Origin of the sequence: Streptomyces sp. NPDC059875 (assembly GCF_042731085.1) — a bacterium.
Taxonomy (GTDB): domain Bacteria; phylum Actinomycetota; class Actinomycetes; order Streptomycetales; family Streptomycetaceae; genus Streptomyces.
This window is the reverse complement of the sequence record NZ_JBHWJZ010000019.1, coordinates 114838-167028: the sequence shown is the minus strand read 5'-3', so window position 1 is coordinate 167028 and position 52191 is coordinate 114838. Positions and strand designations below refer to the sequence as shown.

The 52191-nt window shown below is 72.8% G+C and carries 43 protein-coding genes (1 of these 43 only partly in view); 17 read left to right on the top strand and 26 right to left on the bottom strand.

Translation table 11 applies throughout. The features are described from left to right. Window positions 1-64: 64 nt before the first annotated feature. The 8 genes from ACFV9D_RS23595 to ACFV9D_RS23560 form a co-directional block, all read right to left on the bottom strand. Entirely contained in the window at window positions 65-997 is a 933-nt protein-coding gene (locus ACFV9D_RS23595; RefSeq protein ID WP_385149511.1) for a TauD/TfdA family dioxygenase, read from the bottom strand. Then, window positions 994-1866 carry an enoyl-CoA hydratase/isomerase family protein gene (locus ACFV9D_RS23590; protein ID WP_385149508.1) on the bottom strand — a complete coding sequence of 291 codons (873 nt, stop codon included), beginning with the start codon at window positions 1864-1866 and terminating at the stop codon, window positions 994-996. Before ACFV9D_RS23590 ends, ACFV9D_RS23595 begins: the two co-directional genes overlap by 4 nt. Continuing rightward, window positions 1853-2695 (bottom strand): alpha/beta hydrolase, encoded by an 843-nt coding sequence (locus tag ACFV9D_RS23585; protein ID WP_385149505.1) that lies wholly within the window; start codon window positions 2693-2695, stop codon window positions 1853-1855. Before ACFV9D_RS23585 ends, ACFV9D_RS23590 begins: the two co-directional genes overlap by 14 nt. Then, on the bottom strand, window positions 2692-4278 hold the full coding sequence (locus ACFV9D_RS23580) for an amino acid adenylation domain-containing protein (protein ID WP_385149502.1): 1587 nt from the start codon (window positions 4276-4278) through the stop codon (window positions 2692-2694). Before ACFV9D_RS23580 ends, ACFV9D_RS23585 begins: the two co-directional genes overlap by 4 nt. After that, window positions 4262-5461, bottom strand: a complete 1200-nt coding sequence (locus ACFV9D_RS23575; protein ID WP_385149499.1) for an acyl-CoA dehydrogenase family protein — start codon at window positions 5459-5461, stop codon at window positions 4262-4264. The genes ACFV9D_RS23580 and ACFV9D_RS23575 overlap by 17 nt, the downstream gene beginning before the upstream one ends. After that, window positions 5458-6873, bottom strand: coding sequence for a TrpB-like pyridoxal phosphate-dependent enzyme (locus ACFV9D_RS23570; protein ID WP_385149496.1), 1416 nt, complete (start codon window positions 6871-6873; stop codon window positions 5458-5460). The genes ACFV9D_RS23575 and ACFV9D_RS23570 overlap by 4 nt, the downstream gene beginning before the upstream one ends. Continuing rightward, window positions 6870-7151, bottom strand: coding sequence for a phosphopantetheine-binding protein (locus ACFV9D_RS23565; RefSeq protein WP_385149493.1), 282 nt, complete (start codon window positions 7149-7151; stop codon window positions 6870-6872). Before ACFV9D_RS23565 ends, ACFV9D_RS23570 begins: the two co-directional genes overlap by 4 nt. A gap of 140 nt (window positions 7152-7291) precedes the next feature. After that, complete coding sequence (locus ACFV9D_RS23560) at window positions 7292-8071, bottom strand: thioesterase II family protein (protein WP_385149490.1); 780 nt, start codon at window positions 8069-8071, stop codon at window positions 7292-7294. Window positions 8072-8327: 256 nt separating this feature from the next. Here ACFV9D_RS23560 and ACFV9D_RS23555 point away from each other — a divergent pair, with 256 nt between their 5' ends. The 5 genes from ACFV9D_RS23555 to ACFV9D_RS23535 all read left to right on the top strand — a co-directional run bounded on the left by ACFV9D_RS23555 (window position 8328) and on the right by ACFV9D_RS23535 (window position 13955). Beyond that, window positions 8328-9758 (top strand): aldehyde dehydrogenase family protein, encoded by a 1431-nt coding sequence (locus tag ACFV9D_RS23555; RefSeq protein ID WP_385149487.1) that lies wholly within the window; start codon window positions 8328-8330, stop codon window positions 9756-9758. A gap of 122 nt (window positions 9759-9880) precedes the next feature. Then, complete coding sequence (locus tag ACFV9D_RS23550) at window positions 9881-10900, top strand: hypothetical protein (protein WP_385149484.1); 1020 nt, start codon at window positions 9881-9883, stop codon at window positions 10898-10900. 58 nt (window positions 10901-10958) lie between these two features. Beyond that, the gene (locus ACFV9D_RS23545; RefSeq protein ID WP_385149481.1) at window positions 10959-11861 is read left to right on the top strand and encodes an oxygenase MpaB family protein; all 903 of its coding nucleotides are present in this window, start codon (window positions 10959-10961) and stop codon (window positions 11859-11861) included. Window positions 11862-11866: 5 nt separating this feature from the next. Then, window positions 11867-12889: a cysteine synthase family protein gene (locus ACFV9D_RS23540; protein WP_385149478.1), complete on the top strand. Its 1023-nt coding sequence runs from the start codon at window positions 11867-11869 to the stop codon at window positions 12887-12889. Between the two features lie 34 nt (window positions 12890-12923). Further along, entirely contained in the window at window positions 12924-13955 is a 1032-nt protein-coding gene (locus ACFV9D_RS23535; protein WP_385149475.1) for an ornithine cyclodeaminase, read from the top strand. A gap of 96 nt (window positions 13956-14051) precedes the next feature. Here the strand turns inward: ACFV9D_RS23535 and ACFV9D_RS23530 are convergent, their stop codons facing one another. Next, window positions 14052-15203, bottom strand: coding sequence for an acyl-CoA dehydrogenase family protein (locus ACFV9D_RS23530; protein ID WP_385149472.1), 1152 nt, complete (start codon window positions 15201-15203; stop codon window positions 14052-14054). Beyond that, window positions 15200-16339 carry a CaiB/BaiF CoA transferase family protein gene (locus tag ACFV9D_RS23525; RefSeq protein WP_385149469.1) on the bottom strand — a complete coding sequence of 380 codons (1140 nt, stop codon included), beginning with the start codon at window positions 16337-16339 and terminating at the stop codon, window positions 15200-15202. The genes ACFV9D_RS23530 and ACFV9D_RS23525 overlap by 4 nt, the downstream gene beginning before the upstream one ends. Window positions 16340-16575: 236 nt before the next feature. Between ACFV9D_RS23525 and ACFV9D_RS23520 the strand changes: the two genes are divergently transcribed. After that, window positions 16576-18243, top strand: coding sequence for a class I adenylate-forming enzyme family protein (locus ACFV9D_RS23520; protein ID WP_385149466.1), 1668 nt, complete (start codon window positions 16576-16578; stop codon window positions 18241-18243). A gap of 174 nt (window positions 18244-18417) precedes the next feature. Further along, window positions 18418-19461, top strand: a complete 1044-nt coding sequence (locus ACFV9D_RS23515; protein ID WP_385149463.1) for an LLM class F420-dependent oxidoreductase — start codon at window positions 18418-18420, stop codon at window positions 19459-19461. 206 nt (window positions 19462-19667) lie between these two features. Here ACFV9D_RS23515 and ACFV9D_RS23510 read toward each other — a convergent pair whose 3' ends face one another. Continuing rightward, a complete protein-coding gene (locus ACFV9D_RS23510) occupies window positions 19668-20318 on the bottom strand; it encodes a response regulator (RefSeq protein WP_385149535.1) in 651 nt (216 codons plus the stop codon). Between the two features lie 2 nt (window positions 20319-20320). Next, complete coding sequence (locus ACFV9D_RS23505; RefSeq protein ID WP_385149460.1) at window positions 20321-21544, bottom strand: sensor histidine kinase; 1224 nt, start codon at window positions 21542-21544, stop codon at window positions 20321-20323. 84 nt (window positions 21545-21628) lie between these two features. Here ACFV9D_RS23505 and ACFV9D_RS23500 point away from each other — a divergent pair, with 84 nt between their 5' ends. Together ACFV9D_RS23500 and ACFV9D_RS23495 are read left to right on the top strand one after the other, a co-directional pair. Continuing rightward, window positions 21629-22594, top strand: a complete 966-nt coding sequence (locus tag ACFV9D_RS23500; RefSeq protein WP_385149457.1) for an ATP-binding cassette domain-containing protein — start codon at window positions 21629-21631, stop codon at window positions 22592-22594. Window positions 22595-22596: 2 nt separating this feature from the next. Beyond that, window positions 22597-23346 carry an ABC transporter permease gene (locus ACFV9D_RS23495; RefSeq protein WP_385149454.1) on the top strand — a complete coding sequence of 250 codons (750 nt, stop codon included), beginning with the start codon at window positions 22597-22599 and terminating at the stop codon, window positions 23344-23346. A gap of 72 nt (window positions 23347-23418) precedes the next feature. On the opposite strand, the gene ACFV9D_RS23490 is transcribed toward ACFV9D_RS23495, so the two are convergent. The 4 genes from ACFV9D_RS23490 to ACFV9D_RS23475 form a co-directional block, all read right to left on the bottom strand. Continuing rightward, the gene (locus ACFV9D_RS23490) at window positions 23419-25458 is read right to left on the bottom strand and encodes a BTAD domain-containing putative transcriptional regulator (RefSeq protein WP_385149451.1); all 2040 of its coding nucleotides are present in this window, start codon (window positions 25456-25458) and stop codon (window positions 23419-23421) included. Window positions 25459-25529: 71 nt separating this feature from the next. Continuing rightward, window positions 25530-25733 carry a hypothetical protein gene (locus ACFV9D_RS23485; protein ID WP_385149448.1) on the bottom strand — a complete coding sequence of 68 codons (204 nt, stop codon included), beginning with the start codon at window positions 25731-25733 and terminating at the stop codon, window positions 25530-25532. Window positions 25734-25869: 136 nt separating this feature from the next. Then, window positions 25870-29001 (bottom strand): BTAD domain-containing putative transcriptional regulator, encoded by a 3132-nt coding sequence (locus tag ACFV9D_RS23480; RefSeq protein WP_385149445.1) that lies wholly within the window; start codon window positions 28999-29001, stop codon window positions 25870-25872. A gap of 170 nt (window positions 29002-29171) precedes the next feature. Beyond that, window positions 29172-30308 (bottom strand): hypothetical protein, encoded by a 1137-nt coding sequence (locus ACFV9D_RS23475; protein WP_385149442.1) that lies wholly within the window; start codon window positions 30306-30308, stop codon window positions 29172-29174. Between the two features lie 367 nt (window positions 30309-30675). On the opposite strand from ACFV9D_RS23475, the gene ACFV9D_RS23470 reads away from it, so the two are divergent. Next, entirely contained in the window at window positions 30676-31245 is a 570-nt protein-coding gene (locus ACFV9D_RS23470; protein ID WP_385149439.1) for a hypothetical protein, read from the top strand. A 25-nt stretch (window positions 31246-31270) separates the two neighbouring features. Continuing rightward, window positions 31271-35128 (top strand): AAA family ATPase, encoded by a 3858-nt coding sequence (locus ACFV9D_RS23465; protein WP_385149436.1) that lies wholly within the window; start codon window positions 31271-31273, stop codon window positions 35126-35128. On the opposite strand, the gene ACFV9D_RS23460 is transcribed toward ACFV9D_RS23465, so the two are convergent. From ACFV9D_RS23460 to ACFV9D_RS23420, 9 genes are all read right to left on the bottom strand, one after another. Further along, window positions 35115-36293 (bottom strand): M6 family metalloprotease domain-containing protein, encoded by a 1179-nt coding sequence (locus tag ACFV9D_RS23460; RefSeq protein ID WP_385149433.1) that lies wholly within the window; start codon window positions 36291-36293, stop codon window positions 35115-35117. The two genes, ACFV9D_RS23465 and ACFV9D_RS23460, sit on opposite strands and share 14 nt — an antisense overlap. Before the next feature lie 48 nt (window positions 36294-36341). Further along, complete coding sequence (locus tag ACFV9D_RS23455; protein WP_385149431.1) at window positions 36342-37607, bottom strand: alpha/beta fold hydrolase; 1266 nt, start codon at window positions 37605-37607, stop codon at window positions 36342-36344. A gap of 106 nt (window positions 37608-37713) precedes the next feature. Beyond that, window positions 37714-38394, bottom strand: a complete 681-nt coding sequence (locus ACFV9D_RS23450; protein ID WP_385149428.1) for a GntR family transcriptional regulator — start codon at window positions 38392-38394, stop codon at window positions 37714-37716. Between the two features lie 47 nt (window positions 38395-38441). Further along, entirely contained in the window at window positions 38442-39827 is a 1386-nt protein-coding gene (locus ACFV9D_RS23445) for an aldehyde dehydrogenase family protein (protein WP_385149425.1), read from the bottom strand. Continuing rightward, on the bottom strand, window positions 39824-40828 hold the full coding sequence (locus ACFV9D_RS23440) for a proline racemase family protein (protein WP_385149423.1): 1005 nt from the start codon (window positions 40826-40828) through the stop codon (window positions 39824-39826). Before ACFV9D_RS23440 ends, ACFV9D_RS23445 begins: the two co-directional genes overlap by 4 nt. Before the next feature lie 95 nt (window positions 40829-40923). Next, complete coding sequence (locus tag ACFV9D_RS23435) at window positions 40924-41832, bottom strand: dihydrodipicolinate synthase family protein (protein ID WP_385149420.1); 909 nt, start codon at window positions 41830-41832, stop codon at window positions 40924-40926. Between the two features lie 88 nt (window positions 41833-41920). Continuing rightward, window positions 41921-43441: an NAD(P)/FAD-dependent oxidoreductase gene (locus tag ACFV9D_RS23430; protein ID WP_385149417.1), complete on the bottom strand. Its 1521-nt coding sequence runs from the start codon at window positions 43439-43441 to the stop codon at window positions 41921-41923. Then, window positions 43422-43736, bottom strand: coding sequence for a (2Fe-2S)-binding protein (locus tag ACFV9D_RS23425; RefSeq protein WP_385149414.1), 315 nt, complete (start codon window positions 43734-43736; stop codon window positions 43422-43424). The genes ACFV9D_RS23430 and ACFV9D_RS23425 overlap by 20 nt, the downstream gene beginning before the upstream one ends. Before the next feature lie 60 nt (window positions 43737-43796). Continuing rightward, window positions 43797-44954: an NAD(P)/FAD-dependent oxidoreductase gene (locus tag ACFV9D_RS23420; protein WP_385149411.1), complete on the bottom strand. Its 1158-nt coding sequence runs from the start codon at window positions 44952-44954 to the stop codon at window positions 43797-43799. Between the two features lie 191 nt (window positions 44955-45145). On the opposite strand from ACFV9D_RS23420, the gene ACFV9D_RS23415 reads away from it, so the two are divergent. Genes ACFV9D_RS23415 through ACFV9D_RS23395 form a run of 5 tightly spaced genes read left to right on the top strand, consistent with a single transcriptional unit; the run spans window position 45146 to window position 50789 of the window. After that, complete coding sequence (locus ACFV9D_RS23415) at window positions 45146-46891, top strand: ABC transporter substrate-binding protein (RefSeq protein ID WP_385149408.1); 1746 nt, start codon at window positions 45146-45148, stop codon at window positions 46889-46891. Between the two features lie 13 nt (window positions 46892-46904). Continuing rightward, window positions 46905-47831 (top strand): ABC transporter permease, encoded by a 927-nt coding sequence (locus ACFV9D_RS23410; protein WP_385149405.1) that lies wholly within the window; start codon window positions 46905-46907, stop codon window positions 47829-47831. Continuing rightward, a complete protein-coding gene (locus tag ACFV9D_RS23405) occupies window positions 47828-48814 on the top strand; it encodes an ABC transporter permease (protein WP_385149402.1) in 987 nt (328 codons plus the stop codon). Before ACFV9D_RS23410 ends, ACFV9D_RS23405 begins: the two co-directional genes overlap by 4 nt. Further along, window positions 48814-49821 carry an ABC transporter ATP-binding protein gene (locus ACFV9D_RS23400; protein WP_385149399.1) on the top strand — a complete coding sequence of 336 codons (1008 nt, stop codon included), beginning with the start codon at window positions 48814-48816 and terminating at the stop codon, window positions 49819-49821. The genes ACFV9D_RS23405 and ACFV9D_RS23400 overlap by 1 nt, the downstream gene beginning before the upstream one ends. Next, complete coding sequence (locus ACFV9D_RS23395) at window positions 49818-50789, top strand: ABC transporter ATP-binding protein (RefSeq protein WP_385149396.1); 972 nt, start codon at window positions 49818-49820, stop codon at window positions 50787-50789. Before ACFV9D_RS23400 ends, ACFV9D_RS23395 begins: the two co-directional genes overlap by 4 nt. A gap of 56 nt (window positions 50790-50845) precedes the next feature. Here ACFV9D_RS23395 and ACFV9D_RS23390 read toward each other — a convergent pair whose 3' ends face one another. Continuing rightward, window positions 50846-52039, bottom strand: coding sequence for a M6 family metalloprotease domain-containing protein (locus ACFV9D_RS23390; protein ID WP_385149393.1), 1194 nt, complete (start codon window positions 52037-52039; stop codon window positions 50846-50848). A gap of 110 nt (window positions 52040-52149) precedes the next feature. On the opposite strand from ACFV9D_RS23390, the gene ACFV9D_RS23385 reads away from it, so the two are divergent. Continuing rightward, window positions 52150-52191, top strand: partial view of a LysR family transcriptional regulator gene (locus ACFV9D_RS23385; RefSeq protein WP_385149390.1) — the beginning only. It continues 927 nt past the right edge of the window; 42 of the gene's 969 nt are visible here — the first part of the coding sequence; the start codon lies at window positions 52150-52152; the stop codon falls past the right edge of the window.

Sequence of the window (52191 nt, the reverse complement as noted above, 5' to 3'; positions counted from 1 at the left end):
GTCGGGCGTAAAGCCCCGATGGCCCGGCCCGATCGGGCCGGCCCTTCGAGGCTTGAGCGGCGGATCAGGCCATCGCGACCAGGATCCGGCGCTGACCGGTGAACGCCCGGCGGCCGTGCGCGACCGCGACGTTGTCGACGAGCAGGAGGTCGCCGACCTCCCAGGCGACGTCCACGGCCGTCTTCATGCCCACCTCCTGGACGTGGGTGATGTACTCGGCCGGGATGGGGCTGCCGTCGGCGAAGAACGCGTTCTGCGGCAGCTCGTCCTCGGGGATCAGCTCGGCGAGCGCGGCGGCGTCGTCGCCGAGTCCGGCGATGTGCCACTGGTCGGCCTGGTTGAACCAGACCTCGGTCCCGGTGACCGGGTGGTTCAGGGTCGCGCGGCGCAGCTGGCTGACCCGCAGGGTGCCGTCGGGCTGCCAGCTCCACTCGGCCTCGGCGCCGTCGAGGAACGCCTCGACCTCGGCCCGGTCCTCGGTCTCGAAGGTGGCCTGCCAGCTCTTGCCGAAGCCCATGCCGTCGTGGAGGTTCTGGGTGTACCGCACGCCGGGGGCGAAGGCCGCGCGGATCTCCGGGTCGATGGACTCCAGCCAGAGCCGGCCGTCGACGAGCGGGGTCGCCCCTCCGGTGGCCGCCGCCACGTCGCAGTAGAACAGGATCCGCGAGGGCCAGGCGTGCGCGTACGACATCTCGTTGTGCATGGAGATCTCGAACTCGGCCGGGTACTCGGTGGAGGTGTAGAGGTTCCGGCCCACCTTGGTGCGCGGCGAGTTGCCGTGGACGTAGGCCAGCCGGTTCTGCAGCAGCAGGTCGGCGGCGCCGTCGTAGGTGTCGGCGGTGATGCCGAACCCGCGGAAGAAGACGGCCCGTTCCTCGGCGAGGAGCCGGCCGACGTCGGCGCCGCGCAGGTACTCCTCCAGGCCCTGCGGACTGGCGTCGGCGCCCACGTCGGCGGGGCGCAGGATCCGGGGCTGCCAGGCGTTCTCGGTGGTCATGCGGGTGTCCTTTCGGAGTGGGCCGCCGGCGACGTCGCGTCGTCGGCGTGCTGGGTGTCTGTCGGGCCGGCACCGCCGAAGTCGGGGGCGCGCCGGGCCCGGAAGGCGGCCACCGCCTCCCGGACGTCCGGCGAGTGGGCGGCGACGACCTGGACGGGGGCCTCCCGTTCCAGGGCGGCCTCCAGTGAGGGCGCGTCGATGTTGGCCTGGAGCACCTGCTTGGTGAGGGCCAGCGAGACGGGGCTGTTGGCGGCGATCTCGGCGGCGAGGGCGAGCGCGGCGTCGGACAGCTCGCCGGGGGCGGCCACCCGGCTCACGAGACCGCGGGCGAGGGCCTCGTCGGCGGCCACGAACCGGCCGCTGAGCATCATGTCGGAGGCGAAGCCGAGACCGGTCAGCCGGGGCAGCAGCCAGGAAGCGCCCATGTCGCCGCCGGAGAGCCCCATCTTCACGAACGAGGCGCGGAACCGGGCCCCGGGCGCGGCGAGCCGGATGTCGGCGGCGAGCGCGAGCGACAGTCCTGCGCCGACGGCGGTGCCGTCGACGGCGGCGATCACGGTCTGCGGCAGGCTTCGCAGCCCGGTGATCGCCTCGGCCTGGCGGCGCAGCAGGGCGAGGAGTTCGAGTGGGGGCAGCGCGGCGATCCGGCCGACCTCGTCGATGTCGTACCCGGCGCAGAAGGTGTCCCCGGCGCCGGTCAGGACGAGCGCCCGTACGGAGGGGTCGGTGCGCAGGCCGGCGCAGAGGTCCGTGAGGCGGGCGAACAGGTCCTCGTTCAGGGCGTTCCTGCGGGCGGGGCGGTTCAGGACCGCGACGGCCACGCCGGGTTGGGGCCGGCTGACCAGGAGCGACGGTTCAGATGCGTTCATGCGTCCTCTCCAGGGCGGCCGCGGCGGCGGCCGGCTCGGTGTGGCGGGCGACGAAGGCCAGTGAGGCGGGGAGCGCTCGGTCCACGAACTGCCAGTCGTGGCCGCCGGGCCGCTCGTGGTACGCGACCGCGTGGCCGCGCTCGCGCAGGGCGTCGCGCACTCGGCGGTTCATGGCGCGCATCCGGTCGTGGTCCTCGGTCCCGACGTCCAGGTAGAGGGCGGGCGGTGGGGTGCGGCGGTCCTGTGCGATCAGGCGGTACGGGTCGTAGCGGCGGCGGGTCTCGCTGCCGGGCGGGCCCCAGACCCGTTCGTGGCTCTCCACGGTGGGCATGGCGAAGGCGGGGTCCGAGCGGAACCGGGCGTACGGGTCCCCGGTGCGCAGCGGCGCCTCGAAGGCCCCGGCGTGCGAGGCCACCGCGCCGAAGACCTCGGGGTGGCGCAGGCCCAGGAAGAGCGCGGCGGCCCCGCCCATGGAGAAGCCGCCGACGGCGCGCCCGGAGCGGTCGGCGCGGGTGTGGAACCGCGCGTCGACCGCCGGCACGAGCTCGTGGACGAGGTGGTCCTCGTACCGCAGCCCCGCGTGGTCGTTGACGAACCAGCGGCGCCCGCTCTGTGGCAGGACGACGACGGTGCGGCTGTCTCGGACCACGTCCACCAGGTTGGTGTTGACCAGCCAGGTGTCCTTGCTGCCGCCGTAGCCGTGCAGGAGGTACAGCACCGGGTGCGCGGGGCCGTGCTCGCTGTAGCCGCCGGGCAGGACGACGTTGACGCCCTTGTCGCGGCCGAGCAGCCGGCTCGGCCAGCGCAGGGTGAGCACGCGGGCGGTCACGCCGCCTCCCGGAGGGGGCGGGCGGCCAGGGCCCGGCGGTCGGTCTTGCCGGTGGAGGTGCGGGGGAAGGAGCCGACGAGGTGGAAGGAGGCGGGGACCATGTAGCGCGGCAGGGTGGCCAGGCAGTGGGCGCGCAGCTCGGCCGGGTCCGGTGCGGCGCCTTCGGCGGGCACGACGTGGGCCTCGAGCTCCTTGCCGCCGTCGGCGCCCGGGACCGCGACACAGACGGCTTCGTGGACGGCGGGCATTCGCATGAGGACGGCTTCGATCTCCTCGGGCTCGACCCGGTAGCCGCGGATCTTGATCATGTGGTCGCGGCGGCCGAGGTAGAGGTAGCCGCCGTCCCCCAGCGACCGGACGAGGTCTCCGGTGCGGTGGGTGCGGGTCGTCGTCTCCGACGCGCCGCCGTCCTCGCCGGGCGGGGTGTGCCCCCAGTAGCCGAGCATCACCGAGTCGCCGGCGACGGACAGTTCGCCCTCGGCGCCGGGGACGTCGGGGACCGGCCGGCCGTCGGGGTCGAGGAGACGGGTCTCGGCGTACGGGCAGGGGCGGCCGATGGGCGGGGACGCGGTGCGGTCCGGGGCGAGGTCGGCGTCGGTGACCCGGTGGTGGGTGCAGACGTTGGTCTCCGTCGGGCCGTAGAGGTTGTGCAGCGCCGCCCCGGGCAGCGCCTCGCGCAGCCGCCGCAGGTGCTTGAGCGCGAACGGCTCGCCCGCGAACAGCACCGTCCGCAACCGTGAACCCGTCAGCAGGGCGCGGTTCTTGGCGTCCAGCATCCGGATCAGGGCGCCCGGCACCGAGTACCAGACGGTGATGCCCTCCTCGGCGACCAGCCGGTTGAGCGCCGGGCCGAGCGCCTTGTGGTGCTCGGGCACGAGGACGAGGCAGGCGCCGGCGCCGGCGGCGGCGAAGACGTCGAAGACGGACAGGTCGAAGTGGACGGGCGCGTGGGAGGAGAGCCGGTCCGCGCTGGTCAGCCCGAACTCGGCCACGGCCCAGTCCACGAACGCCAGCGCGTTGCGGTGCGACAGCATCACGCCCTTGGGCGTTCCGGTGGATCCGGAGGTGTAGAGGACGTAGGCGAGGTCGTCGGGGCCGACGGCCGCGGGGGCGAACCCGTCCGGCAGGGTGCGGCCCACGGCCTCCTCCCAGCCGGTGCACCGGATCGCCGGGTCCACGGCCGGCGCCGGCTCGTCGCCGACGACGACGGCCGTGCGCAGCGCGGCGGGCGCGCCGTGCTCCTGGAGCAGGGCGAGCCGCGGCGCGTCGGTGACCAGGCAGCGGACGGCGCAGTCGTCGAGGATGTAGGCGGCGCGGGCGGCGGGCGTGGCCGGGTCGACCGGGACGTAGGCGGCCCCGCATTTGAGGATCGCGTGCAGGGTCACGATCGTCTCGGTCGACTTGCCGAACCACAGGCCCACCCGGTCGCCGGGGCGGACGCCGTGCTCGCGGAGGGTCGCGGCGAGCGCGGTCGCCGCCCGGTCCAGGGTGGCGTAGTCGGTGGAGCGGCCCCGGTGGCGAACCGCCTCGGCCGTGGGCCGGGCGGCCGCCGCGCGGGTCAGCAGTTCAGTCAGCGTGCGCATGGCGGGCTCCTGCGGGGCGGGGGGACGCGGCGCGGGCACGGGTGCCGAGGCCGAGCTTCTCGGCGATCACCAGCCGCTGCATGTCGGAGGTGCCGGAGGAGATCCGGGTGCCGAGCGCGTCGCGCAGATTCCGTTCGACGTCGGTGTCGGTGGTGTAGCCGAGGCCGCCGTACACCTGAAGGGCGTCGAGGAAGGTCTCGACGGCGGACTCGCTGGTGCGCAGTTGGGCGGCCTCCGCATAGTGGGAGGAGACACCTCGCTCCAGGTCCCAGGCGGCGCGATGGGTGAGCAGCCTGGCCTCGTCCAGGCGGATCCGCATCTCGACGATCCGGTGGGACACCGACTGGAACCTGCCGATGTGGCGGCCGAACTGTTCGCGGGTACGCGCGTGCCGGACGCAGTCGTCGATCTGGCGTCCCATGGCGCCCAGCAGCGGGGCGAGGATGAGCGAGCGCTCCCAGGCCATGGTGGCGGCGAGGATCCGGGAGCCCTGCTTCTCCGCGCCGAGCCGCGCCGAGAGCGGGACGCGGCAGCCGCTGAGGGTGATCTCGCCCCAGGGCGCGGTGCGCAGGCCGGCCTTCTCGAATCGGGTCTCGACGCCGAGTCCCTCCTGGCCGCGTTCGACGAGGAAGGCGGTGACGCCGGTGAACCCGAGGGCCGGGTTGACCGTCGCGTAGACGAGGAAGACGTCGGCGAGCGGCGCGTTGGTGACGAAGCGTTTGGCGCCGTCCAGGACGTAGTGGTCGCCGTCGCGGCGGGCGGTGGCGGCGAGGGAGAGGGCGTCGGATCCGGCGCCGGCCTCGGTGATGGCGTGGGCGCCGATCAGCCGCCCGTCGCACAGTCCGGGCAGGTAGCGCTGCTTCTGCTCCTCACTGCCGAAGAGCAGCAGCGGGATCTCCGCTGCCCAGATGTGCGCGCCCAGGGCGATCATGAGGCCGTTGTCGCGGCAGCCCGCGCCGAGGCCCTCCAGGGCGAGTGCGCAGGTCAGCGGGGAGAGGCCGAGGCCGCCGTACGCGCGGGGCACCGGGAGTCCGAGGACTCCGGCGTCCGCGCAGCGCTGCCAGTCACCGGGCTGGAGCGTCCCGGTGCGTTCCCGGGCCGCGACGTCGGCGCCCAGGTCCTCGCCGAGGTGGCGGAACCGGTCGGCGAGGGCGGTCTGTTCCTCGGTGGGGCTGAGGTTCACGGGCGGCCGCCGACCGGGTCGAGCGCGGGCAGGCCGGCCAGCGAGGCGGCGATGTGGCTGTCGGAGACCACGTGGTCCTCCAGGGTGCCCGCGAGATACTGGTCGTACGCGGACAGGTCGAGCAGGCCGTGGCCGCTGACGTTGAAGAGGATGACGCGCGGCCGGTTCTCCTCGCGGGCGCGCACGGCCTCGTCGACGGCGCACTTCACGGCGTGCGCGGACTCGGGCGCGGGGATCAGGTTCTCGGTGCGGGCGAAGAAGGCCCCGGCCTCGAACACGTCCTTCTGCCCGTAGGCCACGGCCTCCATCAGGCCGCGGTCGTAGAGGGCGCTGACCAGCGGCGCGGCGCCGTGGTAGCGCAGTCCGCCGGCGTGCACGCCGGGCGCGACGAACGTGTGGCCGAGCGTGTACATCTTCGTCATGGGGGTGGTGCCGGAGAAGTCGTTGTAGTCCCAGGCGTAGCGGCCCCGGGTCATCTTGGGGCACGCCTCGGGCTCCACGGCGACCAGCCGCGTGGCGGCTCCGGTGCGGAGCTTCTCGCGGTGGAAGGGGAAGGCGAGGCCGGCGAAGTTGCTGCCCGCACCCATGGCTCCGATGACCACGTCGGGGAACTCTCCGGCGAGTTCCATCTGGCGCAGGGCCTCCTCGCCGATGACCGTCTGGTGCAGCAGGACGTGGTTCTCGCCGCTGCCGACGGAGAACGCGCCGCGGGTCACGGTCCGGGCGTACTCGAGCGCCTCGGCGTTGGCGATGGCCACGCTGCCGTCGCCGTCGGGCGAAGCGGCGAGCAGGGCGCGGCCGGCCTCGGTGGTACCGCTGGGGCTGGGGATGACGCGGGCGCCGTTGAGCTCCATCAGCACCCGGCGGTAGGGCTTCTGACGGTAGCTGCAGTTCACCATGAAGACGGTGCAGGCGAGGTCGAGGGCGTGGCACGCCATCGACAGCGCGGTGCCCCACTGGCCGGCGCCGGTGCCGGTGGTGATCTCCTGGACCCCGGCCTTCTTGTAGTAATAGGCCTGTGCCAGCGCCGAGTTGAGCTTGTGACTGCCGGAGGCGTTGGCGCCCTCGTACTTGTAGTAGATGTGGGCGGGGGTGTCGAGCGCCCGCTCCAGGCGGTGGGCGCGGATCAGCGGGGTGGGGCGCCAGCGCTGGTACTGCTCGCGCACCGGGTCGGGGATCTTCACATGGCGCTCGGTTCCGACGCTGCCGCGGTACATGGACAGCGGGATGTTGGCCCCTGTCGACCCGCGGTCCGCGGGCTCGGGGCGGTCGTTCCCGTCGCCGTCCGGCCGCGCTGCGGGTCTGGCCCGGCGTACGTCCGAGGCGGGCACGTCGAGGTCGGCGAGGATGTTGTACCAGTGGGTGGGGACGTCGTCCTCGTCGAGCAGGTACTGGTTGCGCACGGCCCTCATGCCGGGGTCTCCGTCCGCAGGCCGGCGACGTGACGGCGGACCAGCTCGACGAGGTCGCCGACGGTCTCGAGGTCCGCCTCCATGACGTCCTCGTCCTCGATGTGGCCGCCGAACTCGGTCTCCACGGCGAGCAGGAGCTGGAGCAGGTTGAGCGAGTCGAGTTGGATCGTCGGCGAGTAGAGCGAGATCTGCGGACCGATGTCCTGCGGGTCGAGCCGGAGATCGAGGGCTTCGACCATGATCTCGTGAACCTTCGTGGCCACGTCGTCGGGCAGCATTTTTCGGGGCTCCTCGTACAGGAAATTCGTAGGGTCGGGATGACTGCGCACGGGCAGCGCGTGGACTGCGGAAAGAATGCGCGCGGAACTCGGAGGAATGCGCGGGTACTGCGCGGGAAGGCGGCGGGCGGGGGCCGGCTTCAGTGCATGCCGGCGAGGATGTCGGCGACGTCCGCGACGATCTCGGTGCCCTGCACTAGGGAGAAATGGTCGCCGGGAAAGACCCGCAGCGAGAATTCCGCGGACGTCATGCCCGACCAGGCGGCGGCGTGCGCGACGGGCACGCCCGGGTCGGCGTCTCCCACGTACGCCGTCAGCGGCACGGTGACCGGCCGCGCCGCGGCCGGCCGGTAGGTCTCGATCAGCGTGAGGTCGGCACGGAACGAGGGCAGCAGCAGGGACAGGAGTTCGGGCTCGGCGACCACGTCGGCGCCCATGCCGCCGAGTGCGAGCAGCCCCTCCACCATGGCCTCGTCGTCGCGCAGATGGAGGTCCCGGCCGCCCCGGGGGCTGAGCGGCGACCCGTGCCCGGAGACGAACAGGCGCCGCGGCCTGGCCCGGTACAGCGCCTCCAGACGCAGCGTGACCTCGTAGGCGAGGGCCGCGCCCATGCTGTGTCCGAGCAGCGCGACGGGCCGGTCGAACAGCGGCAGCAGCGCCTGCGCGACGCTGTCGGCGAGCGGCCCCATGGCATGGACGCAGGGTTCGGCGAACCGGTCCTGCCGCCCGGGGTACTGCACCGCGACGAGCTCCACGTCGTCCGGCAGGGCGTCCGCCCAGTCGCGGAAGGCGCCCGCCGTGCCGCCGGCGTGCGGCAGGCACACCAGCCGGATCCTCGGAGCGGGCACGGGGCGGAGCCGGCGCAGCCAGCGCCCTTCCTGGCTCGCGGCGTTCCTGGCTCGTACCGGGGTGGGTATCACTGGCGGCCTGCCTCCCTGGGATTCTCGAACGGCCGGGAAGTCAGGTGTCCCGGCATTTCAAGCACCGCACATTAACGCCTTTTCCCGGGTCGTCACCACCCGATTCGGGCGGCAGTTCCGCATACAGAATTCATCCAGTCCGCGGCTCGAACAGGTTCGTACAGTGGTTCGCCTCACGCCGTGAATTCCCTTGCCTCCGCCCGTCCGCCGGAGGAATTCAACGCATTCGATCCTGCCGAAAGAGACCCGTCACGCCATGAATTCTCTACCTCTGCGCTCGGTGTACGTCGGCGGCCGGTGGACCGCCCCGCGCGCCACCGGAACGATCGCCGTCGAGAACCCGGCGACCCAGCGGGTCATCGGCGAGGTCCCGGACTGCGGCAGCGAGGACGTCTGGCGCGCGGTGGACGCCGCCCGTCGGGCGCTGCCCGGCTGGGCGGCGACGGGAGTCGAGGAGCGAGCGGCGGCCCTGTCCGCGCTGCGCGAGGCCCTGGTGAAGCACCAGGACGAGCTGGCGGAGACCGTGACCCGCGAGATGGGCTCGCCGATCACGTTCTCCCGCCGCGTCCAGGCCGGCCTTCCGGTGCGGGTGCTCGACGGCTTCGTGGCGGAACTCGCCGCCGCCACCGCCGAGGAGCGCATCGGGCACTCCCTCGTGGTGCGCGAGCCGGTCGGCGTGGTCGGTGCCATCACCCCCTGGAACTACCCCCTGCACCAGGCGGTCGCCAAGGTCGGCGCGGCCGTCGCCGCGGGCTGCGCCCTCGTGCTCAAGCCGAGCGAACTCGCCCCGCTCTCCTCGTACCTGCTCGCGGAGCTCATCGACGGGATCGGGCTGCCTCCGGGCGTCTTCAACCTCGTCTCCGGCCGGGGCACGACGGCGGGCGCCGCGCTCACCGTCGACGACGGCGTCGACCTGGTGTCCTTCACCGGTTCGCTGGAGGCCGGCCGCGTGGTCGGCGCGGCGGCGGCACGCACCGTCAAGAAGACCTGTCTGGAACTGGGCGGCAAGTCCGCCACGCTGGTGCTGCCGGACGCCGACCTCGCCGCCGCCGTCGAGGACGGCGTGCGCAGCGCGCTGCACAACGCGGGGCAGACGTGCACCGCCCGCACCCGGCTGCTGGTCCCCCGCGCGCACCTGGACGAGGCGCTGGACGTGGCCCGCGCGGTCGTCGCCGGCTACGTCCCGGGCGACCCCGAGGACCCGTCCACACTGCTCGGCCCGCTCGCCTCCGCCGGACAACGGGAGCGCGTGCTCGGCCACCTGGAGCAGGCGGCCCGCTCGGGGGCGCGTCAGGTCGCCGGGCAGGACGCCGCGACCCGGCTGCCGGACACCGGCCACTACGTGGCGCCGAGCGTGTGGGCGGACGTGAGCCCGTCGTCGCCGCTGGCCCGCGAGGAGGTCTTCGGTCCCGTCCTCGCCGTCATGGCGTTCGACGGCGACGACGAGGCGGTGTCCCTCGCCAACCGGTCCGAGTACGGGCTCGCCGCGTCCGTGTGGTCCGCGGACCCGGACCGCGCCGTGGCGGTGGCCCGCCGGCTGCGGGTGGGCCAGGTCGACGTCAACGGCGCGAAGTTCAACGCCGCGGCCCCCTTCGGCGGTTACAAGCAGTCCGGCATCGGGCGGGAGCTCGGCCGTCACGGCATCCAGGAGTTCCAGGAGGTCAAGTCCCTCCAGCTGCCCGCCTGACGGCCGGTTCCCGCCCGCATCCCCCGCGCCGCTGCCCCCCATCCCCCGCGCCCCCTGCCCTCCGCGTCCCCCCACCCCCGCACCTGATCCCTGCACCGCGACTCGAAACGACGGGTGACACCGTGTCCCTGCGCATGCCGCACATCCATGTGGAGTTCCCCCCGGAGCTCAGTCCGTACGCCGACCGGGCGGAGGCCGGCGCCCGGGCCTTCGTGGCCCGCCACGGCCTCGCCCCCGACGAGGCGGCCCGCCGCCACCACGAGCGCTCCCTGCTCGGCACCCTGATGGGCCGGGCCTACCCGCATTCCGGCCCGTCGGAGCTCCAGCTGGTGACCGACTGGATCAGCTGCATGCTGGTCCTGGACGACCAGTTCGACGAGACCTCTCTGGGCGCCGAGCCGGAGCGGCTGCGGGAGGTCTGCGACGAGGTGCTCGGCTGGTTCACCGAAGACGGCTCCGTCGACGACGACCCGGCCCCGGCGGGCCATTCCCTGACGCGGGTGTTCCGCCCGGCCTACGCCGAACTGTGGCGCCGCACCACGCCGCTGACCTCCCCGACGTGGCGCCGACGGCTCGCCGCGCACATCGGGGCCTTCTTCGACACCTGCGTCTGGGAGTCGGAGAACCGGCTCACCGGCCGCGTCCCGGAGCTGGACGAGTACATCGCGCACCGCGGCCGGGCCCTGATGCCGTACCTCGACCTCATCGAGGTCACCACGCACGCCGAGGTGCCCGAGGAGATCTACGCCCTGCCGGCGTTCGCCGAGATGAACGCGGCGCTGTCCGACGCGGACCTGTGGACCAACGACCTCTTCAGCTGCGAGAAGGAGGCACTCCTCGGCGACCCGCACAACCTGGTCCTGGTGCATCGGCACGCGCACGGCACGGACCTGCAGACCGCCGCGGACGCCGTCGGGGAGATGGTCCAGGGCCGCTTCGACCGCTTCACCGAACTCAGCCGCTCCTTCCCGGACCTCCTGACGCCCGCGCAGCGCGCGCTCTTCCCGGCGGACCGCCTTGAGCGCCACATCGCGGGGCTGCGCAGCTGGCTCACCGGCCAGCTCCAGTGGCGCTTCGAGACGCTGCGCTTCGACCCCACGCGGCCCGAGGTCACCAGCGCCACGGGCTCCGCCCCGCTCTAGGCCGTCGGCCGACTTCCCCCACCGTGACCCACCCTGACCCACCGTGAACGGGGTACGCATGCGAGACCGTTACGCGACACTCAGACATCTGGAGACCCTCGACCCGAAAGCGGACCACCAGGAGATCCACCGCACCTCCTCCGACAGCGAGTTCCCCTGGGACTACGGCCGGGGTCTCGAAGTGGCCATCTGGCGCACGTGTTGCGTGCCCGCCATCTCCGGCGTCCTGGACGGCACCGGTGAGTTCGCCCTGCGAGCGCAGAAGCGGTACGACGACACCCGGATCCTGCTCGGCGAACTGGTGCGCGGCGGCTACGACTCCGATCGGGGACGCCAGGCGATCCGGCAGATCAACCAGGCGCACCGCAGGTTCGACATAGCGAACGAGGACATGCTGTACGTCCTGTCGACGTTCGTCCTCGAACCGGTGCGGTGGATCGACCGCTGGGCCTGGCGGCGGACCTCCGAGACGGAGCGCCTGGCCGCCTTCTACTTCTTCGTGAACGTGGGCAAGCGGATGAACATCCGTGAACTTCCCACCGATTACGCGACGTTCGATCGGTTCAACCGCGAGTACGAGCGGATCCGCTTCCGGCGGGCCGCGAGCAACCACCGCGTCGGCACCCAGATCATCAACCTCTACGCGTCCTGGTACCGCCGCCCGGTCAGCGACCTGGTCGCGGCCACGCTGCCGTGCCGTCTCGACGCGCCGGCGCTGGACGCCCTGGGCATGCCCGCCCCGCCCCTGTGGGCGCGGGCCGTCCACCGCGCCGGGGTGCGCGGCCACGCACGGGTCGAGCGCGTCGCGCCCCGGCTGATGGCGCGGCTGATGACCCGGCCGACCGCGCGGACGTACCCGGGCTACCCGCACGGTTACGAACTCGCCGACATCGGTCCGCACCGGACCGTCCCGCCCGTGCGGCACCAGCCGACGGCCCGTGTCGACAGCCTCAAGGACTGACCACCATGACGGAAACCACAGCTCTGGCCGCGCCCCCGGCCGCCATCGGCGACACGCCCCTGCGTCCGGTCGTCGTCCCGGTCGGCGACCGGACGGTGCGGCTCTGGCTCAAACTGGAGGCCGAGAACCCCTTCGGGTCGATCAAAGCCCGTACGGCGGAGGCCCTGCTCAACGCGTTGGAGGGCAGCGGGGCGCTGCGTCCGGGGATGCGGGTGGTCGAGTCGACCTCCGGCAACCTGGGGGTGGCGCTCGCCGGCATCTGCGCGGAGCGCGGCTACGGCTGCACGCTGGTGGTGGAGCCGAGCACGCCGCCCGCCAGCGTCGAGCGCATGCAGGGGTACGGCGCCGAGGTGGTGACCGTGCGCGAGGTGCCGGGTGGCCGGACTCTCGGCGCCCGCCTCCAGGCGGTGCGGGAGATCGTGGCGGCCGGACCCGACGTCGTGTGGACCAACCAGTACGAGAGTCCCGCCAACCCCGGGGTGCACGAGTGGCAGACCGCGGCGGAGCTGCTGAAGGCCGCGCCGGACGGCCGGTTCGACGCGGTCGCCGTGGCCGTGTCGACCGGGGGCACGCTGGCGGGGATCGCACAGTACTTCCGCGACCACTCCCCCGCGACGCAGGTCCTCGCGGTCGACGCCGTGGGCTCCTCCGCACTCGGCGGGGCGCCCGCGGACCGGCCGTTCAAGCTGATGGGCTTCGGCTCCGGGCAGGTGTCGGGGTTCGTCGAGCCGCACCACGTCGATCACGTGGTGCGGCTGACGGACCAGGCCGCCGCCGCGGCCTGCGCGCTGATCGCCCGGCGGACGGGGATCTCGCTCGGCGGCAGCGGCGGCGCCGCGGTACTCGCCGCCGTCGCCCGGGCGCTGCTCGACCCGTCGCTGCGCGAGATCGCGTGCGTCTGCCCGGACAGCGGCGAGAAGTACCCACAGCTGTGCGACGCCCCGGCCGACGGCGGGCCCGGCTGCGCCGGGGAGATCCGCACGGCCCTGGACCTGCTGCACCGGATGCGCGCCGAGGACCCCTCGTGACCGTCCTGCCGAACTCCCCGAAGAGAGACCACCGATGACGCTCCCCGACCCCTCGACGATCACCTATCTGGACAGCGCCGACGTGGCGCGGCTGTGCGCCGGGCTGCCCGTCGTCGAGCTCGCGCACGACACCCTGCTCGCCTACCGCCGCAAGGAGGCGGGCCTCACCCCCGAGGCCGCGCTGCGCTGGACCACATCGTCCGGGGCGTCGGCGCGCAGCCTCATCCTGCCCGCGTGGTCCCGCGACTCCTACGGCTGCAAGATCATCAACGCCTCGCTGGGCAACCATCTGCTGGGCCGGCCGCGCGCCGCCGGGCTGGTCGTGCTCAACGACCCGGAGACCGCCCGGCCGGTCTGCATCATGGAGGGCGGCCGGATCAGCGCGCTGCGCACCGCCGGCGTCTCGGTCGCCGCACTGCGCGCCGTACGCGATCTGACGGCCGTCCGAAGCGTGGCCTTCCTCGGCTGCGGCCGCCAGGCCGAGGTCCACGGGGAGCTGCTCGCGGACGCCTGCTCCGGCGTCACGGAGGTCTTCCTGCACGACCAGGACCCGCGGCGGGCCGAGGAGCTCGCCGCCCGGTGGCGCGCGGCGCACCCGGCGGTCGCCGTGACGGTGACCGGCGACGCCCGCGCCGCGGTCGAGCGCGCCGAGGTGACCGTCGCGGCGACGACGACCACCGAGCCGTACGTCGAGCTGGACTGGGTCCCCACGGGCGGGACCTTCGTCAACGTGTCGTTGGACGACGCGGCGGAGAGCCTGCTGCTGGGCTGCGACCACCTGTTCGTCGACGACTGGGAGCTCGTGGTCGACGACGACCACCGGCTGCTGGGGAAGCTGGCCCGGGCCGGCCGCGTCGCCGGTCCGGGGGCCGCCGCCCCCGAGGGCGGCCGGGCGGTGGACGCCTCCCTGCCGGCGCTGTTCTCGGGCGAGTACGCGCGGACCATCGCCCCGGACGACCGGATCGTCGTCAACCCGTTCGGCATGGGAGTCCAGGACATCGCCCTGGCCGCCGCCGTGTACGCGCGGGCGGTCGAGCAGGGCGTCGGACTCTCCCTGGCCCACTGAACCGGGGCGGTACGGAGCCCCCCGTACCGCCCTCCCCCACGACCGTGGCCCCGCCGGTGATCGGCGGGGCCACGGTCGTGTGCGGTCGGGGACACGTCAGTAGGACTTGGGCAGGCCCAGGGTGTAGTGGGAGACGAAGTTGAGGATCATCTCCCGGCTGACCGGGGCGATCCGCGCCACCCGGGACAGCGTCAACAGGGACGCCAGGCCGTACTCGGTGGTCAGGCCGTTGCCGCCCAGGGTGTGGATCGCTTGGTCGACGGCGCGGGCGCATGCCTCGGCGGCGGCGTACTTGGCCATGTTGGCCGCCTCGCCCGCGGCCATGTCGTCGCCGAGGTCGTACAGTTCGGCGGCCTTCCGGGTCATCAGCCGGGCGAGCTCCAGCTCGATGTGGATCCGCGCGAGCGGGTGCGCGACGGCCTGGTGGGCGCCGATCGGCACCGACCACACCTGGCGGGTGCGGGCGTAGTCCACGGCCTTGTCCAGAGCGTGCCGGCCGAGGCCGGTGGCGAATGCGGCGATCATGATCCGTTCGGGGTTCAGCCCGGCGAAGAGCTGCTCCAGACCGGCGACCTCCCCGCCGACCAGCGCGTCGGCGGGCAGCCGCACGTCGTCCAGGACGAGCTCGAACTGCCGCTCGGGTGCGCTGAGTTCCATGGGGATCTCGTGGTGGGCGAAGCCGGGTGCGTCGCGGGGGACGACGAAGAGGCAGGGCTTGAGGCGGCCCGTGCGGGCGTCCGCGGTCCGGGCCACGATCAGGGTGGCGTCGGACTCGTCCACTCCGGAAACGAAGACCTTGCGGCCGGTGAGCAGCCAGTCCGTGCCGTCCCGGCGTGCGGTGGTGGTCAGCCGGTGGGAGTTCGAGCCGGCGTCCGGCTCCGTGATGCCGAAGGACATACGGGCGGAGCCGTCGGCGAGTCCGGGGAGCAGCCGGCGCTTCTGCTCCGGGGTGCCGAAGCGGGCGATGACCGTGCCGCAGATCGCGGGCGACACCACGAGCATCAGCAACGGGTTGCCGGCCGCCCCCAGTTCCTCCATGACGAGGGACAGCTCGGTGATGCCGCAGCCCCCGCCACCGTACTCCTCGGGAAGGTTGACGCCGAGGTAGCCGAGACGGCCCGCCTCTGCCCAGAGTTCCTGCGGGGAGCGAGGGTCGCGACCGGAACCGCGTCCGCGCGCGAACTCGGCGACGGCCTCCCGCAGGGCCCGGTGCTCGGCGCTCTCCGCGAACGCGGGGCGCGCGCTCATCGGTTCAGCTCCGCGAGGATCTCGTCGGTGTGCTCGCCGTGCCCGGGGGCGGCGGCGCGCAGCGAGTCGAGCCCGGTACCGAACAGCACCGGGAAGCGGACCTGGCGGCGCGGGGCCTCGGTGGCCGAGCCCGGCAGGGTGCCGACCAGGTCGCGGGCGGCGACGTGCGCGTCGGCCAGGAAGGCGTCCGCGGTCTCGTACACCGGCGCCCACGGGACGTCGAGTCCGCAGAGCGCGGCGGACCACCAGGCGAGGTCGCGGCGGGCGAAGACGCCAGTGAGCAGCTTCCGTACCAGGACCCGGGCCCGGGTGCGCTCCGCCCGACGGTCGTAGGCGTCGTCGTCGAGCTCGGGGAACTCCGCGGCGAATGCCGTGCGGAAGGTCAGCCAGAACTTGTCCTCGAAGGTGGCCAGTGCGATCCGGCCGCCGTCGGCCGTGGTGAACACGTCGTTGTCGCCGGTGACCAGCGGACTGTCGGCGGGGTCGGCCGGCGCGCGCAGGGGAAGCGCGAGCGGTGCGGCCCAGGCGGCCGCCGCCTCGTGCAGCGACACGTCCAGGTGCTGGCCCTCCCCGCCGGCGCGGGCCGCGGTCACGGCCACGGCGGTGGACAGCGCCGCGTACATCGCGCCGGCGAGATCGGCGACCCGCAGGCCCACCCGGTCGACGGTCTCGCCGGGGCGGTGGGGCACGGCGAAGAAGCCTGACAGGGCGAGGAAGTTGAGATCGTGACCCGGCCGGGAGGCGTAGGGTCCGTGCTGTCCGAAACCGGTGATCGAGGTGAGCACCACCCGCGGGTTGGCCTCGCGCAGCCGCGCGTACCCCAGCCCCATGGCGTCCAGGACCCCGGGCCGATGGCTCTCCACGACGGCGTCGCTGCGCTCCACCAGGCGCAGCAGGGTCTCCCGGCCGGCCGGGGTGCGCAGGTCCAGGACGAGCGAGCGCTTGTTGCGGTTGAGCGCCGCGAACGTCTCGGGCTCGACCAGCCGGCCGTAGTCGCCGCCGCCCGGGCTCTCCACCTTGATCACGTCGGCGCCGAGGTCGGCCATCAGCACCGTGGCGAATCCGCCGGGCAGCAGCCTCGACAGATCGAGGACCCGTACGCCGTCCAGGGCCGGCCGGCCCGCCGTCGATTCCACTGTGTCACTCCTTCCGGCCCGCCCCCGGACGGGCGCGGGCACAAACCGGGCGCACGGTATCGATGGCCCGACGGCCCGGCCTGGACGCGATCTGCACGCCTCCTGCCTCCCTCGCCCGGTTCCCTCCCGGGAGGGAACCGCTTCCAGCCGCCGGGGGATCCGGTGCCCGGGGCCCGCGCGATGGGATGTGACCAGCGCCGGACGGACCGGCAACCACCCCGCCGAGGAGAATCCCCATGCAGGTCAGCACCGCACCGGCCGCCCCGCTCACCGACGCCCCGCTCATCGAGTCCCTCCGCCCTGCGGACACCGGCCTGCCGCTCTCGGACCACACGGTCGGCTCCCTGCTGCGGGAGGTCGCCGCCGGTCGCCCGGACGCCCCCGCCCTGGAGTCCGTCCCGGACGACGGCAGCGCGCCGCGCCGCTGGACGTACGCCGAACTGCTCGCCGAGGCCGAGAGTGTCGCCGGCGGGCTGCGGGAGCGCGTCGGACTGGGCGCTCGGGTCGCCCTGTGGGCGCCCAACCTCCCGGAGTGGCCGATCATCGAGTACGCGGCGGCGCTGGCCGGGGTGACGCTGGTGACGCTGAACCCCGCGCTGCGTGCCGGTGAGCTGACGCACGCCCTGCGCACCTCCGAGGCCGAGATGCTGATCCACGCCGACGCCAGCCGCGGCTACGCCATGGCCGAGGTCGTCCAGGAGGTCGCGCCGGGCCTGCCGGGGCTGCGGCACGTCGTGCCGCTCGCCGCGTGGGAGTCGCTGCGCGGCTCCGCTCCGCTGCCCTCGCAGGAGGAGGTCGCGGCCGTGCCGGCGCAGATCCAGTTCACCTCGGGCACCACCGGCGACCCGAAGGCGGTGCTGCTGTCGCACCGGTCGGTGGTCAACGTCGCCCGCCTGACGTTCGAGGGGCTCGGCGTCCAGGACGGCGCGACCGTCGTCTCGCCGCTGCCGATGTTCCACACCGCCGGGTGCGTCATCTCCTGCCTGGGGCCGTTGTGGAGCGGCGGCGTCTTCACCCTGCTGGAGCGCTTCGACCCCAAGGTCCTCTTCGAGGTGCTGCGCCGCTCCCCGGGCGCGGTGCTGACCAGCGTGCCGACGGTGCTGACCGCCCTCAACGACGTGGCCCGCGCCGCCGACGGCGAAGGCGCGCGGCTCTCCTCCGTCCTCACCGGCGCGGCGCCGGTCCGTCCGCAGCTGATCACCGAGACCGAGGAGCTGTTCTCCACCACGGTGTTCAACCTGTACGGGCAGACCGAGCTGGCCTCCGTGGTCACCCTGACCCGGCCGGACGACAGCGCCGAGGACAAGACCAGCACCGTGGGCCGCCCGCTCCCGCACGTCGAGTGCAAGATCGTGGACCCGGACACCGGCCGGGTGCAGCCCCTCGGCGTCGCCGGCGAGATCTGCGCCCGCGGATACCAGCAGTTGCTCGCGTACTACGGCGACCCGGAGGCCACCGCCCGGAAGATCGACGCGGACGGCTGGCTGCACACCGGGGACCTCGGCTCGATGGACGCGACCGGCGCCGTCCGGATCGAGGGCCGGCTGAGCGACCTGATCATCCGGGGTGGCGAGAACATCGCGCCCGGTCCCCTCGAGTCCTTCCTCAGCACGCTGCCGGGCGTCCGCGACGCCCTGGTGGTGGGGGTGCCGGACGACCGATGGGGCGAGATCGTCGCCGCGGTGCTGCTGCCCGCCGCCGACCGCCCGGAGGGCCCGGACCTCGACCTGGCCGTCGCCCGCTGCCGCGAGCAGCTCTCCCCGCACAAGATCCCGGCGCGCTGGTACCTGGCCGACGGCCTGCCGCTGACCGCCTCCGGGAAGATCCAGAAGTTCCGGGTGCGGGAGCTGATCGCCGAGGGCGCCCTCCGCCGCCTCGACACCCCTGCCGCGCCGGGTGCCTGACGCCCCATCACTCCGCCGCAGCCCCCGCGCCCGACCGGCGCCCCTCCGCACCCGCGACTGACGCCCCGTCGTCCTCTCCGCACCCGCTTCCGCCGCGCCCGCCTCCGCCGCCAGGCGCACGGCGCGCCCGCCCCCGCCGCCTCGTCCCGCCGCCGACACCCGGAGCGCCCCGCCATGAAGATCTCCATGCAGCTGAAGTACGACACCGACATCGTCGCCGCGGCCGGCCAGGTCGCCGAACTGGAGCGGGCCGGCCTGGACCTCGTCTGGGTCCCCGAGGCGTACGGCTACGACGCCCCCAGCTTCATGGGCTTCCTCGCCGCCCGCACCGAGCGGATCGAGATCGGCTCCGGCATCCTGTCGGTGTTCAGCCGCACCCCCGCGCTCCTCGCCATGACGGCGGCCGGCGTCGACGCCCTGTCGGGCGGGCGCTGCCACCTCGGCCTCGGCTCCTCGGGCCCGCAGGTCGTGGAGGGCCTCCACGGGGTGCCGTACGCCGCGCCGGTGGCCCGTACCCGCGAGACCATCGAGGTCATGCGCGCCTTCTGGAGGCGGGACGAGCCCGTGCGCCACGAGGGCCGCACGGTGACGCTCCCGCTGCCCGAGGGGCAGGGCACCGGACTGGGCAAGCCGATGCGGCTGCTGACACCGCTCGTCCGCCCCTCCGTGCCGGTGTGGGTGGCCGCACTGGGCCCCAAGAACGTCCGGATGGTCGCAGAGACCGCCGACGGCTGGCTGCCGCTGTTCTTCGTGCCCGAATGGTGCGACCAGGTGTGGGGCTCGGCGCTGAAGGAGGGCGCAGCCGCGCGCGACCCGGAGCTCGGGCCGCTGCAGATCTCGGCGGGCGGCCTGCTCGCGATCGGTCCGGACGCCGAGCGCGCCCGGGAGCTGGCCCGCGGTCAACTCGCGCTGTTCGTCGGGGGCATGGGCGCGCCCGGCCACAACTACTACCACGACCTGGTCAGCAGGTACGGCTTCGCCCGCGAGGCCGAGGCGATCCAGCGGCTGTTCCGGGCGGGCGACAAGGCCGGGGCCGCGGCGGCGGTGCCCGACGCTCTGCTCGAGGCCACCACGATCTGCGGCACGGAGAGCTATGTGAAGGACCGCCTCGACGCCTACCGGGAGGCCGGGGTCACCCACCTCCAGGTCGTCCCGGTGCCGCAGGAGGGCGAGTCCGAGGCGACGGTGGTCTCCCGCCTGAGGGACCTCATCGGTTGAAGGGGTCGCGGGCCGGCGAGCCTCAGGCTGAAACGGCCGGGGCGCGTCGGCCGGAGAGCTTCGTCGAGTGGAGAACCCCGCCTGCCGGAGAGCCTCTTCGGCAGGTTGAGCTCGTCGGCCGACGGGCCCCGTCGGCGGGAGAGGCACGTCGGGCGGCGGGCCCCGTCGGTGGGAGAGGCTCGTCGGCCGGCGGGCCCCCGGCCGTCTCAGCCGACGCCGACGAACCCCGACTCGTACGCGATGACCACCGCCTGGGTGCGGTCGCGCGCCCCCAGCTTCGCCAGGGTGCTGCTGACGTGGGTCTTGACGGTCTGCACCCCGAGGAAGAGCCGCTCGGCGATCTCCGCGTTGGACAGCCCCTGCGCGATCAGCCGCAGCACGTCCGCCTCCCGCTCGGTGAGCTGGGCGCGGGCGAGCCCGTCGCCCGTCTCGCGCGCCGGGCGGCCCTGGACCAGCGAGCGGATCGCGGCGGGGAACAGCACCGAGTCCCCGGTCGCCACGGTACGGACGGCCTGCACGATCTCGGCCGGCCGGGACCGCTTGAGCAGGAAGCCCGACGCCCCTTCCCTGAGCGCCTCGTAGACGTAGTCGTCCCGCTCGAAGGTGGTGATGACCAGGACGCGCGGCGGCGCGGGCACGGCGGCCATGAGGTCGCGGGTGGCGGTGATGCCGTCGACCGTGGGCATCCGCACGTCCATGACGACGACGTCCGGGCGCAGCTTCCGGACCAGCGGCACCACCTCGCAGCCGTCGGAGGCCTCGCCGGCCACGGTGATGCCGGGGGCGTTGCCGAGAATGGCCGACATGCCGGCCCGGACGAGTTCCTCGTCGTCGACGAGGAGCACGGAGATGTCCATGATCACGATCCCAACCGTAGGGGGAGACGGGCGCTGACAGTCCAGCGCCCCGATGCGGCTCCGGCGGTGGCCCGGCCGCCCAGCAGCGCGGCGCGCTCCCGCACGCTGCGCAGCCCCTTGCCGGTGCCGCGGGCCGGGGGCGCCTCCTCGACCAGCCGGTTCGCCACCGACAGGCAGACCTGCTCGTCGGTGACGGCGAGCACGACGTCGACCGGTGACCCGGGCGCGTGCTTCATGGCGTTGGTCAGCGCCTCCTGGAGGATGCGGTACGCCTCGCGGGAGACCACGCCCGGGACCGCGTCGACGTCGGCCGCGGTGCGGGCGCGCACCGTGACGCCCGCCGCGCGGCTCGCCTCCAGGAGCTGCCCGACGTCCGTGAGCGTGGGGCGGACGGTGCGGGTCGCCGGCTCGCCCTCCTTCAGGTATCCGAGCGTGCGTTCCAGGTCGTCCATCGCGCGCCGGCCGGTCTCCTCGATGGCGGTCAGCGCCCGGAGCGCGAAGTCCCGGTCCATGTCGATGAGTTCGCGGGCCGCGCCGGCCTGGAGCACGGTGACCGTGAGGGCGTGCCCGATGGAGTCGTGCAGTTCTCCCGCGAGCGAGTTGCGGGCCAGCAGCCGGTCCGCCCTGCGCTCTGCCTCCGCGAGTCGCTCGACCGTCGAGGGGCCCAGCAGCCGGCGCGCGAGCGCGAGTTGGACCGCGCCGGCCCCGACGACCAGGGCGAAGGCGACGAGCAGCAGCGGCGGCACCAGCCCCAGGTACCAGATGTTCTGGTGGCCGCCCCGGAGGGTGACGCCGAGCAGTGTCCGGGAGCTGTCGAGGGCGGGCGCGGTCGCCAGCGTGCCGGTGACGGACAGGAGTTGGGCGAGGACGCTGGCGACGAGCAGTCCCCACCAGCACCGCAGCACCAGCCAGACACCCGTGCGCCAGCGGTCCGAGAGGCTCCTGGCCGGGGCGCGGCCGATCGCGTTCCGGTCCTCCGGCACGAGCAGCAGCAGCGCCTGGATGCCCTCAGCGCGCCGCATCCCCGGCACCATGCCGAGCAGCAGCAGGGGGACCACCGGCACCAGCGCGCAGGCTGCCAGGGTGCGCCCCAGGTTCTCCGAGATGCCGGGCCACACCAGTACGCACACCGGTCCCACGGCCGCGCCGACCAGCAGATGCAGTCCACGGGTGTACGTGCGCCCCTGGCGCATGGCGAGGAGAAGGGTGGACGTCAGACGGTTCATCGTGGATCAGCTCCCTCCCCGGGGGGAAGCGACTCCCGCCGTCGGGGGATCCGTCCGGGGCCGCCGGACGATTGGCTTGAGGACATGAACAGCGACAACGCAACGGCGCACGGTGCGGGGGACGCACCCGCCGTCGAAGTACGGGGCCTGGTGAAGGCCTACGGCGACAGGACGGTGGTGAACGGCCTCACCTTCCAGGTGCGGGCCGGTTCGGTCACCGGGTTCCTCGGCCCGAACGGGGCCGGGAAGTCGACCACCCTGCGGATGATCCTGGGGCTGGACCGGCCCACAGCGGGCGAGGTCCTGGTCGCGGGGCGGCCGTACGGCCGGCTCGTCGAGCCGCTGCGCCATGTCGGCGCCCTGCTGGACGCCGGGGCGGCTCACCCGGGGCGGACCGCACGCGACCATCTGCTCTGCGTCGCCCATGCCGGGCGCCTGCCGCGGACGCGCGTCGACGAGGTGCTGGAGCAGGTGGGCCTGGAGTCGGCCGCCAAGCGGCGGATCGGCGGTTTCTCGCTGGGCATGCGCCAGCGCCTGGGCATCGCGGCGGCTCTCCTCGGCGACCCCGAGGTGCTGATCCTCGACGAACCGGTCAACGGACTGGACCCGGAGGGCATCCGCTGGCTGCGGCACTTCCTCAAGGGACTGGCGGCGCGGGGCCGGGCGGTGCTGATCTCCAGTCACCTGATGACGGAGACGGCGCTGCTCGCGGACCGGCTGGTCGTCATCGGTATGGGCCGGCTGCTGGCGGACGTGTCCATGGCCGAGTTCGCCGCGGAGCACGGCCGATCCCGGGTGCGGGTGCGCGCCGACGAGCCGGCGCGGCTGCGCGAAGCCCTGGTGCGCAAGGGGCTGCGGGTGGCGGCGGGCGACGGCGGCGCGCTGGAGGTGCACGCGGCCGAGGCCGCCGACGTCGGCCGGATCGCGGCTCACGAGGGGACCGCCGTCCTGGAACTGGTCCAGGTCGAGGACTCGTTGGAAGAAGCTTTCATGCGGATGACCGCCGATTCGGTGGAGTACGGGGGACGACCCCTGGAAGAGGTGGCCTGAACATGACTGTCAACGCGGTGCTCCGGTCGGAGTGGACGAAGATCCGCTCGGTGCGGCCGGTCCTGTGGTCACTGCCCCTGGCCGCCGCCCTGCTCATCGGCATCGGCGCCGGTGTGTCGGGCTCGGTGGGGGCCGAGGAGGCGGGCGGGCCGGGCTTCGATCCGGTGCAGCTCGGCTATTACGGCATCCTCTTCGCCCATGTCGTCGTGATCGCCTTCGCCGTCCTGGTGATCGGCAACGAGTACCAGCACGGCGCGATCCGCGTCTCGTTGGCCGCGGTGCCCCGGCGGGGTCTCATGTACGCGGCCAAGCTGACCGTCGCCGCGGCGCTGGCGCTGGTGGCGGGGGTGGTGGCCTCGCTGGGCACGTTCTTCCTCTCGCAGCGTCTGCTCGGCGCACACGGCATGGCGTTCGGGGAGGCGGGCACGGCGCGCGCGGTCGCGGTGTGCGCGCTGTACTTCCCGCTGCTCGCGATCATGTGCATGGGGTTCACCGCGATGCTGCGCAGCCTGATGCTCTCCATGGGCGTCCTGGTGCCGGTGCTCTTCCTGGTCTCCCCCGTGCTGGCCGAGATCCCGGGCCTGAAGGAGCTGGCCTGGTACCTGCCGGACCGGGCCGGCCAGTACGGGCTGCGTCTCGAACCCGCCGTGGGGGCCCCGTACAGCCCGCTGACGGGTGTGCTGGTCATGGCCGCGTGGGCGGCCGCGGCGGCGGTCGGCGGCTGGCTGACGCTCCGCGTCCGCGACGCGTGAGCGACCGGCCGGCCGAGAAAGCGCGTGAGGGGACGGGGGCGGTGGGCATCGACGACCGTCCCCTCACGCCGTTCATTGCTCCCAGGCGTGCAGGCGCACCAGCGGCGGGAACGCGTACGTCCCGTCGGCGCCGCCCGGGGGTTCGAGCAGCTGGTGGTCGACCAGCCGCTCCAGGAGGTCCTCCGCCTGGCGTCCGCCGCAGCGCAGCACGGCGGCCGCGTCGGCGGGGGTGAACGCCGGGTCCGCGGACCGGGCGAGGGCGCGCACGGCGTCCCGCAGCGCAGGGTCCAGGCCCTGGTGCGCGGACGTCAGGCGCTCCCGTACGGACAGGTCGCCGGCAACCAGCTCCGACAGCCGGCGCTCCTCGTCGGCCAGCCGATCCGCAAGCCGGGCGAGGGTCCAGTGGGGCCGCGCGGCGAGCCGCATGCCCGCGATGCGGACGGCCAGCGGGATCCCGTCGCACAGCTCCGCGATGGTCTCGGCCGCCGCGTGCTCGGCCAGCACCCGCCGCTCCCCCGCGATCCGGGCGAGCAGGGAGACGGACTGGTCGGTGGTGAAGCGCTCGACCCGGAAGTGCTGGGCGCCCTCCAGGCCGGACAGCGGGGCCCGGCTCGCCAGCAGGGCGGCGGCGCCGGGGCCGGACGGCAGCAGGGGCCGGACGGCCTGTTCGCCCGCCGCGTCGTCGACGACCACGAGGACCCTCCGACCGGCCACCAGCTCCTGGTACCGGGCGGTGAGCTCGGGCAGACCGGCGGGCAGCCGCTCGGCCGGCCCGCCCAGGGCGCGTGCGAAGCCGGTCAGCACCGTGCGGACCTCGTCGAACGTGCCGGTGCGCATCCGGGCGTGCAGGACGCCGTCGGGGAAGTGGCGTGCGGCGGCCGCGGCGATCTGGACGGTCAGGACGGACTTGCCGACTCCGACGGGTCCGTGGAGCGCGGCGACCGGCGCCGCGCCGAACGCCGCGAGCGGCCCCTGGCCCGTCAGGTACTGACGGACCTGGAAGTGCTCGACCCGGCCCACGAAGTCGCCGACGCTCCGGGGCAGATGGGCGGAGTGCGCGTCGGCGCGGCCCGCCGTCACCGTCGCGGCGTCCTCCCGCAGCACCGCCATCTGGGCGTCCCGGAGTTCGGCGCCGGTCTCGATGCCGCTCTCGACCCGGAGCCTGCGGTCGACCGCCGCGAACAGCTCCAGCGCCTCCGCCCGGCGGCCGGACCCGGCGAGCGCGGTGAGCAGCCGGGCGTGCAGGCCCTCGTGCAGCGTCTCGTGCCGGGCGATCGGCCCGAGCTGCGCGAGCACCTCCTCGTACTGCCCCCGGGCGAGGGCGAGATCGGCGAGGCGCAGCGCCGAGGCGACACGCCGACGGGAGTGCTCGACGGCGGCGGGGTGGCTGGTCAGGCGCGGGGACGCGCCGTCGAGGAGAGGGCCGCGCCAGAGCCGCAGCGCCTCGCCGAGCAGGGCCTGTTCATCGGCGGGGTCGTCGCAGGCGCGGGCGCACTCGGCCTCGCGGGTCAGCCGGCCGAACTCCAGGATGTCCAGTCGATCGTCGTCGAGCTGGAGTTCGTAGCCGCCGCCGCGGCGCAGGATCGTGGTCCGGTCCGTGCCCGGAACCGTGTGGGTCTCCAGCATCACCCGGATCCGGGAGACGTAGGTGTGGATCAGCTGCCCGAAGGTGTCGGGCAGTTCGCCGTCCCAGAGGACCTCGACGATCTCGTCGCGCTCGACCACCTGATTGGCCTGGAGCGCGAGCAGTCCGAGCAGGGACTGCTGCTTCGGCGTGCCGGTGAGCAGTTCGGCCGGACCGCGCACGGCGGAGAGCCGGCCGAGGATCCGCAGGACCAGCGGGTCGTCCTCGGCGACGCCCCCGTCGGCGTCGGTCGCGCCCCCGACCTGCGCCAGCAGTTCGGGCTCGCGCAGGGCCTCGGCGATCCTGCGCAGCGACCCGGCTCTCGGGGCGCGGACCCGGCCCCGCTCGATCTCGCGGAGCGTGCGCAGACCGATCCCGGATCTCTCGGCGAGGTCCCGCTGGCTGACCCCGTTGCGGGCCCGCGCGGTGCGGACCAGAGTGGCGACGTCTCGTTCCGCCAACGCCGTCGCCGGACTACCACCCGTCATGATTCCCCCATGGCATGTCGATCGCGTTCCGCGGTCCGTCCCGATGAACGTGACGGACCGTGCCGTCGGGGTCAGCCGCGGCTGTTCCACTCCTTCTGGGGGTCGGTGATGATCGGGCCGTCGGCCACCACGGCGGTCTGCGCGGGGGTCGCGAGGTCCGTCTCGGCGGCGGCCAGGAGGGCGAGGCCGAGCACCGCGGCGGCGACGCAGGCGGTACGCAGAGTGGCGAAGGTGCGGGTGGTGAAGGTGCGGGTGGTGAAGGTGTGGGCTCGCATGCGCTCGGTCTTCCGTTCGCTCGTCGTTCGTGCTGTCGAGTGAGACTTTGCCAACTGCCGATCTACGCTGGATAACTCCTGGATATGTGCTCTGACCTGCGCATATATCTCCTCCCCCGGAAGGGCTGAGACCGCTTCACGGGCGCTCGCCGAGCGCGGAGAGGAGCGCCGCCGCATGGTCGGCGTCGGGCAGCCCGAGCCGGGTGAAGACCGTGTGCGCCTGCCGGGCCCTGCCCACGGCGGCCTGGGTGTCGCCGCGGTCGGCCAGGGTGCGGCCGAGCACCAGCAGGGCGAGCCCCTGGTCGCGCTCGGCCCCGCGCTGCGCGCAGAGCACGAGGGCGCGGGTGGCCTCCCCGACCGCCTCCTCCAGGCGGCCCATGACCCGCAGGGTCTCGGCCATCCGGAAGCGGGCCTGCGACTCCTGTCCGAGGATCTGCCACGTCGCGCACAGGGAGAGGCACTGGGTGTGGCTCGCGACCGCCTCGGTGTGCCGACCCAGCTCGTGCAGGGCCATGCCCTGCACGTAGAGCGCGTACGCGGCGCCGTGGTGGTCCTCGACCTCCACGAGCGCGGCCAGCGCCTCGCCGCAGGCGACGAGCGCCTCCTCGGCCCGGCCGCTGCGCAGCCTGGCCTGCGCCGCGTTGAGCCGCGTCACCAGCTCGCCCGACCGGTGCCCGAGCTTCTTCGCCAGTTCGATCGCCTGGTCGTAGCAGGTCACCGCGTCCTCGTAGCGGTGCTGGAACTGTGCGATCAGCCCCCGGTCGTTCATGGTCTGCCGGAGGATCACCAGGTCTCCTACGCGCTCGCAGGCCTCCGCCGCGCGCCGGGCGAACTCCTCCGCCTCGGCGAGCTGGGCGCTCTGCAGCGCCGTGTTCCCGCACACGAACTGCGCCCGGCCCACGACGTGATCGTCGCCGCGCAGCGCGGCGGTCTCGGCCAGCGCCCTCGCGGCGGCGGCGAGCTGACCGTACGGGATGTCCTTGCCGAAGGGGGTCAGGGCGATGAGCAGGTCGGCGGCGACGCGCAGGATCCGCGGCCCCGAACCGACCGGGCTGCGGGCAGCCAGCGTCAGCGCGTTGGTGAGGCACTCGAACTCGGCGGTCACCCAGGCCCGCGCCTCGGCGAGTCCGGCGAAGTCCGGCGCCGGCGCGGCGCAGTCGGTGAGGAAGATCCCGTCGGGGTCGCCGGGCACCATGCACTGGAACGCGGCGCGCCCAGCGGCCAGCAGGTGCTCCAGGAGCGGCAGGAGGACGGGGATGCCCGCTTCCGCGCCCCCGTCGCCCGGGGGGACGCCGAGCTGGAGTGCGAAGGCCCAGACGAGGTCGTGATAGCGGTACCGGCCGGGCTGCGGCGCCTCCAGCATGGCCGCGTCGACCAGGGACTCCAGAAGCTCCTCGGCGTCGTACTCGTCGAGGCCGAGTGCCGCGGCGGCCACCTCCAGGCTGATGCTGGGCCGGGCTACCGGGGCGAGCAGCTGGAAGGCCCGGGCCTGCTCCGGGGGCAGCTGGCGGTAGCCGAGTTCGAAGGTGGCCGCCACCGCCAGGTCGCCGGCGCGCAGCTCGCCGATGCGGCGGCGCTCGTCTGCCAGTCGGCGGTTCATCGTCTCGATCTGCCAGCGCGGCCGGGCCGCGAGGCGCGCCGCCACGATCCGCACCGCGAGCGGGAGATGTCCGCAGGCGGTCACCAGGGCGGTCGCCGCCTCGGGATCCGCAGCCACCCGGTCCTCGCCGACGATGGCGGTGAGCAGTTCGATGGCCTCGTCGGACCCGAACGCGTCCAGGGCCACGGCGGTGACCGCGCTGGGGATCCCGACGAGCCGGGACCGGCTGGTGACGATCACGGCGCAGTCGGCGGAGCCCGGCAGCAGTGGGCCGACCTGGGCGGGGTCGCGGGCGTTGTCCAGGAGCAGCAGCATGCGTCGGCCGTCGAGCAGGGTGCGGAAGAGCCGCGCCCGGTCCTCTGTCGTGGCGGGCAACGAGTGCGTCGCTACGCCCATCGCCGCGAGCATGCTGCCGAGGACGGTCGAGGGGTCGGCGGGATCCAGCCCGCTGCCGCGCAGGTCGGCGTAGAGCTGGCCGCCGGGGAACTCGTGCTTGATCCGGTGGGCGACCCGCAGGGCGAGAGTGGTCTTGCCGAGCCCGCCCATGCCGCTGATGGACGCGACGGGCAGCGACGTCCGCTCGGGGTCGGTGAGCACCCGGCACAGCTCCGCCACCTGCTCGACCCGGCCGGTGAAGTCGAAGGCGTCGGCAGGCAGTTGTGCGGGACGGGCGGAGACCGAAGCAGCGGACTCCGCCGCCGTCTCCGCCCCGGGGGCGGGCCCCGGACCAGCAGCGGACGCGGAGGCGGGGACGGCCTCGACGGCGGTCTCGACCTCGACGGCGGGGGACGCGTAGGCGTCTCGGGACACGTCGAGGTCTCGGGACACGTCGGCGTCCGGGGACGCGTCGAGGGCCGGCGGGCCGTGGGTTCCTTCGGACGCCCATGCCGACGGCTCGGCTCCGCCTGCCGGGACGTCGAGCAGCGGGTCGGCCCCGAGGACCCGCTCGTGCAGGGCGGCGAGTTCGGGTCCGGGGTCGACGCCGAGCTCCTCGGCGAGCACGTGCCGTGCTCGGGCGAAGACGGCCAGCGCGTCCGCCTGCCGCCCGGAGGCGTATAAGGCCCGCATGAGGAAGCCGTACGGCCGCTCCTGGAGCGGGTGTTCCCGCGTGAACACGGTCAGGTCGGGGATGACAGCGCCGTACTGGCCGGCCCTCAGCTGGTGCTCGAAACGTTCCTCCTCGAGGCGGAGCCGCAGTTCGGTGAAGCGGGCCCGCTGCTGCTCGGCGTACGGTCCCGGCACCCCGGCCAGCGGCGCGCCCTGCCAGAGACCGAGCGCCTCGGTCAGCAGCCGTCCGCACGTCTCGTCGTCGCCCTCGGACCGCGCACGGGCGGCGTCGGCCGCCAGCTGCTCGGCGCGGTGCACGTCCACCGAGAGCGGCGGGACGGCCATGCGGTAGCCGTCGGGCTGGGAGAGCAGCAACTGCGGGGAGCCGGAGTCCTCTTCCAGGAGCTGCCGCAGCCGCCACACGTAGGTGCGCAGGCTGGCGAGCGCGGAGCTCGGAGGCTCCTCGCCCCAGACGGAGTCGATGAGTTCCTGCGTGGCGGCCACCCGGCCGGAGCGCAGCAACAGCGCCACGAGAAGGGCCTGAATCCGGGGCGATCCGATGGTGATCAGAGTCTCGCCCCGGTGCACGGACACGGCTCCGAGCACGCCGAATCGGATCAACCCCCCCATGGTTCCTGCCTTCTGCGCTCGCCGCTGCGCGACCCCCGTGTCGCGCAGTCTCCGAACGCACGGCGTCCGGTCACGAGATCATTACATGGCGGGCACGGAACCGGCACCTGCCGGGTCCTTCGCTTCCCGCGAAGCCTGGACGCAGCGAACATGACGAGACGTCAGCCATCCATCATGACCACCTGCACCAGGTACGGGAGGAGGCGGACGGCCCGCGGATCGTGGTCCAGCAGCACCGCGACGGGAGTTCGTCCCCGGGATCGGAGCGCCTCGACGAGGCCCACCCGCCCCGACGTCCCGCGATCCGCCGGAACCGGAGGACCGGGCGCCTCACGGTCCGGCGTGACGGCGGGGATGGAGGGTACGGCGGGGACGGCCGGCCTGCTCCGGTCCGCGCCCGCGCCCGCGCCCGCGCCCGCGCCCGCGCCGAGGATCAAAGCACGTTCCACGGCGGCCGCGACGGCCTCGGCCAGGGTGGCGCCGACGGCGACGACCGTGCCTGCGCGGTCGTCGTGGTCGTCTCGGTCGTCGCCGTCGGCGGCCGCCCGGAGCCGGATCGCGCAGGCCGGGACGGTGAGCAGGGCCGACAGATCGTGGGCGACCGGCTCGCCCACGGCGCGCAGGGCGCGAAGGGGGGCGTCGCCGTGGGCCGGCAGGGCGAGCCGGGGAACCCGCACCCCCGGCTCGGCGAGCAGGTGAGTCAACCGCTCCTCGCAGTGCCGGGTCAGCGCGGTCTCCACGGCCGCCGCCCAGGTGAGCCCGGCCGCCGCGCCGGGCGCCGGCCGGAAGGGTGCGTCCGGCGCCGGGGCGGGGTGGGCCTCACGGGCCGGCACGCGGCGCAGCCGCCCGGTGACGAGGTCGAGGCCCCAGACCTCGCGCACGGTCCGGGCGTACGGGACGGCTGCGAGGGTCCCGTACACGGCGAGCGCGGTGAGCAGGGCGGCGAGGCGGGCGCTCCGGGCGTCGCCGCCGTGCCCTGGGACGGCGACGCCGGTCGTCCCGTCGGGCAGGATGCCGAACGGGTCGGGCACGGGAACCCCGCACGCCCACAGGCCCGTCGACCCGGGCACGGCCTCCGGCACCGCCCCGAGGGGTCCGGTGCGCGGGTCGGCAGTCGCGGCGGCCCGTTCCAGGAGCTCGACCGGGTCGGCGCCCGCGCCCGCCACCCGGCCGAGGAAGGCGGCTCGGGCGCCGGCCTCGGTGCGCGCGGGGGCGGCGGGCCGGACGTCGCCGTCCGCGTCCCCCTGCGACGCGGCCGTGCCACGCTGCCGGAACTCCTCACTCCATCGCGGATGCATTGCGTCGGCTCCCGTTCCCTTGGTCATGCACGGTCAGGGAGCTCGCCGAGCCCCCGAGCCTCGATGAAAGAGGACGGAGATCTGCGTCCGATCAACGCGAGATATAGCCTGGCCGGTTTCCGCTCACCCTGCGCCGCCGCCTGCGTGCGACAAGCCGCCTCCTCAACGACGCCAGGACTCCCGCGCCCGAAAGAGGTCTTCCCGAACGTGGCCGAGATCGCGCCCCGCAGACCGGATCTCCCGTCAGGTCGACCACTGCTCGCGCTCGCTTGTCGCTGCGCGGTGGGATCTCCCGCCCTCGACGATTCCGCCGCATCCGCGAATGGACGGTAATACGATCTGGCGCAGGCACCCCAAGGAGGCGTTCATGGAACCGATCACGCTCACTGTTCTCGGTTCGGTCGTCCTCGCTGAAGGCGTCAAGTTCCTCTACGAACAGGCTGGGGAACTGCTCCAACGCCGGAGGGAGCGGAACGGGGCGGACGGTGCCGAGGGGGCGAACGGGAGCGATCCCGTCACGCTGGAAGTGGCCGAGCCCGGCCTCTTCGCCGGGACCGTGGAGCCGGCTCAGGCAGACATCGAAGTCGTTCAGCAGTTCCGCGAGGACCTGACCGTGTTCTGGCAGGTCCTGGCACCGTACGCGAACGGCATCACGGACATCGACCCCGCGGATGCGACCTTGCTGGAGACGGCCGACGCGGTCCGGAACATTCTTGAAGCGATCTACGGCAGGCGCCTCACCTTCGCAGGCGAGAACCGCACGGAGCGGGCGCTCGCGGTATCGGGCGAGGTGCGGGCCGAGGAGGTCGCCGGAAGCGTGGCCGGCGTGCGCGCCCGTGGCGTCACGTCGGGCCGGGTGGAGGGCCGTGTCGTGGCGAGGACGGTGAGGCAGGGCGGCACCGTGTCCGGGGTCGAGATCCAGGGCGACATCGGTTGACGGCGCCGGCACCGGGGGCGACGGGATGAACGAGTTCGTCGGGCGCTCCTGGATCGTGGATTGCGCACTCGACCACCTGTCCTCCCGCCGGGACGAACCGCTGGTGATCGTCGGGCAGCCGGGCTACGGCAAGACGGCCCTGGCGCTCGAGCTGCTGAACAGGATCGGGCCGGGCGACGCCTCGACGGTCGTGGTCGGGCATGTGTGCCAAGCGGACGATGACGACACGCTCTTGGGACGCGGCCTCGTCGAGGAGTTGGTCGCCGCCCTGATCCGCCATGACGGGCACTTCGCCGAGCTGCTGCGCGCGGAGCCCGGTCTCGCTCTCCACGCCACTGTGACGGTCGGTTCCGCCGAGCCGGGTGCGCATGTCCGGGGGATCAACATCGAGTCCCTGCGTCTGGGAGGGGAATCAGCGCGCTCGGCCTTCAACCGCCTTGTTCGCAAGCCACTGGAGAGCATGCCGAATCCACCGGCCGTCGTCCTCGTCGTCGACGCCCTCGACGAGGCACGATCGATCGACTCGCACGAGAACATCATCACCCTGCTCGCCCACATGACCTCGGGCCTTCGCCGTACCGGCCTGGACTTCCGCATCCTGCTGACCAGCCGCGAAGTCGAGGAACCGGCGCTTCAGCGCATTGGGGGCCGACGCGTGCATCTCACGCGCGACGCGCCCCCCGAGACCGACGACGTCTATGACTACTGCCTGGCTCGCCTGACCCGCGACGAGCCCACCCTCGCATCGAGGATCGCAGCCAAGGCGGCCGGCAACTACCTGTACGCCCGTCACGTCATCTCGACCCTGGACATCGACGGTCAGGACGGGGACATCGCCACCCTCAGGCTGCCCGACGACCTCGGTGAGGTGTACGACGACTTCCTCGACCGGGCGCTCGCCTCCCTTGCGTGGCGCACCGTCCGACCGGTCCTGACCCTCCTGGCAGTCGCCCGCGCACCCGGCATGACCCCTGAACTGCTTGCGGCCGTGACCGGGCGGAACCTCTCGGACGTCGCCGATGCCCTCGCCGACATCAGCGAGTTCACCCACCGCGAAGGCGACGCGGTGCGGATCTACCACGAGTCCTTCCGTACCCACCTCCTGTCCGGTGCCCGACATCGCATCTACCCGATCGAGGCACATCAGGCCGTGGGTACGGCGTTCCTCGCCAAGCGGGTCGACGCGCCCTACCTGTCCAGGTACTACAGTCACCACCTTCACCAGGCGGGCATGCACAAAGAGCTCTGTGACCAGGTGCTGGCCACCGTCGGTGGTCCGGGTGCGGCGACCACCGCATTCTCCGGAGTGGAACTGGAGCACCTCGGACACGCCCTTGCGTCCGCCATCCGGATCGATGACCTCACCGCCGTCGCTTCGGTACTGCTGCGCCGCGCCATGGCCACCCACCTCTTGGCCGAGGACCCTCTGACGGTGCTCGCCGTCTCGGGTCTGGAGGCAGCACGCGAGCTGGCTTGTGCCTACTCGTACGAACGCAGCGCCTTGTGGCAGTTGATGATCGCTCGCCGGCTCCGGGCGGCCGGTCGGTTCGGTGAGTGTGCCGAACACCTCCGTTGGTTCGACGCCGTCTACCGCAACGAACTGCCCAGCCAACTGCAAGGATTGGCGGCGACTCTCCTCGCACGACTGCAGGCCGACGAGGACGACGATCCGGCAACGGTCCATGGGGCCGCCCTGCTCGACGAGTTCCACACAAGGATGCTGGCACGGCAGCTGCTCGACCAAGGGGCCGTCGAGCGGGGAATGACCGTGACGCGGCGGCTTGAATCCGATGAAGCGCGCGCCAAGCTCTACGGCTATGCGCTGTGGTTGTCGGCCGAACGGGCGGGACCGGCTTCGACCTGCCACATCGCCGAGTGGATCGACGCCGATCTGGCTCGGCACCCTTACAGCAGGAACGCCACCGTCGAGGCAACACACGCAATGGCCCTGACCTGGGTATCGCGGGCGCAGTCCGGAGAGCGTCCGGGCATGATCGCCCGGCTGTCCCGATTCCCGATCGAGTACTCCTCGGTCCTGGCCTCCGTGCGTCCGCCCACTACCGCGGTTGCCCGTCGCGAGGCCGAGTGCGCGAGGGAGGCGATGGACCTGCTGCGCTCGCGGAATGTGCGGTCGTACGAGCGGCTGTGGGTGGAGTTGCACGGGGCCCGGCTGGCGAGACGCTCCGGTGACGACGGCCTGGCCGACGACATCATGCGTCGGTTGTTGAGACGTCGGCCCAGCCTGCTCGACGCGGAGGGCCACCCTCAACTCGTGAGCCCGCCGCACGACGACTTCGTCCATGGACCCTGCCTCCAGGGGCTGGTCCTGGAAACCGCCCGCGAGTGTGTACGCGCCGGGCGCATCGCGGACGCGGTCGGCCTCGCCCGCGAGATGCTCGCCTTCCACGGCCATGACGGTGTGACCATCGCCGTCGATCTCATCCGTTGGTGTCACGACCACGGCCAAGACCTCCGGGCGGACGCATTCCTGGACGACTGTCTTGCCCTGCTTCGCGAGCGAATTCCGTCCCACCGGTACTTGGCGACTTACCTGTTACGGCTCTCCCACGAGCTGTCAGGAGTCCTGCGGGAGGAACGGGCCTCGGCGTTGGAAGCGGAAGCCGAGCAACTCGTGTGCGAGCTGCTGCACAGCCGGCACACGGACCACCGGTTCACCCCCTCCAAGATGGCCATTCTGTATGCCCGACTGGCCGCAGCCCATCAGAAACATGAGGACGCCGAACTCGTTGCGGCCTGTGTCACGCAGGCACTGTTCTGGACGGACCCTCCGGAGCCCGCTGAGTCCTCCGCCGATGACCTCGACGCACGGTACGAGTCCGTGGCCATCCATTTCTCGGGGGTCCAGCAAGGAGCCGCCACGAAGGCGGCCATCGGGCGAGTGGACCGGAGGCGAGACGATCGCGTGGGGGCCGTGGCAGATCATCTCGTCCAGCGTGGTGACCGGCACGGCGCGCTGGCCCTCCTCGATTCATTCGGCCTCGACAACGACAGCGTCAGGATCCTCGTCCTGGCCGAGCAGGGCCGGCATGCCGAAGCGCTGCGGCAGGCGCTGCTCCCGGACGTACCGCCTTTTGTGCACCTGAAACTGAGGGAAATCCTTCTGGAGCACGGCGACGCCGAACGGGCACAAAGGCTGACCGACGCGGTGCTCGAGCGCATGGCTGCCCTCATGAAGCAAGGACGCATGGGTGGCTTCCAGGCATGCCGCGCGGAGTTTCTCCGCGCCGAACTCCACGCGCGTCTCGGAATGTACGACCAGGCAATCGCCGGTTTCCTGCGCGCCGGTGACCGCTTCTCCGACGAAGCCGGGACGTGGCTGGCCATGAGCGTGTCGTTGGGCGGTGACTCCTACGCACCTGGCGAACGGGACGATTCCTTCTACGACGAGCAGCAGGAAGGATTGAACGAGGCCGCTCTCGATTTCCAGATCAGATTCGCCGAAGCGGTATTCGAGGGCGGACACGTCGACCGTGCTCGTGAGTTCATCGCGGGCATCAACACGGCGGGGTACGGACGCTTCGGATTCCCTTTCTGGGAGGGCGGCTCGCTCGCTCTGCAAGCCAAGGCCCGGGCAGCGGCCGCATGCGGCTGCCTCGACCTGCTGACTGCCGCCCTGGACGAGCTTCCCGCCGACAGCCCGGTCGTGGCAGGATTCCTCGCCCTACGCGCCCCCGAAACGCCGTACGGGCGCGTGCCGGACAACCTGCGCAAGGTCGTTGTCACTCTGGCCCCGTACTGCATGGGCGACATCGACGCGACACTCGCCCTGTGCGCCACGCTCTTGGACACCGCCCCCGAAGCCGCCGACGCCATCCACCGCGAAGTGGCCGACCACGCACAGGTCCGGGTCAGGCCCGGCTGATCCTGACCACGTCTCCCGCCGGGCCGCCCGCGAGGACGTCGATGCGGACTCCGGTGTTCGGGTCGGTGAAGGTCCGGCCGGGTGCGTAGGCCGCGAGGTCGAGCGGAGTGCAGCCGGCGGGCGGACTCGTGTCCGGGTTGCCGTTCATGATCCGCACCGGACCCTCGCCGGTCGGGGTCGCGGAGTCGATCCGGTAGATGAGGACACCGGTCGAGCAGGCGGACCGGTCGTGGCCCTCGGCGCGACGGGACTCGGCGACGTACGCCGTGGTCTCGCCGGTGCGCAGTACGGCGATCTTGGTGCCGCCGGGTTGCTCCACGGGAGTCAGTCGTACGGTGCGGCGTCCGGGCCCGGAGACGCAGGCGACCTGGTCGTCACGGGTCCAGCCCAGCTTCCACGAGTGCCAGCCGATGTACTGCGGGGCGGGCCCCGCGATGTCGCCCATGACGTCCCAGCCACCGGCGTACTGGTGGGCGGCGCCGGTGAAGGAGTACAGGTCGGGCAGGCCGAAGGTGTGGCCGGTCTCGTGGGCGACGACCTTGTGCCCCCAGCGCCACATGTCCTGACCGAAGGTCACCGCCCACTTGAGCCGCGTGCCGTCGGCGATGACGCCAGGCGTGGCGGGGTCGTAGAGGTAGGTCGGGGAGAACGGGATCGCGGCCGCCGCCCGGGTGGGGACGATGTAGACCATGTCGTAGCGGGAGAGGTCCGCGTACGGATCGGCGGCCGCGATGGCGTCGCGCACGTACTTCTCGTGGGTCTCGAAGGTCAGGCCGCGCTCGAACGCGTACGAGGTCGAGTCCGCGGGCATGCGGATCCACCGGTGCAGCGAGCTGATGGCGAGGCGTGAGCGGCCGTAGCTGGCCGTCCGCATCCAGTCGGCGGCGGGGGCGAGGTGGGCGGCGTACGGCTCGGTCGCGTCGGTGGCGGGCACGTCGGGGAAATCGACGAACAGGGTCAGGACGCGGCGGGTTCCGGTGGACGGCTGGAACTGGGCGCGGTCGGTGTCGTGGCCTTCGTCGGTCCAGCCGGTCCTGCCGGGCAGCGCGCAGTCGGCGGCCCGAGCGGAGGGTGCGGCCGCGTTCGCCGCGGGAGGGATGGCCAGGCACAAGGCGAGGACGAGGGGCACGGCGAGGGTGCGCAGGCGGGGTGGCAGGGCGGGCATGTCTCTCCCGTCGGAGGCGGAGGCAGGGATCGGAGCAGGAGCGAGGGGTTACGCGCGGCCCGCGGCCAGGTCCATGAGGCGGGCGAGGACCCTGCCGCCGGAGGCGGAGACGCCGTCGTGTTCCCACTCGTTGGTGACCCAGACGCGGGTGGCGCCGACCTCCCGCGCGGTGCGCAGGGAGAGACCCGCGTCGACGTACATGTCGTCGTGGTAGACGATCGCCGCGAGCGGGACCTCGTTGACGGCGAGGCGGTGCGGGTCGTACAGGGGCGGCCAGTCGGTGCGCGCGGCCAGCAGGTCGGCGGCGTCCGCGAAGGGGCGCAGGCCCCTGATCTCCCGGAACATCCAGGGGTGGATCATCTCTCCGGTGAGCAGGAGGGGGTCCGCGTCCTCGGCGAACTCGGGGAAGCCGGAGAGCGCCCGGGAGGCCGCCCAGCCGGTCGGGCCGGCCCCCTGCCCGTAGAGCGTCTCCTGCATGACGGCGAACAGCGGGTTGTCGGTGAACCCGGTCAGGGCCATCACCTGGTGGCGGAAGGTGTCGGTCAACTCGCCGTCCGCGCCCAGGGATTCGTCGAGCAGCCAGTGGACGCGCTCGAATCCGTCGCCCATCCCGAGCGCGAGTCCGAGGCTGCGCAGGCGGTGCGGAGTGAGCCGGTCCCCGTCCGGGAGGCGGACGTCACCGGCCGCGAGGAGGTCGGCGATCTTCCGCAGGCGGGGTGCGTCCTCGGGGTAGCGGGCGTAGAAGTCGAGGACCCGGTCGCGGACGCGGGGGTAGGTGCGGGCGTACACGTCGTCGGCGGTGGCGGTGAGGCCGGGCAGGCCGCCGGTGACGTAACAGGCTCGCAGGCCCTCGGGCGCATGGGAGAGGTAGGTGAGGGTGATGAAGCCGCCGTAGCTCTGCCCGAGCGTCTCCCAGGGGGTGTCGCCGCAGAGTCGGCGGCGGATCAGTTCCGCGTCGGCGACGATCGCGTCGGCGCGGAAGTGGGCGAGGTGTGCGGCGAGTCGGTCCGGCGAGGCGAACCGGGCGGCGGACCGCGCGGTGACCGGGGTGGAGCGGCCGGTGCCGCGCTGGTCGAGCAGCAGCACCCGGTGGGTCTTCAGCGCCTGGTCCAGCCAGCCGGGCGAACCGGCCGTCGGACGGGGCGACTTGCCGCCCGGGCCGCCCTGGAGATAGAGCAGCCAGGGCAGTTGCTCGCCCGCGCGGGCCGGGTCGGCGACCTCGCGGGCGAAGATCTCGATGGTGGGACCGTCGGGGGCCCTGTGGTCCAGGGGGACGGTGAAGGTGTGGTCGACAGTCGCGTACGCGGGGTTCATGGATCCCTTTCACGGCCGGCGACGGCTGGTGAGATGTGACATTGCATGAAGCAGTGTGGCTCGATCGGCATTGCGCGAGGAGCCCTCAGCTCTGCATAACCCCGTGCTATGCCCCGGCCGGCCGACCGCCCCCGGCCCACAGGGAGCGGACATGCCCCAGGTGCCTGGTCATGCACTCCTCCGCGCCCTTGGCGTCACCGGCGAGCATCAGGTCGAGCAGTTCCACGTGCTCCTCGGCGGACGGGATGAGGTCGCCGCGCTGGTCCAGGGCCGTGAGTCCGTACAGCCGGGACCGCTTGCGCAGGTCGCCGACGGTCTCGACGAGGCGTTCGTTGCCCGCGAGGCCGAGCAGGGTGAGGTGGAACCGCCGGTCGGCCTCCAGATAGCCGATGAGATCGTGCTCGTGGGCCGCGCGCACGATCTCCTCGGCGACCGGCCGCAGCGCCTCGAGATCCTCGCGGGCGGCGGTACGGGTGATCCGAGCGACCATGGGGATCTCGATGAGGGCGCGGATCTCGGTGTACTGGTCGAGGTCGCGTTCGTCGACCTCGGTGACCCGGAACCCCTTGTTGCGGACGGGCTCGACCAGACCCTCGCGGGCCAGGTCGAGCATCGCCTCACGGACCGGGGTGGCGGAGATCCCGAAGTCCTCGGCCAGCGTCGGCGCCGAGTACACCGCCCCCGGTCGCAGCTCGCCCGAGATCAGGGCGGCTCGCAGGGCATGGGCGACCTGGTCGCGCAGCCGCTCCCGGGAGGCGTTGAGGTCGCGGCGGGTCAGGTGCCCCATGACGGTGGTGATCCCTTCGTTCCGGTACGCATCACCACCGTACGATGTCACGCCGCGGAGCCCGCGGGTGCCAGGGTGTACGTCCGGCCGGACGTGTAGAACCCCAGAGCCGCCCGGCCCTGCTCGCGCGGCCCGTGACTGGAGGCCTTGGAGCCGCCGAACGGCAGATGGAAGTCGACGCCGGTGGACGGGGCGTTGATCCGGATCATGCCGGTGTCGAGCAGGTCGAGGCCGTGCAGGGCCGTGCTCACGTCGGCCGTGTGGACCGAGGTGACCAGGCCGTACGGTACGGAGTTGGTGATCCGTACCGCATGGGCGAGGTCGTCGGCGGGCAGCAGGGCCGCGACGGGGCCGAAGACCTCTTCGCGGAGCAGCCGGTGCCCTGGGGAGACCTTCTCGACCAGGGTCGGCGCCGCGTACCAGCCGGGCCCCTCGGGCACGACGCCTCCCGCGAGCGTGGGCAGCCCCTGCCAGGCGTCGACCACCTGATCGCGGGCGCCCTCGTGGATCAGCGGCCCGCACACGGTGGCCGCGTCGGCCGGGTCGCCGACGGCGACGTTCCGCAGCGCTTCGGAGAGAGCCTCGCGCAGGGGGTCGAGGGCGGCGCCGATGGCGACGACGCGGCTGGTGGCGGTGCATTTCTGGCCCGCGTAGCCGGCGATGGAGGCCGCGATGTGGCCCGCCGCCTGCTCGATGTCGGCGTCCGGCAGGACGAGCGCCGCGTTCAGGCCGCCCATCTCGGCCTGGACCGGGATGCCCCGGGCGGTCGCGGCCCCGGCGACGGCCCGGCCGACGGGGGTGGAGCCGGTGAAGGAGACGACGTCGGCGGCGGAGACGAGCGCGTTGCCCTCGGTCGCCCCACCGGGCAGAACGGTGAACACCTCGGCCGGTACGGCCTGGTGGACGATCTCGGCCAGGCGCTGGGCGCAGGCGGTGGCCTCGGGGGCCGGTTTGAGGACGACCGTGTTGCCGACGGCGAGCGCCGGGGCGGCCTTCCAGCTCGGGATCGCGAAGGGGAAGTTCCACGGGGTGATGAGCCCTGCCACGCCGTGCGGGCGACGCCGGGTCAGGAGCAGCCCGGGACCGGCCGCGGGCTCGTGGACGGCGCCGGTGGGCTCGAAGGGGGCCTGGGCGTAGTAGCGCCAGATCGCGGCGGCTCGCGCGACCTCGGCTCTGGCCTCGGCGAGCGGCTTGCCCACCTCGCGTACGGCGAGCGCCGCCAGTTCGTCGGCCGCGGCGTCGAGGGCGGCGGCGACCGCGCCGAGGGCGGTGGAGCGGGCGGACGCCCCGGCGAGCAGCCAGCCGGGCTGGGCGGCACGCGCCCGTTCGACGGCGTCGGCCGCGGCGAAGGCGCCGGGCGCCGGGATCCGCAGGAGCACGTCGGCCGGGTCGGCCGGGTTGCGGGAGGTGATGTCGGGAACGGCGGTGGTCACAGGAGGAAGCCTCCGGGGAAGGGGTCGTCCGGGTCGAGGAAGTACTGGGCGGTGCCGGTGATCCAGGCCCGGCCGGTGACCGTCGGGACGACGGCGGGCACGCCGCCGACCTCCGTCTCGGCGGTGAGGCGGCCGGTGAACCGGGTGCCGATGAAGGACTCGTTGACGAAGTCACGGTCGAGCGGCAGCTCGCCGCGGGCGTGCAGTTGGGCCATCCGGGCCGAGGTGCCGGTGCCGCACGGGGAGCGGTCGAACCACCCGGGGTGGATGGCCATCGCATGGCGCGAGTGCAGGGCGTCGGAGCCGGGAGCCGCGAGGTAGACGTGCTTGACCCCGGCGATCTCCGGCTGCGTGGGATGCACGGGCCGGTCCGGCGAGGCGTTGATCGCGTCCATGACGGCGAGTCCGGCCGCGAGGAGGTCGTCCTTGCGGTCGCGGTCGAACGGCAGCCCCAGGTCGTCCAGGGGGACGAACGCGTAGAAGTTGCCGCCGAAGGCCAGGTCGTAGGTGACCGTCCCGTACCCGGGGACGGTCACCTTGCGGTCCAGGCCCACGCAGAACGCGGGCACGTTGGTGAGCGTGACCGACTTCGCCGCGCCGTCCGCCACCTGGACGTCGACGGCGACCAGGCCGGCCGGGGTGTCGAGCCGCACGGTCGTGACCGGTTCGGTCACCGGCACCATGCCGGTCTCGACGAGGACGGTGGCCACGCCGATCGTGCCGTGGCCGCACATCGGCAGCAGCCCCGAGACCTCGATGTAGAGCACGCCGTAGTCGGCGTCGGGGCGGGTGGGCGGCTGGAGGATGGCGCCGCTCATGGCGGCGTGCCCTCGCGGTTCGTACATCAGCAGCGTCCGGAGGTGGTCCAGATGCTCGATGAAGTGCAGCCTGCGCTCGGCCATGGTGGTGCCGGGGATCACCCCGACGCCACCGGTGATCACGCGCGTGGGCATGCCCTCGGTGTGCGAGTCGACGGCGTGGAAGACATGACGCGTACGCACGGATTTCCTTTCGGTGGACGGGCGGGGTGGACGGGCGGGGTGGACCTGCGAGCGGGGCCAGGCGGCGCGACCTGCCGTGGTCGGCCGTGCGGCCGTCAGCGGTGACCGTCGGCGACGGCCTTCTCGGTCGCGGTCCGCACTCCGGCCTCCGTGGCGCCGGTGAGCGGGAGCCGCGGGGGGCGCGTCGGGCCGCCGCGCAGACCGATCAGGTCCATGGAGAGCTTGATCGACTGGACGAACTCGGTCTTGGAGTCCCAGCGCAGCAGCGAGTGGAGGGACTTGTACAGCGGCAGGGCGGTGGCCAGGTCACCCGCGACCGCGGCGTGGTACAGCTCGGCGCAGCTGGCGGGGAAGGCGTTGGGGTAGCCGGCGATCCACCCGACCGCGCCTGCCACGGCCAGCTCAAGGAGGACGTCGTCGGCTCCGATCAGCAGGTCGAGCTCCGGGGCGAGTTCGGCGATCTCGTACGCCCTGCGGACATCACCGCTGAACTCCTTCACGGCGACGATGCTGCCGTCCCCGTGCAGCCGCGCCAGCAGGTCGGGCGTGAGGTCGACCTTGGTGTCGATGGGGTTGTTGTACGCGACGACCGGGACCCCGGCCCCGGCGACCTCCGCGTAGTGGGCGCGCACGGCCGGATCGTCGGCGCGGTAGGCGTTCGGCGGCAGGAGCAGGACCGATCCGCAGCCGGCCTCGGCCGCCTGCTCGGCCCAGCGGCGGGACTCGGCGCTGCCGTAGGCGGCGACGCCCGGCATGACCCGTGCGCCGTCGCCGGCCGCTTCGACGGCCGTACGCACGACACGGGCCCGCTCGTCGTCGGTGAGGGTCTGGTACTCACCGAGGGAGCCGTTGGGCACGACGCCGTCGCACCCGTTGTCGATCAGCCGGCGGACCTGCTCGGCGTACGCGTCGTAGTCGACGGTCAGGTCCTCATGGAAGGGGAGGGTGGTGGCGACCATGATGCCGCGCCAGGGGCGGGCGGTGTTCCAGGTGGTGGCGGTCATGTCTAACCCTTCTGTAATGTGTGACATTTTATTGATGTGCGAGAGGACCGCAAGAGGGTCTTCGCCGGATCGGTCCAGAAACTTCGGCCTAGGGGGCCTCTGTTGAGGGGGCTTGGGCTTCCACGGCCCCCGGCTCGGCGGGTTCACCAAGTGCGGCGAGCGTCGACAGCGGGACCGGTACGGCGAACGGGCGGCGCTCGGCGGGCGATTCGGCAACGCCGTCGCGTGCCGCGAGACAGGCCACGGCCGCCCCGCACATCCGCCCCTGACACCAGCCCATGCCGGCCCGGGTGAGGAGTTTGACGGTCCGCGCGTCGCGCGCCCCGAGGTCGGTGACCGCCTCGCGGACGCGCCCCGCGGTGACCTCTTCGCAGCGACACACGTCCGTGTCGTCGGTCAGCCAAGTGGGCCATCCGGGGCCGGGGGCGTGGGCCGCGGCCATCACGTCGGCGAAGGCGCGCATCCGGTCCCGACGGCGCCGGAGTCCGACGATCCGCCCTGCGTCGGCACTTCGGCCGAGGAGCCGCGCGGCGACCGCCCGTCCGGCCAATTCACCTTCGGTACGTGCAAGTTCGGCGCCACCCACGCCTCCGGTCTCACCCGCCGCCCACAGGCCGGGCTCCGAGGTCTCCTGGAGGTCGTCCAGGGCGAGGCCCAAGGTGCCGTCGGGCAGCGGCCGGGTGGCGCAGCCGAGGGCGGTGGCCAGCTCTATCTGGGGGACCAGTCCGTGCCCGACGGCGAGCGCGTCACAGGCGATCCGGCGATCCGTCCCCGGCACGGGCCGCCAGTCGCGGTCGAGACGGGTGACGGTGACGGCCTCCACCCGGTCGGTGCCGTGCACCTGGGTGACCGCGCTGCGCAGCCGTACGCGCACCCGGTGCCGGAGCAGCGCGGCTCCGTGGACCAGGGCCTCGGCTGCCTTCCGCGGGTTGGTCACGAGCGGTCGCGGCGTGCGGGCGTACCGCAGATAGCCGGCCGCCTCGACCACGGTCGGCACCCGGGCACCGGCGGCGGCCAGCGACGCGGCGACGGCGAGCAGGAGGGGGCCGCTGCCCGCCACGACGACTCTTCCCCGAGCTCTCGACTTCGCTCGAGCAGGGGACGCCCCAATCCCAGGCAACACCAGACCGGACTTGAGCATGGCCTGTGCTCCCCCGGCGCCCACGACACCGGGCAGGGTCCAGCCGGGAAAGGGGAGTTGGCGCTCGTACGCCCCGGTGGCGAGCAACAGCGACCGGGCCCGTATCCGGACAGGGCGTTCCGCGGTGCCGTCGGGGCCGGTGACGGCGTGCGCCGTCCACGTCCCGTCGGCCTCCTTCGCGACGGACCAGACATGGTGCCCGGTGAGGTGGACGATGCCGCTCGCCCCCAGGCGCCGTCGCAGGTCGGTGAAGGCCGACCAGTCGTGGTGCAGCGCTTCGGGCCGTACGGCTCCCAGAGCGGGCGCCGGATGCCGGTAGAACTGTCCGCCGGGCTGGGTGGAGGCATCCACCAGGGCCACGGACAGGCCGAGTTCGGAAGCGATGACGGCACCGGCGAGCCCTGCGGAGCCCGCACCGATGACCACGAGGTCGTACGTTCCGGACGGTTCAGACACCGAGGCGGTCATGTCCGTGCCCTTCCTGGGTGGTGATCGCGTCCCCGGGACGGGCGGGAACGAGGCAGGCCCGTCGGTTGGGCACTCCGTTGACGGTGGCGAGGCAGTCGTAGCACTGGCCGATGCCGCAGAACGCGCCGCGCGGCCGACCGCCGTCGCGGGTGGTGCGCCAGGCCAGGATGCCGGCTCCCCACAGGGCGGCGGCGACGGTCTGGCCGGGCAGGGCGGTGATGCCGCGACCGTCGAAGGTGATCTCGAACGGCGGATCGGGCTGTGCCCCGACGAGGTCGGCGGGGGTGCGGGCCACGGGCCCTCCTCTCGTGACGGTACGTGCGTGACTCCGGGCGTCGGGGTGGCCCAGGGTGCCTCAGGGTGCGGGCGGGGCGAACCGCTCGGGTCTGAACGGATGGATGTCGAGGGGAAGTTCACCGCCGGTCAGACAGGCCGCGATGATCATCCCGGTCACCGGAGCCAGTCCGATCCCGGCCCCTTCGTGACCGCAGGCGTGCAGCAGTCCGGGCACGCGCGGGTCGGGTCCGATCGCCGGCAGGTGGTCCGGCAGGTACGGGCGGAAGCCCGGGTAGGTGCGCATCGCCCGTACGGTGGCGAGGACCGGGAACAACGCGGTGGCCCCGGCCGCGAGGCGGCGCAGCACCTCGGTGGAGAGCGTCCGGTCGAAGCCGACCCTTTCCCGGCTGGCGCCGATCAGGACCGGGCCCGCCGGGGTGCCCTCGACGACCGCCGAGGTCTGCAGTGCGGCGGAGCCGGAGGCCACGTCCGCCACGTAGTCGGCGGCGTACACCTTGTGCCGCACGACGCGCGGCAGCGGTTCGGTGACCAGGACGAAACCCCGGCGGGGCAGCACGGGGAGATGCACCCCCGCGAGGTCGGCGAGTGCGCCGCCCCAGGTGCCGGCGGCGTTGACCACGTACGGGGCGTGGATGTCGCCGGTCGCGGTCCGGACCCCGCGCATTTCGCCGCTAGCACCGGTGAGCAGGCCGGTGACCTCCTCCCCCAGTCGCACGCGGATCCGGTCGCCGCCGATGCGGAGCAGGTGGGCCGCGGCGTGGGCGGGCATGACCTGGGCGTCCTGGGGATAGTGGAACCCGCCCGCCATGCCAGGGGCGAGATGGGGCTCCAGATCGTGCAGCCCCTCCCCCGGGATCTCCTCGGCCGTGATCCCCGCCTTGTCCTGGCGGGCCGCGAAGGCGCGCAGGGCGCGCATCCCGGGCTCGTCCGCGGCGACGACGAGGCCGCCCTTGGGTTCGTACTCGATCCGCGGCGGGAGCAGGTCAGCCAGCTCCCGCCACAACCCGGTGGACAGCAGGGCGAGTTCGAGTTCGGGGCCCGGCTCCTTGTCGGAGACCAGGAGGTTCCCCTCGCCCGCACCCGTCGTGCCGCCGGCGACGGGGCCGCGATCGACGACGGTGACGGTGAGGCCGACATGGGCGGCGTAGTGGGCGCAGGCCGCGCCGACGACGCCGGCGCCGACGATGATGACATCCGAGGAATTTCTCGTGGGCACCGCAGTAATATTTCACATGGCACTGCGCTTGCCAAGACCCTGACACCCACCCTGACTCACAACCCCCACGCCCCTCGGACACGGATAGGTAACGGACTCCCCGATGGGTTGTCAGTACAATTTCACATTACTATGTTACAGGTCACATTCCAGCCGCTTCGGCTGTCCGACTGCTCTCGGAGTGACCCCTTATGGACAAGCGCACGCGCACCACCCTGGCCACCGCCTTGGTGGCGGCCCTCACCCTCGGCGTCGCCGGCTGTTCCGGCGGAAAGAGGGCCGACGACGGCCGGGACCGCAAGAACCCCGCGACCGTGAACAACGGCGCGGTGGTCGGCGGGACTCCGCAGAAGGGCGGCACTCTGACCGTCCTGTCCAACCAGGACTTCCAGCACCTCGACCCCGCCCGCAACTGGGTCATGAACGAGATGGACTTCGGCACGCGGCTGCTCTACCGCACCCTCGTGACGTACAAGGCGGAGCCCGGCGCCAAGGGCGGCGAGCTGGTCCCCGACCTCGCCGAGGACCTCGGCACCCCTTCCAACGGCACGAAGACCTGGACGTTCAAGCTCAAGAAGGGGCTGAAGTACGAGGACGGTTCACCCGTCACCGCTCAGGACGTCAAGTACAACGTGGAGCGGTCCTTCTCTCCCGACCTGACCGGCGGCCCCGACTACGCGGCCCGCTACCTCGCCGGCGCCGAGGGCTACCAGGGGCCGGCTCAGGGCAAGCACCTCGACTCCATCAAGACCCCCGACGACCACACGATCGTCTTCGAACTGCGCAAGCCCTTCGCCGAGTTCGCCTACGCCACCGTGCTGCCGACCTTCGCCCCGGTCCCGAAGGCGAAGGACAACGGCCCCCAGTACGACAGCCGCCCCTTCTCCTCCGGCCCCTACAAGATCGAGACGTACGCCCGGGACAAGCAGATGGTGCTGGTGCGCAACCCGCACTGGGACCCGAAGACCGACAGCGTGCGCAAGGCCTACCCCGACAAGATCGTCGTGACGATGGGGCTCAAGCAGAACCAGATCGACGACCGGGTCATCGCCGGTACGGGCCCGGACGCCTCCGCCGTGCCCTGGGGCAAGCTGCGCCCCGAGAACACGCCCAAGGTGCTCACCGAACCCGAGGTGAAAGCGCGCCTGCTGGCCGAGTCCAGCAACTGCCACGACATGGTGCAGATGCACACCGGCCGTGCGCCGTTCGACGACATCAACGTCCGCCGGGCGGTGCAGTACGCCCTCGACCGCGAGGCCATCCTGACCGCGAACGGCGGTCCTGCGCTCAACGACCTGTCCACGGCCCTCATGCCGGGCTCCCTCTTCGGTGGCAAGCAGCCCGACGCCCTGAAGATCCCCGTCACCGGTGACGTGGAGAAGGCCAGGCAACTGCTCAAGGAGGCCGGCAAGCCGAACGGATTCGCCACGAGCATCACCGTCTCCAACGGCGACAAGCAAATCGGCGAGGCGATCCAACAGGCCCTCGGGCGGGCAGGGATCAAGGTCACCATCGAGACCGTGGACCCGTCGGCCTTCTACGACACGATCGGCGACACCAAGAACCGTACCGACCTCGTGTTCACGGGCTGGTGCCCGGACTACCCCTCCGGCTCCACCTTCCTCCCCTTCGTCTTCGACGGCCGCTTCATCAAGGAGAAGGGCAACTCCGGCAACCACGCGCTCTTCCGCGACCCGGCGACCATGAAGCGGATGGACGAGATCGCCGCCATGACGGACGCCGCACAGGCCAACAAGGCATGGCAGGACCTCGACGGCGAGATCCTGGCAAAGGCTCCGACCGCGCCCGCCATCATCGAGCGCTGGCCGCTGGTGCTCGGCCCCAACATCGCCGGCGCCTTCGGCCACACCTCCTTCGGCGGCCAGATCGACTACGCCACGATCGGCCTCAAGGACCCCTCCAAGAGCGGAAACTGAGGGTCACTCACTCATGTCCACCACCTCCCCGCCCTTGCGTGCGGGCAGCGGGCCCTGGCAGCTCGCCCGCGCGGAACTGCGCCGCCGCCCCTCCGTGAAGATCTCCCTCGCCGTCGTCGCGCTCTTCGCGCTCATGGCCGTGGCCGCCCCGCTGCTCAGCGCGCTGGGCGGCTGGGGCCCGGAGGAGTTCGACAAGAGCGCCGTCGATCCGTACCTGGGCGGCCAGCCCATCGGTCCGCTCGGCGGCGTCTCGGCCGAGCACTGGCTCGGCGTGGAGCCCGTCACGGGCCGCGACCTGTTCGCCCGCGTCGTGCACGGGGCCCAGGTCTCCCTGCTCATCGCCTTCTCCGCAACCGCGATCGTCGTCGCCGCCGGGACCGCGGCCGGGATCGCGGCCGGCTACTTCGGCGGCCGCACCGACACCGTGCTCTCCCGGCTGATGGACCTCACCATGTCCTTCCCCTCCCTCATCTTCATGATCGCGATGATGTCGGTGGCGCGGGACGTCAACCGGATCGTGCTGATGACGGCCGTCATCGGCCTCTTCGGCTGGCCCGGGATCGCCCGCGTCGTCCGCGGCCAGACGCTCTCGCTCAAGCACCGCGAGTACGTCGACGCCGCCCGCGTCGGCGGCTCGGGCCCCTGGCGGATCCTGACCCGGGACATCCTCCCGGGCGTCGCCGGGCCGGTCATCGCGTACACGACCCTGATCATCCCCGGGATGATCGCCACCGAGGCGGCCCTCAGCTATCTGGGCGTCGGCGTCCGCCCGCCCACTCCGTCCTGGGGCCAGATGATCGCCGAGAGCGTCGCCTACTACGACACGGATCCCATGTACTTCGTCGTCCCCAGCCTCTGTCTCTTCCTCACGGTGCTCGCGTTCACGCTGCTCGGCGACGCGTTGCGCGACATCCTCGACCCGAGGGGAAGCCGTACGTGATCCTCTACCTCGGCCGGCGGCTGCTCGGTGTCGTCGGCGTCCTGATCGCCATCGCCGCCGTCACCTTCACGATCTTCTACGTCCTGCCCTCCGACCCCGCCGCCGCGGCCTGTGGAAAGTCGTGCAGCGCGGAGCGCCTGGAGGCGATCCGCGCCCACATGGGCCTGGACGACCCGCTGTGGCGGCAGTTCGCGGACTTCGTCACCGGGATCTTCACCGGTCGCACCATGGGCAGCGGCCAGTACGCCCTGCACTGCGAGTTCCCGTGCCTGGGTTACTCGTACGAGAACAGCGAGGGCGTGTGGGACCTGCTGCTCGACCGGCTGCCCGTCTCCGCCTCGCTCGCGCTGGGCGCCGCCGCGATCTGGCTGCTCCTGGGGCTCTCCGCGGGCGTCGCGGCGGCCCTGCGCAAGGACACCCTCACCGACCGCGTCCTCATGGTCGGCGCGGTCGCCGCCGCTTCCCTTCCCGTCTACTTCACCTCGGTGATGCTGATCTACGGGCTGATCCGGGTGGCCGGGCTGCTGCCCTATCCGCAGTACGTGCCCTTCGGCTCCGACCCGCTCGACTGGGCCACGAACCTGCTGCTGCCGTGGCTGGCGCTGGCCCTCCTGTACGCCGCCATGTACGCCCGCCAGAGCCGCAGTTCGATGATCGAGACGATGGCGGAACCGTACATCCGTACCGCCCGCGCCAAGGGTCTGCCGCGTCGCACGGTCGTCGTCAAGCACGGGCTGCGGGCCGGTATGACGCCGATCCTCACGATCTTCGGTATGGATCTGGGCGGACTGCTCGCGGGCGCGGTGATCACCGAGTCCATCTTCGGGCTGCCGGGCATCGGACGGCTCTTCTACGGCGCCCTCTCCACCGGTGACCAGCCGGTGATCCTCGGTGTCACCCTGCTCGCCGCCACCTTCATCGTCGTCGCCAATCTGGCCGTCGACCTGCTGTACGCCGTCGTCGACCCGAGAGTGAGGTACTGATGACGACACACTCCCCAGCTCTGCTGTCCGTCCGGGACCTGACGGTCACCTTCCCCACCCGGAACGGACCGGTGCGGGCGGTCGACTCGCTCACCTTCGAGGTGCACAGCGGGCGGACGCTCGGCATCGTCGGCGAGTCCGGGTCCGGGAAGTCGGTCACCTCACTGGCCGTCATGGGGCTGCACACCGGCGCCGAGATCGCCGGCTCCATCACCCTCGGCGGTCAGGAACTGGTCGGCCTGCCCGAGCCCGAGCTGAACCGGCTGCGCGGCCGGAGGATGGCGATGATCTTCCAGGATCCGCTCTCCAGCCTGCATCCGTACTACACGGTCGGCGAGCAGATCGCCGAGCACCACCGGGTGCACTTCGGGAGCGGCAGAAGGACCGCCCGTGAGCGAGCCGTGCAGGCGCTCGCCGAGGTCGGCATCCCCGAACCGCGGCGCCGGGCCGGCGAGTACCCGCACCAGTTCTCCGGTGGCATGCGTCAGCGTGTGATGATCGCCATGGCGCTGGCCTGCGAACCCGAACTCCTCGTCGCGGACGAGCCGACCACCGCTCTCGACGTCACCGTCCAGGCCCAGATCCTGGAGCTGATCGCCCGGATCCAGCAGGAGCGCGGGCTCGCCGTCGTCATGATCACGCACGACCTGGGAGTGGTGGCCCGGGTGGCCCACGACGTCCTGGTGATGTACGGCGGGCGGGCGGCCGAACAGGCTCCGGTGGACGCCCTCTTCACCGCGCCCGCCCACCCGTACACCCGGGGCCTGCTCGACTCCCTCCCGCGCCTCGACGACAGCGACGACACACCGCTGCGGGCGATCCCCGGCAGCCCGCCGTCCCTGCTGACGCCCGCTCCGGGCTGCGCGTTCGCCCCACGCTGCCCGCTGGCGGCCGCGGCCCCCGACGACGAACGCTCCCGCTGCGAGACCGAGCGCCCCGCGCTCGGTGGACCGTCCGGGCACCCGGCCGCCTGCCACTTCCCCGCGTACGAAGGCGTCGCTCCATGACCAACGAACCCCTGCTGTCCGTACGCGAGTTGACGACCGCCTTCCCCGGCAGGCGGCGCGCCGCGCCCGTCCGGGCCGTCGACGGCGTCAGCTTCGACATCGCGGCGGGCGAGACGCTGGGCCTGGTGGGCGAGTCCGGCTGCGGGAAGTCCACCACCGGCCGCACGATCGTCCGCCTCCTCGAGCCGTCCGCCGGGTCCGTCGTGTACGACGGCCGTGACATCAGCCATCTGTCGCAGCGGGAGCTGAAGCCGCTACGCAAGGACCTGCAGATGGTCTTCCAGGACCCGCACTCCTCCCTCAACCCCCGGCAGACGGTGGCCCGCATCATCTCGGACCCCCTCATGGTGCACGGGAGTTCGGCGGCGGAAGCGCGCACGAGGGCTGCGGAGCTGATGGAACTCGTCGGGCTGATCCCCGAACACATCGACCGCTACCCGCACGAGTTCTCCGGCGGTCAGGCGCAGCGCATCGGCATCGCCCGCTCGCTGGCCACCAGCCCCCGGCTCGTCGTCGCCGACGAGCCGGTCTCCGCCCTCGACGTCTCCGTACAGGCCCAGATCGTCAACCTGATGGAGCGCCTCCAGCGCGAACTCGGCCTCGCCTATCTCTTCATCGCCCATGACCTGTCGGTGGTCAAACGGGTCTGCGACCGTGTCGCGGTGATGTACCTCGGCCGGATCGTCGAGATCGGCGCGAAGGAGCGGGTGTACGCGGCGCCCGCCCACCCCTACACACGGGCGCTGCTCTCCGCCGTGCCCCTGCCCGACCCCGCAGCCGAGCGGACGCGAGAACGGATCACCCTGCTCGGCGACCCGCCGAGCCCGGCCGCTCCCCCGCCCGGCTGCACCTTCCACCCGCGCTGCCCGAAGGCGCGGGAGATCTGCCGGACGGAGGCTCCGGTGCTGCGGATCGCCGCCCCGGGCGAGGCCCGTCAGGTGGCCTGCCACTTCCCCGAGAGCTCCTGAAGAACGGTTGTGCCCCGGGTCCGCGATCGGTCCCGGGGCACAACCGTCTCCGCCGGCTACGACTTGGTGATGCGGACGGTCTCGCCGTATCCGTCGGCGCCGAGCACGTCGATGCGTACGCCGGCAGCCGCGTCGGTGAACGACTCACCGGCCCAGAAGGGGGCGTCGTCCAGGGGGCGGCAGCCGTTCGCCGGGGTGGCGTTCGGTTCGGCGTCGACGACCCGGACCGGTCCGTAGCCGGTGCGCACCGACGTGTCCACCTTGTAGACCAGCGCGCCGGTCGAGCATGCGCCCCGGTCCGCCTGGATCGCCCGCCTCGACTCGACGACGTACGCGGTGGTGGGACCGGTGCGGATCACCGCCATCTTGGTGCCGCTGCCGTATTCGACCGCGGTCAGGTACACGGTGTCGCTGCCCGCCGACGCCCGGCAGACGACCTGGCTGTCCGCGGTCCAGCCGAGCTTCCAGGAGTGCCAGGCGAAGTACTGCGACCCGGCTCCGCCGATGAGCCCCATGACGTCCCAGCCGCCGACGAAGCGATGGGCGTCCGTGCCCGCGTCGAACGCGTACAGGTCGGGCAGGCCGAAGGTGTGGCCGGTCTCGTGGGCCACCAGCTTGGGTCCCCAGTGCCACATGTCCTGGCCGAAGGTCACGGCCCACTTGATCAGGGCGCCGTCGGCGCGGACGCCCGTCGTTCCCGGCGCGTGCACGTAGGTGGGTGTGAAGGAGATCGCCGAGGCGTTGCGGGTCGCGACGACGTAGACCATGTCGTAGCGCGAGAAGTCCACGGACGGATCGGCGGCGGCGACCGCGTCCTTGACGTATTCCTCGTGCGTCTCGTGGGTCAGTCCGCGCGCGAAGCCGTAGTCCGTGGATCTGTGCGGCATCCTCGCCCATTGCCGGTGCTGGGTGACGGCGAGCCATGCCTTGCCGTACGAGGCGTTCCACAGCCAGTCGGCGCCCGGCGTGATCTGCGCGGCGTCGTCGGCGGGGGCTTCGGTGGCGGGCGCGTCGGGGAAGTCGACGAAGATCATGCCGACCCTGATGGTCCCGGCGGGGCGCTTGAAGACGGAGTAGTCCGTGTCGTGCCCCTCGTCCGTCCAGCCGGTGGCGCCGCGCAGCGCACAGGCGGAGACGGCGTCGGTGGCGGCGCGGGCGGAGGAGTTCCCGGGCAGAAGCAGGACAAGAGCCGCGAGCAAGGGCGCCCAGAGCACGGCGCGTACGGGGAGGAGGGAAGGGCGCGTTCTCAAGCGATCACTACCTCTCGATGCATGACGGTGAATGGCGTGTGACATTTCACATAGCCTCGCGGTTGCACGGGTCTGTCCGAAAGCTGTCGCCGGTCCATAACATCCGCGCCATGGATCTGGAGGTACGGCATCTACGAGTGGTGTGCGCGATC

What these genes read in the sequence shown, in the direction of transcription:
- ACFV9D_RS23595 (WP_385149511.1), bottom strand. Translation starts at nt 997, where the DNA reads ATGACCACCGAGAACGCCTGGCAGCCCCGGATCCTGCGCCCCGCCGAC.
- ACFV9D_RS23590 (WP_385149508.1), bottom strand. Translation starts at nt 1,866, where the DNA reads ATGAACGCATCTGAACCGTCGCTCCTGGTCAGCCGGCCCCAACCCGGC.
- ACFV9D_RS23580 (WP_385149502.1), bottom strand. Translation starts at nt 4,278, where the DNA reads ATGCGCACGCTGACTGAACTGCTGACCCGCGCGGCGGCCGCCCGGCCC.
- ACFV9D_RS23570 (WP_385149496.1), bottom strand. Translation starts at nt 6,873, where the DNA reads ATGAGGGCCGTGCGCAACCAGTACCTGCTCGACGAGGACGACGTCCCC.
- ACFV9D_RS23565 (WP_385149493.1), bottom strand. Translation starts at nt 7,151, where the DNA reads ATGCTGCCCGACGACGTGGCCACGAAGGTTCACGAGATCATGGTCGAA.
- ACFV9D_RS23555 (WP_385149487.1), top strand. Translation starts at nt 8,328, where the DNA reads ATGAATTCTCTACCTCTGCGCTCGGTGTACGTCGGCGGCCGGTGGACC.
- ACFV9D_RS23545 (WP_385149481.1), top strand. Translation starts at nt 10,959, where the DNA reads ATGCGAGACCGTTACGCGACACTCAGACATCTGGAGACCCTCGACCCG.
- ACFV9D_RS23540 (WP_385149478.1), top strand. Translation starts at nt 11,867, where the DNA reads ATGACGGAAACCACAGCTCTGGCCGCGCCCCCGGCCGCCATCGGCGAC.
- ACFV9D_RS23535 (WP_385149475.1), top strand. Translation starts at nt 12,924, where the DNA reads ATGACGCTCCCCGACCCCTCGACGATCACCTATCTGGACAGCGCCGAC.
- ACFV9D_RS23530 (WP_385149472.1), bottom strand. Translation starts at nt 15,203, where the DNA reads ATGAGCGCGCGCCCCGCGTTCGCGGAGAGCGCCGAGCACCGGGCCCTG.
- ACFV9D_RS23520 (WP_385149466.1), top strand. Translation starts at nt 16,576, where the DNA reads ATGCAGGTCAGCACCGCACCGGCCGCCCCGCTCACCGACGCCCCGCTC.
- ACFV9D_RS23515 (WP_385149463.1), top strand. Translation starts at nt 18,418, where the DNA reads ATGAAGATCTCCATGCAGCTGAAGTACGACACCGACATCGTCGCCGCG.
- ACFV9D_RS23510 (WP_385149535.1), bottom strand. Translation starts at nt 20,318, where the DNA reads ATGGACATCTCCGTGCTCCTCGTCGACGACGAGGAACTCGTCCGGGCC.
- ACFV9D_RS23505 (WP_385149460.1), bottom strand. Translation starts at nt 21,544, where the DNA reads ATGAACCGTCTGACGTCCACCCTTCTCCTCGCCATGCGCCAGGGGCGC.
- ACFV9D_RS23500 (WP_385149457.1), top strand. Translation starts at nt 21,629, where the DNA reads ATGAACAGCGACAACGCAACGGCGCACGGTGCGGGGGACGCACCCGCC.
- ACFV9D_RS23495 (WP_385149454.1), top strand. Translation starts at nt 22,597, where the DNA reads ATGACTGTCAACGCGGTGCTCCGGTCGGAGTGGACGAAGATCCGCTCG.
- ACFV9D_RS23490 (WP_385149451.1), bottom strand. Translation starts at nt 25,458, where the DNA reads ATGACGGGTGGTAGTCCGGCGACGGCGTTGGCGGAACGAGACGTCGCC.
- ACFV9D_RS23485 (WP_385149448.1), bottom strand. Translation starts at nt 25,733, where the DNA reads ATGCGAGCCCACACCTTCACCACCCGCACCTTCACCACCCGCACCTTC.
- ACFV9D_RS23475 (WP_385149442.1), bottom strand. Translation starts at nt 30,308, where the DNA reads ATGCATCCGCGATGGAGTGAGGAGTTCCGGCAGCGTGGCACGGCCGCG.
- ACFV9D_RS23470 (WP_385149439.1), top strand. Translation starts at nt 30,676, where the DNA reads ATGGAACCGATCACGCTCACTGTTCTCGGTTCGGTCGTCCTCGCTGAA.
- ACFV9D_RS23465 (WP_385149436.1), top strand. Translation starts at nt 31,271, where the DNA reads ATGAACGAGTTCGTCGGGCGCTCCTGGATCGTGGATTGCGCACTCGAC.
- ACFV9D_RS23460 (WP_385149433.1), bottom strand. Translation starts at nt 36,293, where the DNA reads ATGCCCGCCCTGCCACCCCGCCTGCGCACCCTCGCCGTGCCCCTCGTC.
- ACFV9D_RS23455 (WP_385149431.1), bottom strand. Translation starts at nt 37,607, where the DNA reads ATGAACCCCGCGTACGCGACTGTCGACCACACCTTCACCGTCCCCCTG.
- ACFV9D_RS23450 (WP_385149428.1), bottom strand. Translation starts at nt 38,394, where the DNA reads ATGGGGCACCTGACCCGCCGCGACCTCAACGCCTCCCGGGAGCGGCTG.
- ACFV9D_RS23435 (WP_385149420.1), bottom strand. Translation starts at nt 41,832, where the DNA reads ATGACCGCCACCACCTGGAACACCGCCCGCCCCTGGCGCGGCATCATG.
- ACFV9D_RS23430 (WP_385149417.1), bottom strand. Translation starts at nt 43,441, where the DNA reads ATGACCGCCTCGGTGTCTGAACCGTCCGGAACGTACGACCTCGTGGTC.
- ACFV9D_RS23415 (WP_385149408.1), top strand. Translation starts at nt 45,146, where the DNA reads ATGGACAAGCGCACGCGCACCACCCTGGCCACCGCCTTGGTGGCGGCC.
- ACFV9D_RS23410 (WP_385149405.1), top strand. Translation starts at nt 46,905, where the DNA reads ATGTCCACCACCTCCCCGCCCTTGCGTGCGGGCAGCGGGCCCTGGCAG.
- ACFV9D_RS23400 (WP_385149399.1), top strand. Translation starts at nt 48,814, where the DNA reads ATGACGACACACTCCCCAGCTCTGCTGTCCGTCCGGGACCTGACGGTC.
- ACFV9D_RS23395 (WP_385149396.1), top strand. Translation starts at nt 49,818, where the DNA reads ATGACCAACGAACCCCTGCTGTCCGTACGCGAGTTGACGACCGCCTTC.